Source organism: Micromonospora sp. CA-263727, assembly GCF_050942455.1.
GTDB lineage: Bacteria > Actinomycetota > Actinomycetes > Mycobacteriales > Micromonosporaceae > Micromonospora.
Window position 1 is genome coordinate 4,301,455 of record NZ_CP192031.1, and the last position, 54,683, is coordinate 4,356,137.

Annotated in this window: 54 protein-coding genes (2 of these 54 only partly in view); 17 read left to right on the forward strand and 37 right to left on the reverse strand. The window is 70.8% G+C overall.

Going from position 1 to position 54,683, the window contains the following annotated elements; genetic code table 11:
• The 3 genes in view from ACQPYA_RS18810 to ACQPYA_RS18820 are tightly spaced (at most 30 nt apart) and all read right to left on the reverse strand, a layout consistent with a single transcriptional unit that may run on beyond the window.
• Window positions 1-852: the 5' portion of an acyl-CoA dehydrogenase family protein gene (locus ACQPYA_RS18810; protein WP_433528398.1), read on the reverse strand. The gene continues 183 nt to the left of window position 1, outside the view; 852 of the gene's 1,035 nt are visible here — the first part of the coding sequence; its start codon is at window positions 850-852; the stop codon falls past the left edge of the window.
• A gap of 13 nt (window positions 853-865) precedes the next feature.
• A complete protein-coding gene (locus tag ACQPYA_RS18815; RefSeq protein ID WP_433528399.1) occupies window positions 866-2,017 on the reverse strand; it encodes an acyl-CoA dehydrogenase family protein in 1,152 nt (383 codons plus the stop codon).
• 30 nt (window positions 2,018-2,047) lie between these two features.
• The gene (locus tag ACQPYA_RS18820; RefSeq protein WP_433528400.1) at window positions 2,048-3,595 is read right to left on the reverse strand and encodes an AMP-binding protein; all 1,548 of its coding nucleotides are present in this window, start codon (window positions 3,593-3,595) and stop codon (window positions 2,048-2,050) included.
• Between the two features lie 68 nt (window positions 3,596-3,663).
• Between ACQPYA_RS18820 and ACQPYA_RS18825 the strand changes: the two genes are divergently transcribed.
• Window positions 3,664-4,719 (forward strand): MBL fold metallo-hydrolase, encoded by a 1,056-nt coding sequence (locus ACQPYA_RS18825; protein WP_433528401.1) that lies wholly within the window; start codon window positions 3,664-3,666, stop codon window positions 4,717-4,719.
• Here ACQPYA_RS18825 and ACQPYA_RS18830 read toward each other — a convergent pair.
• The 11 genes from ACQPYA_RS18830 to ACQPYA_RS18880 form a co-directional block, all read right to left on the reverse strand.
• The gene (locus ACQPYA_RS18830; RefSeq protein ID WP_433528402.1) at window positions 4,646-6,193 is read right to left on the reverse strand and encodes a class I adenylate-forming enzyme family protein; all 1,548 of its coding nucleotides are present in this window, start codon (window positions 6,191-6,193) and stop codon (window positions 4,646-4,648) included. The two genes, ACQPYA_RS18825 and ACQPYA_RS18830, sit on opposite strands and share 74 nt — an antisense overlap.
• Complete coding sequence (locus ACQPYA_RS18835) at window positions 6,190-7,713, reverse strand: class I adenylate-forming enzyme family protein (protein WP_433528403.1); 1,524 nt, start codon at window positions 7,711-7,713, stop codon at window positions 6,190-6,192. The genes ACQPYA_RS18830 and ACQPYA_RS18835 overlap by 4 nt, the downstream gene beginning before the upstream one ends.
• A complete protein-coding gene (locus ACQPYA_RS18840; protein WP_433528404.1) occupies window positions 7,713-8,210 on the reverse strand; it encodes a VOC family protein in 498 nt (165 codons plus the stop codon). The genes ACQPYA_RS18835 and ACQPYA_RS18840 overlap by 1 nt, the downstream gene beginning before the upstream one ends.
• Window positions 8,211-8,237: 27 nt before the next feature.
• Window positions 8,238-9,158 carry an SDR family NAD(P)-dependent oxidoreductase gene (locus tag ACQPYA_RS18845; protein ID WP_433528405.1) on the reverse strand — a complete coding sequence of 307 codons (921 nt, stop codon included), beginning with the start codon at window positions 9,156-9,158 and terminating at the stop codon, window positions 8,238-8,240.
• Between the two features lie 76 nt (window positions 9,159-9,234).
• On the reverse strand, window positions 9,235-10,419 hold the full coding sequence (locus ACQPYA_RS18850; RefSeq protein WP_433528406.1) for an acetyl-CoA acetyltransferase: 1,185 nt from the start codon (window positions 10,417-10,419) through the stop codon (window positions 9,235-9,237).
• On the reverse strand, window positions 10,409-11,803 hold the full coding sequence (locus tag ACQPYA_RS18855; RefSeq protein WP_433528407.1) for a zinc ribbon domain-containing protein: 1,395 nt from the start codon (window positions 11,801-11,803) through the stop codon (window positions 10,409-10,411). Before ACQPYA_RS18855 ends, ACQPYA_RS18850 begins: the two co-directional genes overlap by 11 nt.
• A 17-nt stretch (window positions 11,804-11,820) precedes the next feature.
• The gene (locus ACQPYA_RS18860; RefSeq protein WP_433528408.1) at window positions 11,821-12,612 is read right to left on the reverse strand and encodes an ABC transporter ATP-binding protein; all 792 of its coding nucleotides are present in this window, start codon (window positions 12,610-12,612) and stop codon (window positions 11,821-11,823) included.
• On the reverse strand, window positions 12,609-13,484 hold the full coding sequence (locus tag ACQPYA_RS18865) for an ABC transporter permease (RefSeq protein ID WP_433528409.1): 876 nt from the start codon (window positions 13,482-13,484) through the stop codon (window positions 12,609-12,611). Before ACQPYA_RS18865 ends, ACQPYA_RS18860 begins: the two co-directional genes overlap by 4 nt.
• A 5-nt stretch (window positions 13,485-13,489) precedes the next feature.
• A complete protein-coding gene (locus ACQPYA_RS18870; protein ID WP_433528410.1) occupies window positions 13,490-14,413 on the reverse strand; it encodes an ABC transporter permease in 924 nt (307 codons plus the stop codon).
• Complete coding sequence (locus ACQPYA_RS18875; protein WP_433528411.1) at window positions 14,410-15,255, reverse strand: ABC transporter ATP-binding protein; 846 nt, start codon at window positions 15,253-15,255, stop codon at window positions 14,410-14,412. Before ACQPYA_RS18875 ends, ACQPYA_RS18870 begins: the two co-directional genes overlap by 4 nt.
• Window positions 15,256-15,257: 2 nt before the next feature.
• Window positions 15,258-16,775: an ABC transporter substrate-binding protein gene (locus tag ACQPYA_RS18880; RefSeq protein ID WP_433528412.1), complete on the reverse strand. Its 1,518-nt coding sequence runs from the start codon at window positions 16,773-16,775 to the stop codon at window positions 15,258-15,260.
• A gap of 197 nt (window positions 16,776-16,972) precedes the next feature.
• Here ACQPYA_RS18880 and ACQPYA_RS18885 point away from each other — a divergent pair, with 197 nt between their 5' ends.
• The 3 genes from ACQPYA_RS18885 to ACQPYA_RS18895 are packed head-to-tail and all read left to right on the forward strand — an operon-like array spanning window position 16,973 to window position 19,037.
• Complete coding sequence (locus tag ACQPYA_RS18885; RefSeq protein ID WP_433528413.1) at window positions 16,973-17,710, forward strand: enoyl-CoA hydratase/isomerase family protein; 738 nt, start codon at window positions 16,973-16,975, stop codon at window positions 17,708-17,710.
• Window positions 17,707-18,525, forward strand: a complete 819-nt coding sequence (locus tag ACQPYA_RS18890) for a VOC family protein (protein WP_433528414.1) — start codon at window positions 17,707-17,709, stop codon at window positions 18,523-18,525. The genes ACQPYA_RS18885 and ACQPYA_RS18890 overlap by 4 nt, the downstream gene beginning before the upstream one ends.
• The gene (locus tag ACQPYA_RS18895; RefSeq protein WP_433528415.1) at window positions 18,522-19,037 is read left to right on the forward strand and encodes a flavin reductase family protein; all 516 of its coding nucleotides are present in this window, start codon (window positions 18,522-18,524) and stop codon (window positions 19,035-19,037) included. The genes ACQPYA_RS18890 and ACQPYA_RS18895 overlap by 4 nt, the downstream gene beginning before the upstream one ends.
• A 29-nt stretch (window positions 19,038-19,066) precedes the next feature.
• Here ACQPYA_RS18895 and ACQPYA_RS18900 read toward each other — a convergent pair whose 3' ends face one another.
• The gene (locus ACQPYA_RS18900) at window positions 19,067-19,543 is read right to left on the reverse strand and encodes a MaoC family dehydratase (protein ID WP_433528416.1); all 477 of its coding nucleotides are present in this window, start codon (window positions 19,541-19,543) and stop codon (window positions 19,067-19,069) included.
• A gap of 101 nt (window positions 19,544-19,644) precedes the next feature.
• Window positions 19,645-20,283: a TetR family transcriptional regulator gene (locus tag ACQPYA_RS18905; RefSeq protein ID WP_433528417.1), complete on the reverse strand. Its 639-nt coding sequence runs from the start codon at window positions 20,281-20,283 to the stop codon at window positions 19,645-19,647.
• A gap of 215 nt (window positions 20,284-20,498) precedes the next feature.
• Between ACQPYA_RS18905 and ACQPYA_RS18910 the strand changes: the two genes are divergently transcribed.
• The 3 genes from ACQPYA_RS18910 (at window position 20,499) to ACQPYA_RS18920 (ending at window position 23,143) form a co-directional block, all read left to right on the forward strand.
• Window positions 20,499-20,759, forward strand: a complete 261-nt coding sequence (locus ACQPYA_RS18910; protein ID WP_433528418.1) for a hypothetical protein — start codon at window positions 20,499-20,501, stop codon at window positions 20,757-20,759.
• Between the two features lie 91 nt (window positions 20,760-20,850).
• The gene (locus ACQPYA_RS18915) at window positions 20,851-22,431 is read left to right on the forward strand and encodes a sensor histidine kinase (protein ID WP_433528419.1); all 1,581 of its coding nucleotides are present in this window, start codon (window positions 20,851-20,853) and stop codon (window positions 22,429-22,431) included.
• Window positions 22,432-22,459: 28 nt separating this feature from the next.
• On the forward strand, window positions 22,460-23,143 hold the full coding sequence (locus ACQPYA_RS18920; RefSeq protein ID WP_433528420.1) for a response regulator transcription factor: 684 nt from the start codon (window positions 22,460-22,462) through the stop codon (window positions 23,141-23,143).
• A gap of 65 nt (window positions 23,144-23,208) precedes the next feature.
• On the opposite strand, the gene ACQPYA_RS18925 is transcribed toward ACQPYA_RS18920, so the two are convergent.
• The 3 genes from ACQPYA_RS18925 to ACQPYA_RS18935 all read right to left on the reverse strand — a co-directional run bounded on the left by ACQPYA_RS18925 (window position 23,209) and on the right by ACQPYA_RS18935 (window position 26,749).
• Window positions 23,209-24,444: an exonuclease domain-containing protein gene (locus ACQPYA_RS18925; protein ID WP_433528421.1), complete on the reverse strand. Its 1,236-nt coding sequence runs from the start codon at window positions 24,442-24,444 to the stop codon at window positions 23,209-23,211.
• 14 nt (window positions 24,445-24,458) lie between these two features.
• The gene (locus tag ACQPYA_RS18930; RefSeq protein ID WP_433528422.1) at window positions 24,459-25,160 is read right to left on the reverse strand and encodes a DUF6218 family protein; all 702 of its coding nucleotides are present in this window, start codon (window positions 25,158-25,160) and stop codon (window positions 24,459-24,461) included.
• A 440-nt stretch (window positions 25,161-25,600) separates the two neighbouring features.
• The gene (locus ACQPYA_RS18935; protein ID WP_433528423.1) at window positions 25,601-26,749 is read right to left on the reverse strand and encodes a flavin reductase; all 1,149 of its coding nucleotides are present in this window, start codon (window positions 26,747-26,749) and stop codon (window positions 25,601-25,603) included.
• A 266-nt stretch (window positions 26,750-27,015) separates the two neighbouring features.
• On the opposite strand from ACQPYA_RS18935, the gene ACQPYA_RS18940 reads away from it, so the two are divergent.
• Window positions 27,016-28,008, forward strand: a complete 993-nt coding sequence (locus ACQPYA_RS18940; protein ID WP_433528424.1) for a Gfo/Idh/MocA family protein — start codon at window positions 27,016-27,018, stop codon at window positions 28,006-28,008.
• Between the two features lie 93 nt (window positions 28,009-28,101).
• The gene (locus ACQPYA_RS18945; RefSeq protein WP_433528425.1) at window positions 28,102-29,259 is read left to right on the forward strand and encodes a PucR family transcriptional regulator; all 1,158 of its coding nucleotides are present in this window, start codon (window positions 28,102-28,104) and stop codon (window positions 29,257-29,259) included.
• Here the strand turns inward: ACQPYA_RS18945 and ACQPYA_RS18950 are convergent.
• The 3 genes from ACQPYA_RS18950 to ACQPYA_RS18960 all read right to left on the reverse strand — a co-directional run bounded on the left by ACQPYA_RS18950 (window position 29,246) and on the right by ACQPYA_RS18960 (window position 31,762).
• Entirely contained in the window at window positions 29,246-30,043 is a 798-nt protein-coding gene (locus tag ACQPYA_RS18950) for an alpha/beta fold hydrolase (protein WP_433528426.1), read from the reverse strand. The genes ACQPYA_RS18945 and ACQPYA_RS18950 overlap by 14 nt on opposite strands.
• Window positions 30,040-30,603, reverse strand: a complete 564-nt coding sequence (locus tag ACQPYA_RS18955; RefSeq protein ID WP_433528427.1) for a carboxymuconolactone decarboxylase family protein — start codon at window positions 30,601-30,603, stop codon at window positions 30,040-30,042. The genes ACQPYA_RS18950 and ACQPYA_RS18955 overlap by 4 nt, the downstream gene beginning before the upstream one ends.
• A 76-nt stretch (window positions 30,604-30,679) precedes the next feature.
• Window positions 30,680-31,762, reverse strand: a complete 1,083-nt coding sequence (locus ACQPYA_RS18960; protein ID WP_433528428.1) for an LLM class flavin-dependent oxidoreductase — start codon at window positions 31,760-31,762, stop codon at window positions 30,680-30,682.
• A gap of 345 nt (window positions 31,763-32,107) precedes the next feature.
• Between ACQPYA_RS18960 and ACQPYA_RS18965 the strand changes: the two genes are divergently transcribed.
• From ACQPYA_RS18965 to ACQPYA_RS18980, 4 genes are all read left to right on the forward strand, one after another.
• On the forward strand, window positions 32,108-33,166 hold the full coding sequence (locus ACQPYA_RS18965; protein ID WP_433528429.1) for a hypothetical protein: 1,059 nt from the start codon (window positions 32,108-32,110) through the stop codon (window positions 33,164-33,166).
• Between the two features lie 117 nt (window positions 33,167-33,283).
• A complete protein-coding gene (locus tag ACQPYA_RS18970) occupies window positions 33,284-34,126 on the forward strand; it encodes an ABC transporter permease (protein WP_433528430.1) in 843 nt (280 codons plus the stop codon).
• The gene (locus ACQPYA_RS18975) at window positions 34,123-35,106 is read left to right on the forward strand and encodes an ABC transporter permease (RefSeq protein WP_433528431.1); all 984 of its coding nucleotides are present in this window, start codon (window positions 34,123-34,125) and stop codon (window positions 35,104-35,106) included. The genes ACQPYA_RS18970 and ACQPYA_RS18975 overlap by 4 nt, the downstream gene beginning before the upstream one ends.
• Window positions 35,099-35,842, forward strand: a complete 744-nt coding sequence (locus ACQPYA_RS18980) for an ABC transporter ATP-binding protein (RefSeq protein WP_433528432.1) — start codon at window positions 35,099-35,101, stop codon at window positions 35,840-35,842. The genes ACQPYA_RS18975 and ACQPYA_RS18980 overlap by 8 nt, the downstream gene beginning before the upstream one ends.
• A 66-nt stretch (window positions 35,843-35,908) precedes the next feature.
• Here the strand turns inward: ACQPYA_RS18980 and ACQPYA_RS18985 are convergent, their stop codons facing one another.
• Together ACQPYA_RS18985 and ACQPYA_RS18990 are read right to left on the reverse strand one after the other, a co-directional pair.
• Window positions 35,909-36,775 (reverse strand): fumarylacetoacetate hydrolase family protein, encoded by an 867-nt coding sequence (locus ACQPYA_RS18985; protein WP_433528433.1) that lies wholly within the window; start codon window positions 36,773-36,775, stop codon window positions 35,909-35,911.
• Window positions 36,776-36,780: 5 nt separating this feature from the next.
• Window positions 36,781-37,866 carry an Ldh family oxidoreductase gene (locus tag ACQPYA_RS18990; protein ID WP_433528434.1) on the reverse strand — a complete coding sequence of 362 codons (1,086 nt, stop codon included), beginning with the start codon at window positions 37,864-37,866 and terminating at the stop codon, window positions 36,781-36,783.
• 103 nt (window positions 37,867-37,969) lie between these two features.
• On the opposite strand from ACQPYA_RS18990, the gene ACQPYA_RS18995 reads away from it, so the two are divergent.
• Window positions 37,970-39,055, forward strand: a complete 1,086-nt coding sequence (locus ACQPYA_RS18995) for an amidohydrolase family protein (protein WP_433528435.1) — start codon at window positions 37,970-37,972, stop codon at window positions 39,053-39,055.
• A gap of 28 nt (window positions 39,056-39,083) precedes the next feature.
• Here the strand turns inward: ACQPYA_RS18995 and ACQPYA_RS19000 are convergent, their stop codons facing one another.
• The 4 genes from ACQPYA_RS19000 to ACQPYA_RS19015 form a co-directional block, all read right to left on the reverse strand.
• On the reverse strand, window positions 39,084-40,163 hold the full coding sequence (locus ACQPYA_RS19000) for a Gfo/Idh/MocA family protein (RefSeq protein ID WP_433528436.1): 1,080 nt from the start codon (window positions 40,161-40,163) through the stop codon (window positions 39,084-39,086).
• A complete protein-coding gene (locus ACQPYA_RS19005) occupies window positions 40,160-41,308 on the reverse strand; it encodes a Gfo/Idh/MocA family protein (RefSeq protein WP_433528437.1) in 1,149 nt (382 codons plus the stop codon). The genes ACQPYA_RS19000 and ACQPYA_RS19005 overlap by 4 nt, the downstream gene beginning before the upstream one ends.
• Before the next feature lies 1 nt (window position 41,309).
• Window positions 41,310-42,326 carry an amidohydrolase family protein gene (locus ACQPYA_RS19010; protein ID WP_433528438.1) on the reverse strand — a complete coding sequence of 339 codons (1,017 nt, stop codon included), beginning with the start codon at window positions 42,324-42,326 and terminating at the stop codon, window positions 41,310-41,312.
• A 154-nt stretch (window positions 42,327-42,480) separates the two neighbouring features.
• On the reverse strand, window positions 42,481-43,437 hold the full coding sequence (locus tag ACQPYA_RS19015; RefSeq protein ID WP_433528439.1) for an alpha/beta hydrolase family protein: 957 nt from the start codon (window positions 43,435-43,437) through the stop codon (window positions 42,481-42,483).
• Window positions 43,438-43,495: 58 nt separating this feature from the next.
• On the opposite strand from ACQPYA_RS19015, the gene ACQPYA_RS19020 reads away from it, so the two are divergent.
• Window positions 43,496-44,023 (forward strand): helix-turn-helix domain-containing protein, encoded by a 528-nt coding sequence (locus ACQPYA_RS19020; protein ID WP_433528440.1) that lies wholly within the window; start codon window positions 43,496-43,498, stop codon window positions 44,021-44,023.
• 43 nt (window positions 44,024-44,066) lie between these two features.
• Window positions 44,067-44,936 (forward strand): oxygenase MpaB family protein, encoded by an 870-nt coding sequence (locus ACQPYA_RS19025; RefSeq protein WP_433528441.1) that lies wholly within the window; start codon window positions 44,067-44,069, stop codon window positions 44,934-44,936.
• A 49-nt stretch (window positions 44,937-44,985) separates the two neighbouring features.
• Here the strand turns inward: ACQPYA_RS19025 and ACQPYA_RS19030 are convergent, their stop codons facing one another.
• Window positions 44,986-46,560, reverse strand: a complete 1,575-nt coding sequence (locus ACQPYA_RS19030) for a DUF4139 domain-containing protein (protein WP_433528442.1) — start codon at window positions 46,558-46,560, stop codon at window positions 44,986-44,988.
• A gap of 42 nt (window positions 46,561-46,602) precedes the next feature.
• The gene (locus ACQPYA_RS19035; RefSeq protein ID WP_433528443.1) at window positions 46,603-46,986 is read right to left on the reverse strand and encodes a winged helix-turn-helix transcriptional regulator; all 384 of its coding nucleotides are present in this window, start codon (window positions 46,984-46,986) and stop codon (window positions 46,603-46,605) included.
• An 87-nt stretch (window positions 46,987-47,073) separates the two neighbouring features.
• On the opposite strand from ACQPYA_RS19035, the gene ACQPYA_RS19040 reads away from it, so the two are divergent.
• Window positions 47,074-48,069 (forward strand): zinc-dependent alcohol dehydrogenase family protein, encoded by a 996-nt coding sequence (locus tag ACQPYA_RS19040; protein WP_433528444.1) that lies wholly within the window; start codon window positions 47,074-47,076, stop codon window positions 48,067-48,069.
• Between the two features lie 130 nt (window positions 48,070-48,199).
• Here ACQPYA_RS19040 and ACQPYA_RS19045 read toward each other — a convergent pair whose 3' ends face one another.
• The 7 genes from ACQPYA_RS19045 to ACQPYA_RS19075 form a co-directional block, all read right to left on the reverse strand.
• A complete protein-coding gene (locus ACQPYA_RS19045; RefSeq protein ID WP_433528445.1) occupies window positions 48,200-48,460 on the reverse strand; it encodes a superoxide dismutase in 261 nt (86 codons plus the stop codon).
• Window positions 48,461-48,465: 5 nt separating this feature from the next.
• Complete coding sequence (locus ACQPYA_RS19050) at window positions 48,466-49,080, reverse strand: superoxide dismutase (RefSeq protein ID WP_433528446.1); 615 nt, start codon at window positions 49,078-49,080, stop codon at window positions 48,466-48,468.
• 203 nt (window positions 49,081-49,283) lie between these two features.
• Window positions 49,284-50,060, reverse strand: a complete 777-nt coding sequence (locus ACQPYA_RS19055) for an enoyl-CoA hydratase (RefSeq protein ID WP_433528447.1) — start codon at window positions 50,058-50,060, stop codon at window positions 49,284-49,286.
• Window positions 50,057-50,953 carry a 3-hydroxyisobutyrate dehydrogenase gene (gene mmsB, locus ACQPYA_RS19060; RefSeq protein WP_433528448.1) on the reverse strand — a complete coding sequence of 299 codons (897 nt, stop codon included), beginning with the start codon at window positions 50,951-50,953 and terminating at the stop codon, window positions 50,057-50,059. Before mmsB ends, ACQPYA_RS19055 begins: the two co-directional genes overlap by 4 nt.
• On the reverse strand, window positions 50,953-51,999 hold the full coding sequence (locus ACQPYA_RS19065) for an enoyl-CoA hydratase/isomerase family protein (RefSeq protein ID WP_433528449.1): 1,047 nt from the start codon (window positions 51,997-51,999) through the stop codon (window positions 50,953-50,955). Before ACQPYA_RS19065 ends, mmsB begins: the two co-directional genes overlap by 1 nt.
• Before the next feature lie 76 nt (window positions 52,000-52,075).
• A complete protein-coding gene (locus ACQPYA_RS19070) occupies window positions 52,076-53,221 on the reverse strand; it encodes an acyl-CoA dehydrogenase family protein (RefSeq protein ID WP_433528450.1) in 1,146 nt (381 codons plus the stop codon).
• Window positions 53,222-53,228: 7 nt separating this feature from the next.
• Window positions 53,229-54,683 carry the 3' portion of a CoA-acylating methylmalonate-semialdehyde dehydrogenase gene (locus ACQPYA_RS19075; protein WP_433528451.1) on the reverse strand. Its footprint extends 45 nt past the window's final position, so only the last 1,455 of its 1,500 coding nucleotides appear in the window; its start codon lies off the right edge, out of view; it ends in the stop codon at window positions 53,229-53,231.

Here is a 54,683-nt window from a genome sequence, read left to right on the forward strand (position 1 = left end):
CGCGGCCCGGCCGGCCGCCGCCTTCGCCGCGTGCACCTGGATCTCGGCGTCGGGGCGGGCGTTCTCCACCGCCCACGCGGCGTGGAGGGTCAGGTCCCAGGCCGCCTTCCGGGCCGTCGCCGCCTCGGCGAGCGGGAAGGCGACCCCCTGGAACGAGCCGATCACCCGGCCGAACTGCCGCCGGGTCCGGGCCTGCTCGGCGGCCAACGCGACGGCGCCCTGCGCGACGCCGCACAGCTCCGCGGCGACCACCAGCGTGGCACGGTGGACGCCCACGCCGGCCGGGACGACCCGCTCGGGAGCGGACAACGTCACCTCCGACAGCGGCACCGACGGGTCGACGGACTCCCGTGCCGTGACGCCGATCGGCTCGGCGAGCCAGACACCGGCGGGCCCCAGGGCGACCACCGCGTCCGCCTGCGTCGCGTACGGCACCAGGGTCCGCACCAGCGGATCGACCGCCACCCGGTCCGCCCACCCGGCGATGCCGGGCACGTCGACCGCCGACGTCAGCACCCGACGGCCGTCGACCAGTTCCCCGGGCAGCGGCGTCGATCGTCGCGCGTCGCCGCACAGCAGCTGGACCGCGGCGGCGTGGGCCGGGAAGCGGCTCGCGACGACGGGCTCGCCGAGCGCCTCGACGGCCACCAGCAGGTCGATCAGGCCCGACCCGAGGCCACCTGCCGCCTCGGGCACGCCGACCAGGCCGAAGTCCCGCAGCAGGGCGGCGTCGCCGCCGGGCGCCTGCCACGGGCCCGACAGCGCGGCCCGCGCGCTGCCCTTCTCCGCCTCCGCCAGCGACCTGACCGTCTCGGCGATCTCCTGCTGCTCCCGGGTGAATGTTGCGCGCACGCGACCACTCCGCTCAGCGTGACCGGGGCAGGTGCAGCACCCGCTCCGCGAGAATCGATTTCTGGACCTCCTCCGTGCCGCCCTCGATCGTGTGGGCGCGGGCGCGCAGGTACCGACGCATCCGGGCCGCCGCGCCGTCGCCGTCGAGCAGCACCCCACCGTCGCCGTCCAGTTGCACGGCGAGGCGATTGGCGTTCTGCACCACCCCGGCCCAGAGGCTCTTCAGCGCCGAGGTCTCCGGCCCCGGCACACCGCCGGCCCGGCTCTCGCCGACCATCCGCATCGACCCGATCCGCACCGCCTCGGCGTCGCACTGCAACGCCCCCACCGCGTCGAGAAACGCGCTGTCGTCGGCCACGCCGCGCTCGATGGCGAGGTCGACGACCCGGTCCACCGCCTGACGGGCCCACACCCACAGGTTCAACGCCATGCTGCCGCGCTCAAAGGCGAGCGTGGTCAGCGCCACCCGCCAGCCATTGCCGACCCCACCCAGCACGTCGCCGTCGGGCACGAAGACGTCGTCGAGGAACATCTCGTTGAACTCGGTGTCCCCGTTGATCATCTCCAACGGCCGGACGGTGAACCCGTCCATCGGCGCGAGGAAGTAGGTGATGCCCTGGTGCTTCGGCGCCTCGGCATCGGTGCGGGCCAGCAGCAGGCAGCGGGAGGCGTTGTGCGCGTTGGAGGTCCAGATCTTGGCGCCGTTGATCCGCCAGCCGCCCTCCACCCGGGTCGCGGTCGTCCGCAGGCTGGCCAGGTCGGAGCCGGAACCGGGCTCGCTGAAGCCCTGACACCAGTACTCCTCGCCGCGCAGGATCCCCGGCAGGTGCCGGGCCTGCTGCCGGTCGGTGCCGTGCGCGATGATCGTCGGCCCGGCCAGCATCATGCCGACGCCGTTGAGCGGATAGGGCGCTCCGCGTACCGCGGCCTCCTCGTTGAAGACGGCCTGCGCCAGTGCGTCCAGTCCACGGCCACCGTGCTCCACCGGCCAGGACAGGCCGGCCCAACCGCCGGCACAGAGCCGGTCCTGCCACACCCGGGACCAGTGTTCGCGCTCGGCCTGCGAAAGCTCCTCCTGGTCGGGCACGTCACGCAGCGCCTCGTCCAGCCAGCCGCCGACCTCGCGCCGGAACTCCAGGTCGGCCTCGCTGTCAGCGAAGTCCATCCCCGTCTCCCCTCCGTCGGGACCGGCCGGTCACGCGGACACCTGCGTGGACTGGCGCAGCCGCGCCTTGTAGAGCTTGCCGTTGGGATCCCGGGGCAGTTCGTCGCGGACCAGGTAGGTCACCGGGCACTTCGGCTTGGCCAGCCGGCCGGCGAGATAGCGGCGGATTCCGGCCACCGCCGTCTCGGGGTCGGGCGCGTCGTCGCGCAGCACGACGTGCGCCTGCGGCACCTCGCCGAACTCGGAGTCGGGCACGCCGATGACACCGACGTCCGCGACCCACTCGTGGCCCAGCAGCGCCGCCTCGATCTCGGCCGGATAGACGTTGACCCCGCCGACCAGGATCAACTCGGACGCCCGGCCGGTGATGTAGAGGAAGCCGTCGGCGTCGACATGGCCGACGTCCCAGACGGTCAGCAGACCGTCGCGGCGTGCGTCCTCGGTCTTGGTCGGGTCGTTGTGATACTCGACCCGGTCGTTGCCCTGCCGCATGTACACGATGCCGGTCTGCCCCACCGGCACCTCGTTGCCCTGCTCGTCGAGGATGCGCAGGGTGGAGATCGAGGCCGGTCGGCCGACCGTGCCGGGATGGGCGAGCCACTCGTGAGGCCGGGCGATGGTGGTGCCGACCTCGGTGGAGCCGTAGTACTCGTAGACCACCGGGCCGAACCAGTCGAGGATCCGCTGCTTGACGTCCCGGGGACAGGGCGCGGCGCCGTGCAGCACGTAGCGCAGCGACGAGAGGTCGTAGCTGTCGCGTACCTCCCGGGGTAGTTGCAGCAGCCGGTAGAAGTGCGTGGGCACCATGCTCGTGCCGGTGACGCGCTGGTCCTGGACCCGACGCAGGAAGCCCTCCGGCGTCCAGCCGTCCATCAGCACCATCGTGCCGCCGGCGTGCAGCGCGCCCATCGCCGGGGTGATGTTGGCGGAGTGGTACATCGGGGCGGAGACGAGCCAGGACCCGAACGCCGAGCGCGCCATCCCGAACTCCTCGAACAACCAGACGTAGGTCAGCGCGCCGGCGTCGGCGTCGATGCCGCTCAACGGCCGCTTGACTCCCTTGGGTCGACCGGTGGTGCCCGAGGTGTACATCATCAGCGAGCCGGCCGGCGTCTCCCGCGGGCTCTCGTCGGGCATGCCCCCGGTCAGCGCCGACAGCGGCCGGGCAGCGCCGGTGGTGGGTACGCCGTCGACGTAGACCTGGATGCCGGGCACCGCCCCGGCCGCGGCGACCACGGCCGGCTCGACCCGCCCGGAGCCGATCACCGCCTTGGCGCCGCTGTCGGCCAGGATGTAGCCGATCTCGTGTTCCGTGAGGTGGTAGTTGAGGGTCACCAGGTACAGCCCGGACTGCATCGCCGCGAGGTAGAGCGCGACCAGGCCGGCACTGTTGGTCATCACCGCCGCCACCGTGTCGCCGACATCGAGTCCTGCCCGGGTGCGCAGGCCGTGCGAGAGCCGGTTCACCTCGGCGGACAGCTCGGCGTAGGAGATCCGCCCGTCGTCGGGGGTCACAATCGCGCACAGGTCCGGCTCCGCGGCGGCCCACAGCCGAAACCCGGTCCGTTCCTCGCTCATCGGACTCCTTGAGCTAGATTCCGACCATCCGGTATGTTGATTTTCCACCGTAAGGGAGCCGACCGACGATGTCCATACCCGTAAGCGAGCTCCACGCCGCCAGCTACCGCGCCCGGCAGGTACCGGCCCCCACCGAGGTCGTCGACGGCGTCTGGGCCATCCCGGTGCCGCTGCACGGCAGCGCCCTGCGGTACGTCACCGTCTTCCTCATCGACACCGCCGACGGCCTCGTCCTCATCGACGCCGGCTACGACCACCCGAGCTGCTGGCAGTCGTTCCAGCGATGCGTCGGCTCCATCGGTCGCCGGGTCGACGCGATCACCGCCGTCCTCCTGACCCACAACCACCCCGACCACGTCGGCTTCGCCGACCACCTGCGTACGGTCTCCGGCGCCCAGGTCGTCATGGGTCGGGCCGACGACTTCGCCACCATGCGCCAGCGCCGGGGCGGCTTCCTCCAGCAGCTGCGCGCCGCGCTCGAACTCACCGGCGCACCACCAGAGGTCGTCGACGCGATGTACGCCGACGCCGTCGAGGTCGCGGTGCACGACGAGAGCCTGCGCCTGGACCACGCGCCGGCCGGCGAGACCACATTCCGCTTCGGCGACGTGACCCTGCTCGCCGTGCCCACCCCCGGACACACGTACGGCCACACGGTCTACTTCGATACCCGTGGCCTGGTCTTCACCGGCGACACGATGATGGCCGAGGGCCCCACCCAGCTCGCCATCGTCAGCCGGCCCGACGACGACCCCGCCGCCGACCTGTTCCGGAGCCTGGCGCGCATCCGGGCGCTGGACGCCGGCATCGCCTGCCCCGCCCACCAGTTTCCCTACCGCGACGTCGCCGCCCGCGTCGACGAGCTGACCGCGTTGCACCGCGGCGAGGTCGAGGCCGTCCGGGACCTGGTCCGGGACGGCGACGGGGCCTGGACGTTGGCCCAACGGATGACCTGGAAGAAGCCCTGGGCCGAGCTGGGCCGGGGCACCCAGCGGTTCCATCTCATGCACGCCCTCGCCCTGCTGCGCACCGTCGACACCGGGCCGCTGCTCAGCCCCGCTGCTGGCCGTCGTACGTCCAGTCCGGCCGCAACGTGGGCCGCACCTCCCGCAGGCGGCGCTTGAGCACCTTCCCCGACGGGTTGGTCGGCAGCTCCGGCACCAGGTAGACCTCCTTCGGCACCTTGAACCGGCCGAGCCGCTGCCGGGCATGCGCGACGAGCGACTCGGCGTCCAGGCCGGGCCGGCCGACCACGAACGCCACCGGCACTTCCAGCCACACCGGATGGGGCGCCGCCACCACCGAGGCGGCCAACACCAGCGGGTGGTCGGCGAGCACGTTCTCGATCTCGGCGCTGGACATGTTCTCCCCGCCGCTACGGATCATGTCCTTGAGCCGGTCCCGGATGTAGAGGTAGCCGTCCGCGTCGAAACAACCCACGTCACCGGTGTGGAACCAACCGTCGCGGAACGCCGCCCGGGTCGCTTCCGGATCATCGAGGTAGCCGGGACTGACCTTGGGTCCACGCGCGATCACCTCGCCGTTCTCCCCCACCGGCACGTCCTCGCCGTCGGCGTCGACCACCCGCACCCGGACCCAGGGCACCGGCAGCCCGACCGAGCCCTGCTTGGACTGCGCGTGGGCGGCGTCGAGATAGGTGAGCGCGCTGCACGTCTCGGTCAGACCGTAGCCCTCGATCAGCCGGGCGTTCGGGAACAGCCCCCGCGCCACGGCGAACAACGCCGAGGTCACCTGCGAGTAGATCACCCAGCGCACCGAGGACAGGTCGGCCGGCGCGGCCGTCTCCCGGCGGACCATGTCCAGCATCGTCGCCGCCATCACCATCCCGGTCACGCGTTCGGTCTCGATCGCCCGCAGCACGGCCGGCGGCTCGAAGCGCCGCTGCAACACCATGCATCCGCCGACATGCCAGATGGCGTAGCCGGGCAGGTCGGTCCCGCCGACGTGGTAGAGCGGCGCGAAGTTCAGGATCCGGTCGGTCGGGCGCAAGCCGAGTTCGACGATCTGGGCGTGCATGTTCATGTTCACGTTGCCGTGGGTGAGCAGCACCCCCTTGGGCAGGCTGGTGGTGCCCGAGGTGTAGACGATGCGTTGCAGGGCCGTGTCGTCGAGTTCGACGTCGGGCACCCGCGTGCCCCGCCGGGCCGCGGTCAGCTCACGCAGGTCGACCCAGCCGTCGCCGATCGGTTCCAGGGCGAACCGGCGGACCTGCGGCAGACCGCCGGTCGCCAGGTCGGTGAGCCCGGCGAACTCCGGCACGGTCGCCACCGCCCGGACCCGGGCATGGCGGAGCAGCCGGCGCAGTTCCGGCGGGGCGAGCCGGTAGTTCAACGGCACGAAAACCGCGCCGATCCTGGCCAGCGCCAACGACAGCAGTAGGAACTCCGGCACGTTGTTCGCCACGATCGCCACCCGGTCGTCGCGACGTAGACCCTCGTCGAGCAGGCCGGCGGCCAGGGCGTTGACGTCCTGGTCAAGCTGCCGGTGGGACCAGCGCCGGCCCTCGAACACCAACGCGTCCGCGTCGCCGAAACGCAACGCGTTACCGGCCAGCATCGCCGCGATGTTCGCGGTCATTCGGTCGCCGCCAGCTCACGCAGGTGCTTCTTCAGCACCTTGCCGGAGTCGTTGCGCGGCAGTTCCGTGACCAGCTGCACGTACTTCGGCACCTTGTACCGGGCCAGCTCGGTCCGGCAGTGTTCGCGCAGATCCTCGTCGGTGGCCGCCGCGCCGGGACGCAGGATGACGTACGCCTTCGGAACCTCGTCCCAGGTCGGATCCGGCACGCCGACGACGGCGACCTCGGCGACGTCGGGATGCCGCGCGAGCACCCGTTCGATCTCGGCGCTGGCGATATTCTCGCCACCGGACTTGATCAGATCGGTGCGTCGGTCGACGAACCACAGGTAGCCGTCGGCGTCGAGGCGCCCGACGTCGCCGGTGAGGAACCAACCGTCGCGGCGGGTACGCGCGTTGGCCTCGTCGTCGTTCCAGTAGCCGGGCGAGACCTTCTCGCCCCGCACGATGATCTCGCCCGGCACACCGGGCGGCACCGGTTGGAACTCCTCGTCGACGATCCGGATGTGCACGCCGGGAAACGGCGCGCCGAGCGCGCCCAGCTTGCTCTGCTCGTGGTCGGCGTCGAGGTAGCAGACGCCGTTGCACAGTTCGGTCATGCCGAACGTGTCGACGAGACGGACGTGCGGCAGACGTCGCTTCACCTCCTGCCGCACGCTGGGTGCGACCCCGGCGAAGAGGAGGTACCGCAGCGACCGCAGGTCCGGTGGGTCCTCCAGGTCGAGCAGGCCGAAGAGGATCTGCGCCGCGAGCACCATGCCGGTGACGCGTTCCTCGGTGGCCACCCGGGCGATGTCGGCCGCCTTGAACGTCGGCGTCAGCACCATCGTCGCGCCCGCCACGAAGATGGCCAGCCCCGGAGCCTCCAGGCCGCTGACGTGGAACAGCGGTGCGGAGACCAGGATCCGGTCGGATGGGGTGAGCTCCAGTTCGAGCACCTGGGCGAGGTGGTTGGCGGTGAGGTTCCCGCAGGTGTGGATCACGCCCTTGGGGCGTGCCGTGGTGCCCGAGGTGTAGAGCAGCCGGTGGAGGTCGTCGGGTGCCTTCGGCGCGTCCGGTATCCGCACGCCCGGCGGTTGCCCGTCGAGCAGGTCGGTCAGCCGCGCGGCGACGCCGACGACCCGAACGCCGTTGGCCACCAGGGTCCGTAGGCCGGTGGCGTCGGCCAGCCGGGCCGCGTCGTCGGCGAAGTCGTCGTCGTACAGCAGAGCGGTGATCCCGGCCTGCTCGATGACGTACGCCTGTTCGGTGGGGTGCAGTCGCCAGTTGAGCGGCACCGAGACCGCGCCGACACGACTGAGTGCCAGCAGTTCCAGCACGTAGGTGGCGCTGTTGCGCCCCAGCACGCCGACCAGGTGCCCGTCGCCGATGCCCACGGCGAGCAGCGCCGCGGCATACCGGTCCACGTCGGCGTCGAGTTCGGCGTACGTCCAGCGGGCCGTACCGTCGACAAGCGCCTCCCGGCCGGCGCGGCGCGACGCCTGCCGGCGTAGCGTCTCGGTGAAGTTACTGGCGGCCATCAGTGGGCACTTCCCCTCCGCCGGGCCAGGATCTCCTCCCGCGACGGCAACGAGACGAACTCCAGCAGGTTGCCGTCGAGATCCCGGGCCGCGAACGCGGTGATGTATCCGTAGTTGTCCAGCAGCACCCGGTTCGGTGGCGTCAGGCACTGCGCGCCCAACGTGACCAGCCGGTCGTGCAACTCGTCCATCTCCTCCAGCGGCACCGCGAAGCTGAGCAGGAAGGTGCCCAGTTCCCGATGCCCGCCGGTGGCGGTGCGCACCGGGTCGCCGTTCCACTCGATGAGTTCGAGCTGGCCGACCTGGCTGGGGCCCTGGAGGTACTGGACCCGGCCGGCGGTGCCGGCGGGCAGGCCCAACGACACCTCGATCCCCGGCCCACCCACGTCGGTACGCAGCGTCCGGCGGTAGCCCAGCGCCTGCTCGTAGAAGTCGGCGGCCCGGTCCAGGTCCGAGACCGTCATCGCCACGTGGTGCACCTCGCTGACCGGCATCATGACTCGCTTTCTGTGCGGTCCGCGCCCTCAGGCGGACGGACTGGTCGATCCGGAGAGCACCCGTTGGATCAGGGTGACCTCGTCCGCGCCGCTGTCGGGGACGATGAAGTCGTCGAGCCGGCAGATCTCGTCGATCGATTCGCAGATGTCGTCGGGGCTGGCCGGTTCGACTCCGCCGTACCAGCCGGGCGTGACGCCCAGGAAGATCCGCCCGACCCGGCCGCCGCCGACGGTGAGGATGTGTCTGTTGATCCGGCACTGCTCCGAGGCGAGGAACGTCGCCACCGCCGCGACGTGCCGCGGGTCGAACCGCCCGGTCAGCTCGCCGAGCAGATTCTCGGTCATCCGGGTCGCGGCGGTGGGCGCTATCGCGTTGACCAGGATGCCGTGGCGCGCCCCCTCCAGGGCGAGAACGTTCATCAGGCCGATCAGGCCGGTCTTGGCCGCGCCGTAGTTGGCCTGGCCGAAGTTGCCGAACAGCCCGGACGACGAGCTGGTCAGCACGATCCGGCCGGATCCCCGCTCGACCAGGTGCGGCCAGGCCGGGCGCAGCGCGTGGAAGGCACCGGCGAGGTGCACGTCGAGCACGGCCGTGACGTCCTCGTCGCCCATCTTGGCCAGGGTGCGGTCGCGCAGGATGCCGGCGTTGTGGATGACCGCGTCCAGCCGGCCGTACTCGTCGATGGCGTGCCGGACCAGACCCGCGCCGCCCTCGGCGGTGGCCACCGAATCGATCGATGCGGTGGCCGTGCCGCCGGCCGCACGGATCTCGTCGACCACCCGCTGCGCCGCGCCCGAGGAACCGGTGCCGTCGACCGTGCCGCCGACATCGTTGACCACCACCCGCGCACCACGGTCGGCCAGCATGCGGGCATGCGCCCGGCCGATGCCGTTGCCGGCGCCGGTGACGATGACCACCCGGCCGTCCAGGCTGACCCGCTCGCTCATGCCGGCACTCCGCTTCGTTCCGTGCCGCCATCAGGCACCACCGCGCTAAACCCGATGATTCGCTCGCAACGCTCGCTCATCGCTCATCCCCCAGAACCGCCACGAACGCGACACACGAACCCGGCTGGCCGCCGAGGTTCTGCGCGACCGCCAGCTTGGCGTCGGGCACCTGCCGGTCACCGGCGTCGCCGCGCAGTTGGGTGAAGCACTCGAACATCATCCGCAGCCCGGTCGCGCCGATCGGATGGCCGAACGACTTGAGCCCGCCGTCGGTGTTGACCGGCAAGGCCCCGCCCAGGTCGTACCGGCCGTCGAGGATGTCGCGCCAGGCCCTGCCCCGCGCGGAGAACCCCAGGTCTTCCATCAGCACCACCTCGGTCGGTGTGAAACAGTCGTGTACCTCGGCCAGGGATATCTCGGTCGCCGGGTCGGTGACGCCGGCCTGTGCGTATGCCTGCCGGGCCGCCTCGACGACCTCCGGAAACGTGGTGAAGTCGTAGCCGTCGGTGGCCAGCCCGGCTCCGGATCCGGCGACGAAACCCATGCCGCGCAGGAACACCGGCCGGTCGGTGTACCGGTGGGCGTCCTCGGCGCGGACCAGGACAGCCGCCGCCGCGCCGTCGGAGACGCCCGAGCAGTCCAGCACGCCGAGCGCCCCGGCGACGCGCGGCGAGTTCTCGACGGCCTCGGCGGTGACCGCCTTTCGGAACTGAGCCCGCTCGTTCAACGCGCCGTTCGCGTGGTTCTTCGTCGCGACCTTCGTCAACGCGCGACGCATGCCCCGGTCGTCCACCCCGTAGGCCCGCTGGTAGGCGGGGGCGAGCAGGGAGAAGCCGGCCGGTGCGGTCCAGTCGACGTCGGTGCCGTCGGCCGGCGGGAAGACCGCGGACAACCCGGCGAACGAGGAGTCCTTCAGCTTCTCGACACCGGTGGCCATGACCATGTCGTACGCGCCGGAGGCGACCGCGAACGCGGCGTTGCGGAACGCCTCCGAGCCGGTGGCGCAGTAGTTCTCCACCCGGGTGACGGGCTTGCCGACCAGCCGCAGCGGCCGGGCCAGGGTCTGCCCGGACATGCCCGAAGCCTGGGTGCCCACCCAGAACGCGTCGACGTCGTCCAGGGTCACGGTCGGCAGGGAGCCCACGCACTCCCGCACGGCGGCCACCAGCAGGTCGTCGGCGGAGGAATGCCAGTGGTCCCGGAACGGTGTGCAGCCCATCGCGACGATCGCGACGTCGTGGGCCAGGCGCCTACTGCCCATCGGTGATGTCCTTCCCAGGGCGGAGCTTCCAGAAGTAGTTGTGGATCGAGTCGGTGGTCCACAGCCGCCGGAAGGTCGCGGTCATCGGCATCCCGACGACCACGTCGGCGGGCGCGACATCGGTGGCGTACGCGCTGAGCCGGCCACCGCCGTCGACGTCGGCGACGACGATCGCCACCTCCGGCTCGGGCATGGTGGTCAGCCGATCCCGGGTCATCGACACGACCCGGGCGGTGCGGTCGCGCAACGAGACCTTCGCGTCGCCGTCGCCGACGAGGCCGCAGGCGGCGCAGACCCGGGCGGGCGGCGTGGTGACCGCCCCGCACCCGCCGCACCGGCTGCCCTCCAGCCGGTACTTCCAGCCGGCGCGGCGGTACATCGGCGGGGAAGCCGGCGCCGGTGCGCTCGGCCGGGCCGGGCCCTGCACGTCCAGCAGCCCACGCCAGCGCAGATAGCGGAGGTAGCCGACGGGCTGCCGGGCGGCGAGTTGGGCGCGCACCGAGGGGCCGCCCCGCGCCGAGCGCACCCCGTCGCCGACTCGCAGCACGAACGCGTCAGCCCCCTCGGTGGCCGACAGCAGCAGGATCGTCTGACCGGGCCGCGCCTCGTCGAGCGCGGCGGCCAAGAGCAGCCCCGGATGGGCGGCACCGGTGAAACCGGTGACCCGTTCGATCCGCGCGTCCTGCCCCGCGCCGCCCAGCGCCCGGCGCAGCACCACGGCGGCCCGCGTGTTCGACGACGACACGACCACCTGGTCGACCGCGTCCAGACCCGCCTCGGACAGGGCCCGGCGGGCCATCTCCATACCGGCCTCGACCAGGACCTCGGCGGTGAACCGCTCGTCCCAGACCCGGTCGTGCCGTTCCCCCGGTAGCCGCCACCGTTCCAGCACCTCGATGGTGCGGCCAGCGCGGGCGAGCAACACGGCCGCGCGGGTGCCGCCCCCGACGAACGCCGCGGCGGCATCGCCCTGCGCCAGCTCGTCGGGGGCGCCGGGCCGGGTGGTGCGCAGGTCGGCCAGGGCCACCACCGCGCCGGTACGCGCGGCGGTGTCGAGGGCGGTCGCGCCGCAGCGGTAGCCACGCAGGTCGGCCGCGCCGATCCCGGAGTCCAGCCCGACGGCCTCGTGCACCACGCCGGCCGAGGTCTTCGCCTCGTACGGCGCGCTGGTGGTGGCCAGGAAGAGATGCCGGCCCGCCGGGGCGTCGGCAGCGATGTGCCGTAACGCCTCGACGGCCATGGTGATGCTGTCCTCGTCGTACGCGGCGACACTGCGGACCGGGCCGCCCGGTGGGATCGGCCCGGTCGCGTCCAGTCGGTTGTCGTCCAGGACGTACGCCGGTAGGTAGGCTGCATAGGCGTCGAGGCCGGGCTGATCAGGCATATGTCGCGGGTTCTCCTTCAGCTCCACGAGGGGATGGCGGCGAGCAGTCGCCGCGTGTACTCCTGCTGCGGCTGCTCCAGCACCCGCCCCACGGTGTCCTCCTCGACGATCTGCCCACCGCTCATCACCGCGATCCGGTCGCACAGGTCGCTGGCGAGCATCAGGTCGTGGGTGACGAACAGCAGGCCGATGCCGAGTTCGTCGACCAGGGTGCGGAACAGCTCGACGACCTTCGTCTGCGTGGTGACGTCGAGCGCGGTGGTGCACTCGTCGGCGATCACCAGCGCGGGGCGGGTGACCACGGCCAGCCCGATGGCGGCCCGCTGCCGCAGGCCGCCGGAGAGCTGGTGGGGGTAGCTGTCCAGAACCCGGGCGGGATCGGTGATCCGCATCTGCGCCAGCACCTCCACCGAACGCCGTTCGACCTCGGCGCGGGTGATGTCCCGGACGTGGCGGCGCAGCACCTCGGCGAGCTGGCTGCGTACCTTCATCAGCGGGTTGAGGGACCGCGACGCGTCCTGGAACACCATGCCCGCCGCGCTGCCGCGGATCCGATCGGTACGGTCCAGGCCGGGTGCCACGATCACCTGCCCGGCCAGCGTGACGGAGCCCCGGTCGACTCGGACGTTGCGTTCCAGCAGCCCCATGACGGCGCGGGCCAGGGTGGTCTTGCCGCTGCCCGACTCGCCGACCACCGCGATGATCTGACCCGCGCGCAGTTCGAGGTCGACGTCGTCGAGCAGGCGCAGGTCGTCTGCGGCGAGCCGAGCCGTGACGGACAGGCCGGAGATGGTCAGCAGCTCGCTCATCGACGCCTCTTCCGCGGATCGTGGTGGGTCAGCAGCGCGTCGCCGAGCAGGTTCACCAGGAGCACCAGCAGGGTGATGGCCAGGCCGGGAAAGAACGCGATCCACCAGGCCTGGCTCAGCTCGTCCTGCCCCGAGGCCAGCATCGAGCCCCAGCTGGCCCTCGGCGGCGCCACGCCCAGGCCGAGAAAGCTCAGCGCGCTCTCCACCAGGATCGCGGTACCGACCTGTAGGGTGCCGAGCGCGACGATGGTGCCGGCGAGGTTGGGCAGGATGTGCCGCAGCACGATGCGGGTCTCGGAAGCGCCTGCGGCACGCAGCCCGAGCACGAACTGGCGTTCCCGCACGGCCAGGGTCGCCGCGCGGGTGACCCGGGCGCAGACGGCCCAGCCGGTGAGCGCGAGCACCAGGAACAGCACCGGCAGCGAGCTGCCCCGGTTCGCGATGATGGCGAGCGCGACCAGGATGAACGGCAGGGCCAGCTGGGCGTTGATGAGAATCGAGACGACCCGGTCGACCCAGCCCCGGAAGTAGCCGGCCAGCACGCCGAGCAGGGTGCCGGGCACGATCGCGACGAGCGCGCCGGCCAGGCCGATCACGATGGTCAGCCGGCCGGTGGAGACGAACTGGGTGAGCACGTCCTGGCCGAGCTTGTCGGTGCCGAGCGGATGTGCCCAGCTGCCGCCGTCGAGAAAGCCCGGCGGTTGGCGGGTGGCGTCCAGGTTCTGCCCGGTGTCGGGCAGCAGCCCGGTCAGCGGCAGCAGGAACACCAGCCCGGCGGCGACCGCCAGCGGCAGGGACAGCCAGAACACCGAGGTACGCGGGCGCCGGCCGGCTCGCCGCGACCGCGCCGGATCGAGGTGGAGTTGACTCACGGCCCTCACCGCACCCTCGGGTCGACGATCGAGTGGATGATGTCGACGAGCAGGTTCAGCAACACGAAGACCAGCGCGCCGAAGACGACGATCGCCTGCACCAGCGGGAAGTCGCGGAACTGGATGGCCTGCAACGCGAGCTGCCCGAGACCGGGCCAGGAGTACACGTACTCGACGGCGACCGCGCCGGAGAGCAGGATGCCGGTCTGCAACACGACGATGGTCAGGATCGGCATCATCGCGTTCTTGAACGCGTGCCGCCAGATGATCCGCCACCCGGCGAGGCCCCGGGCCCGAGCGGCGTCGATGTAGGGCTCGGTCAGCGCCTCGCTCATCGAGGCCCGGGTGAGCCGGGCGATGTGCGCCATCGGATAGACCGACATGGTCAGCGCGGGCAGCACGAGGTGTCTGGGTGTGCCGGACTGCCCGGCGGGTAGCCAGCCGAGATTCACCGCGAACAGCACCACGAGCATCATGCCGAACCAGAAGACGGGTACGGACTGCCCGAGCAGGGCGAGGGTGGAGGCGCAGCGGTCCCACCAGGTGCCCTCCCGGGTGGCCGCGAGCACACCGAGCGGGATGCCGACGAGCAGGGCGAGGCTCATGCCGGCGGCGACCAGTTGCAGCGTGTAGGGCAGCCGGTCGGCGATCATCGAGGTGTTCGACTGGTAGAACTGCAGTGACTGGCCGAGGTCGCCGGTGAGGACTCCCTTGAGGTAGTCGAGGTACTGCACGGCCAGGGGCAGGTCGAGCCCGAGTTCGTGGCGCAGCGCCTCGCGCTGTTCGGGCGGTGCCATCGGCCCGAGGATGGTCGTGGTCGGGTCGCCGGAGAGCCGGCCCAGCACGAACGCCAGGCTCAGCGCGATGAGCAACGACGCGAACAGCGACGCGAGTCGGCCGCCGGCACGGCGTAGGGCACTGGCCTTCATCGGCGGGACCTCCATCGCGCACCGGGCACGGCGGCGAGCAGCTCGCGGGTGTACTCGTGGACGGGGGCCACGAAAACCTGCTCGCAGGGGCCCGCCTCGACCACCTGACCGCGGTACATGACGTGCACCTCGTCGCAGAGCGAGCGCACCACGGCCAGGTCGTGACTGATCATCAGCAGCGCGGCGCCGCTGCCCGTCCGGATCTGCCTGAGCAGGGTCAGCACGTCGGCCTGGACGGACACGTCGAGGCCGGAGGTGGGCTCGTCGGCCACGATGAGACGGGGGCGCATGAGGAGCGCACGGGCGATACAGACCCGCTGTGCCTGGCCACCAGAGAGCTGGTGCGGGTAACGGTCGAGGATCTCCGGGCCGAGCCGGACCCGGTCGAGCAACTCGGCATCCCCGATCCAGGCGGTCCGCCGGGGTTGCAGCGTACGCAGCTCCCGCAGCCCGGAGCGAACCGACTGGCGCGGGTCGAGGGAGCCGTGCGGGTCCTGGAAGACCACCTGCACCTCGGGCCGCAGCCGGCGCAGCTCTCGACGACCGATCGTGGACAGCGAGTGCCCGAGCAGCCGGATGTTGCCGTGACCCCATGTGCCCAGGCCGGTCGCGGCCATCGCGAGCGTCGTCTTGCCGGAGCCGGACTCGCCGACCACGGCGACACTCGCGCCGGCCTCGATGCTCAGGGACACGTGGTCCACGGCCCGGAACACCTCGCCGGTGCTCCGGTTGCGGTGCTCGACGACGAGATCGTCGAGCACCAGCACGGGGGTCGCCGGCTCCGGGGTGGGGGGATGCTGGGCGCCGGCGCCCAGCATCCCCGTCTGCACCGCGTCGGACATCGTCAGCGGGTCGTCTTCGTGAAGTCCACGGTGTTCAAGGGACCGAACACCACACCGGTGACGCCGGGCGCGGTGGCGTAGTTGAAGACCTGCCGGTACAGCGGCACATAGCAGTGCTTGTCGACCACGCCGATGGTGTTGAGCTGGTCGTAGATCGGTGCGGCCTGTTCGGCGTCGTCCTGCTGGAGCGCCTCCTGCGCCAGTTCGTCGACCCGCGGATCGGGGCAGTTGCCGGTGATGGACTGCGTCTTCATGAAGCCGCTGACGAAGTAGTCCGGCACGGCGACGTTGGGCACGCCAGCGAAGATCGAGATGCCGGGCACCTGGCGTCCGATGATCCGCTTGACCAGCGTGCCGTAGTCCAGCGACTCGTACTTCACCTTGAACCCGGCCTGTTCAAGAGCGCCTCCCACGGCCTGCGCCACCTCTTCGATGTTGGTGTACTGAGCGGCCGGATAGGTGATCTGGACGGCCGGTGCGCCGGTCCCGACGAGTTCCTTGGCCCGGGCCGGGTCCGCGGTCACCCGCTGGGCCGGTTGCTGTCCGGGCCGGACGTTGAGCAGGCCGGCGTCGGAGACGGCGTGGCCGTCGAAGATGCCCTTGACGATCGCGTCCCGGTCGATGGCGAGGGCTGCCGCCTCACGTAGCTTCGGATCGTCGAAGGGCGCCTTGGTCGAGTCGAGGAAGGCAATGATCTTCATGGCGGTCTCGGTGCTCACCACCTCGACCCCGGCGGCCTTGGCGGCAGTGGCCTGGGCCGGCGGAAGGTCGAAGGAGATGTCGACACTCTTGCTCTGGATCAGTGCCAGCCGCTGCGCGGCCTCGTTGGCCCAGGTGAAGGTGATGCCCTCGTTCGCCGGGGGCGGGCCCCAGTAGTCGGGGTTGCGCTTGACCGAGATGTCCCGGCCAGGGTTGGCGCCCGCCCACACGTACGGGCCGGTGCCGACCGGTGCGGCGGCGAAGCCCTCGGACCCCTTCTCCTGGTAGTACTTCGGTGGCACCAGGTAGACGGTGGTGAGCAGGTCGGGGATGTTGTACTGCGGGGTCTTGGTCTGCACCACGACGGTGCCGGCGTCGGTCGCCTCGATCGAGGTGACGTTGCCGAAGTAGGACTTCAGCTGGGATGCCTCGCTGTCGCGGGTGAGGGTGATGGTGTTCGCGACCGCTGCCGCGTCGGCCTTCTCACCGTTGCTGAAGCTGACGTCGGGCCGGACCGTGAAAGTCCAGGTCGTCGCGGCGGTGCGGGTCCAGCCGGTGATCAGGCCGGTGCCGGCGGGCGCGAGGTCGGCGTCGGTGCTGATCAGGGGTTCGAGCATCGTCGCCCAGACGATCTGGGCGGAACGGGCGCCGACGATCGGGTCAAGGGTCGCGGGTTGGGCCGCGAGCAGCGCGCGGATCGGCGCCGAGTTGGTCGGGCCGGAGTCCGCCGGGTCGGAGCCGCCACAGGCGGTGAGGCCGACGCCGGTGATCGTAATGGCGGTGGCGAGTGCCAGGGTGCGCCGAGAGTGCAAGGATTTCATGATCATCATGGGTGTCCTTCACAGCGAATGGACCCGTCATGCCCCGCACAAGGCGGCGGTGACGTTCGCCACAAAGTACCGACCAGCCGGTATCAAGTCAACGGGTCGTGCGGGTATCTCGCCCGTGACATTCGCATGACAAATCCCGCCCAGCCAGCGAGATTGCCTTCATACCGACCGGTTTGTATGATGCCGGGATGGCCATCACCCTCACCCATGATCGCGACAGGCGCGTGGCCCGGGTGCGTTACGACAACGCGGCGCGCGGCAACTGCTTCGACCACCCGGCGCTGCGCGACCTCGTCGAGACGCTGGAATCCGCGGCGGCGGACGAGACCTGCGCGATCATCCACCTGGACATGGCCGGTCGACACTTCTGCGGCGGCTGGGACACCTCGTCCTTCGGCCGGCTGGCCCGCGCCACCGTGGACGAGGTCGCCGCCGGCCTCCGGGACAGCGACGCCGCGCTGCGCCGGATCCGCCAGCTGCCGGTCCCCGTGGTGGCCGGCGTCCGGGGAGAGGTCATCGGCTTCGGCGCCGGCCTGCTGCACGCGGTGCACCTTCCGGTCGCCGCAGCCAGCGCCCGGCTCTCCCTGCCGGAGGCCCGCTACGGCTTCGCGCCCGCCGGCGTCGGCCACACCATCACGCAGTCGCTCCCCCGCCCGCACGCGTACCACCTGCTGACCGGCGCCGCGGCGGCGACCGCGACACAACTGCTCGCCTGGGGCCTGGTGGCCCGGGTGGTCGCCAACGACGACCTCGACCACGAGGTGGACGCGCTCATCGACGCGCTGCTCGCCGTGCCCGGCCGGACCATACGCGCGGTGGTCCAGGTCGTCGAGTCGAGCCTGGCGACCGGGCTCCCCGATCGCGCCTACGAGATCTCCGCCGGCACCATCCTGGCGGGCCTGACCGCGCAGGGAGCGTCCGGATGAGTCAACGATTCCGGCCCGGCGAGGCCGTGTGGGTGGAACTCTGCACCCCGCACCCGGAAAGGGCCGAGGACTTCTATCGCGGTCTGTTCGGCTGGACGGTCCGCACCGAGCGCTTGGGCACCACGACGTACCGGATGTGCAGCCTCCGGGGACGCGATGTCGCCGGCATCTCCGACGCCGCCGCCCTGCACGGCGGGCGGCCCCGAGGCTGGATCGCCTACTTCTCGGTCGAGGACATCCACCGATCGGCGGCCGAGGCGGTCGCACTCGGTGGCGAACTGGTGACCCCACCGCGCTACCTGCCCGCCGCCGGCAGCGGCGCCGCCGTCATCGACCCGTTCGGCGCCGCCTTCGGCCTCTACCAGGGCGAGTCACGGGCCGGGGTGCAGATGCTCAACTCGGTCGGCGCGCTGTGCTGGAACGAACTCGACACCGGCGAACCCGCCCAGTCGGTGGCCTACTACCGGGCGCTGTTCGGCTACACCACCCGTGAGCGCCTCGACGGTCCGGCCGCACGCCCGTACACCCTCCTGATGCTCGGGGACGTGCCGGTCGCCGGTGTCCTCGAACTGGACAACGACTGGCCCAACCTCATCCCGGCCAAGTGGATCACGTACTTCGCGGTGGCCGACCTCGACGACGCCCTGACCCGGGTCTGCGCCCTCGGCGGCACGCCGACCATCGGCCCGGTCGACAGCCCGTACGGACGGCTGCACCTGGTGAAGGATCCCGGCGGACACACCCTCTGCCTCATCCGGTTGGAAGGCGGGCTCCGCCCAGAACACCACTCCTGCGAGCCGGCGGTGACCCGATGATGGCCCAGCCCCTGTTCGACTCCACCCAGTTCCGCCAGGTGTGCGGGCACTTTCCGACCGGTGTCACGGCGGTCACCGCCGTCACCGCCCGCGGAGTCGTGGCCGCGCTGACGGTCAACTCGTTCACCTCGGTGTCGCTGCGACCGGCGAAGGTGCTGTTCTGCGTGATCAGCTCCTCGTCGAGCTTTCCGATCCTGATGGAGTCCGAGCGCATCGCGATCCACATCCTCGGCCAGGACCAGGAGGACGTGGCGCGGCGGTTCGCCACCTCCGGCCTGACCGGTGCGCAGAAGCTCGACGGGATCTCCTGGGTGCCCGGCCCCGACGGGGTCCCGCTGTTGCCCCGCACCCCGGCGATCCTGGCCGGACGCCGGGACGAGGTGATCACCAGCGGTGACCATGTGATCGTCGTGCTCGACATCGACCATGTGCATCTGAAGCCGTCGAACGTGCCGGCGCTGTCGTTCTACCGGGGCCGGTTCGTCGCGCCCGGCACGCCGGCGGCCGAGTGACCGCCGGCCCGCCCCACCGTGCACCTCGTTCAGGCGTGGTACCGGAACAGGATCTCGGCGACACAGCAGGTCGTCGAGTCCTGCGCGAACTCCACCACCACGGCCGCCTTGGCCTGCACGCCGTCGTCGGTCCCGGCGATCGGCGCGGCGGAGACCAGCGTCGCGGTACCCTGGATCGGCACGCCGGGTGGCAGCGGCCTGACGAACCGGACCCGGTCCAGCCCGTAGTTGACCCCCATGGCGAACGTCTCCACCTCAAGGATGTCGGCGAGCAGGCGCGGAACGAGCGCCAGGGTCAGGAAGCCGTGCACGATCGTGCTGCCGAACGGCCCGGAGCGGGCCCGCTGCACGTCGACGTGGATCCACTGGTGGTCCCGGGTCACCTCGGCGAACCGATCGACCTGCTCCTGGGTCACCACCTGCGGCTCGCTCACCCCCAACGGCCGGCCGACCAGGCTCAGCAGTTCACGCGGGGTGGGCACGATTGTCCGTGACGGGGTTCGCATCTTCGGATCACTCCGTTTCCGGTCAGGGTGTGGTGACGGCGGAGCCGGGACCTTAACATACCGACCGGATGGTATGGTCCGCTGGCCGACACGGCCGGCGGTCAGTTGGCGAGGCCCTCCAACACCATCGCGCTGAACTGTCGCGCCACCTCGTCCACGCTGAGCGGACCACCGACGTTGAGCCACTGGTACGCCCAGGCGCACATCCCGACCAGACCGAAGGTGACGATCCGCGGATCCACGTCCGCCCGGAATGCCCCCTTGGCGAGACCGTCCTGGATCATGCCGGCGAAGGCCGCCTCGACCAGGTCACGCTTGCGGGTCACCTCGGCGAACAGGTCGCCGGTGAGATAGCGCCGCTCCTGATAGAAGATCGTCACATGCGCCCGGTACTCGGCCACGCTGGTGAGGCTGAAACGGATCAGCTCCGCGACCCGGACCTTCGGGTCATCACTGCCGACCTCGATCTGCTGGATCGCGGCCAACTGCGCCTCCAGGTACTCGTCCTGGATATGCCGCAGCAGGTCGTCCTTGCTCTCGAAGTGGTGGTAGAAGGCGCCCTTGGTGAGCCGGGCGTGGTCGGCGATCTCCTGCACCGACGTGCGGTCGAAGCCACGCCGTTCGAAGAGTTCCAGAGCACTCGTGATCAAGGACTTCCGGGTGTTCTCCGGGTCGTAGCCGTCGGGCCAGCGCTGCCGACGCCGGGTCGTCCCTGGCCGGCTGGATGTCGCACGAGCCATCTGTGGCCTCCGCCTCCCGTTTCCGCTGATGATAATCCCGACATCCTACCGCCCGGTCGGAAGGTACGAGGCCCCGATCCCGGGCGGACAGCGGCAACCCCCGGCGTTCGCACACGGCACGGGGTACGGGTCAACGAAAGTGTGACGGCGGCCCCGGTGCGGTTCCGTCGTCCGCCGGACGCGCACCGGGCCGGGCCGCGGCCACACTGTCGGGCATGACAACGACGGCTGCCCTGGTGCTCGGCATGGTCGGAAGCGTGATGCTCGTCGTCGCGCAGTATCTGCGTCGCCGGGCGTCGAAAATGACCGACCGCGGCGTGGCGGCCTCCGCGGCGCTGCACACGGAGGTGCGGGAGACCCTCGACCGGAAGGGCTGGACGGCATCGGTCAAGATCTACCGGACGCGGACCGGCGCCGGGCTGCGGGAGGCGCACGACGCGGTCGGCCGGATCGCCCGCGACGGCACCGAAGAGTGAGGACTACTCCGATGATCACGGCCGGTATCAGGCAGCTTTCCCGCCTCGCCGTCGGTGCGGCCGGGCCGGGCGGCGATCGGCGGGTCCACTGGTGACGGCCAGCTGGGCGGGCCGGTGGCGCGAGCAGGCCCGCCGGACGGGGACGTGGCGTCTGGTCTACGAGATCTCCCTGGTGGTGCTGGTGACCGTCGCGGCGACGGTCGGGGCGGCCATCGCCGGCTGGTATCCGTGGGCACCGTGGCTGGTCGGGCTCTCCACGCCGATCCTGATGGTGCTGCGGCTGACGTACCCGCTGGCGGCGTACCTCGCCGCAGCGCTGGTCGGCCTGGGCACCGGTGGACAGAGCAGCCTCCTGCTGGTGGTGCTGAGCGCGTCGGTCAGTTACCGCGTCGCCCGGTGGTGGCAGGTCACCGCCGCGCTGGCCGTGGCCTGGGCCTGCTACGTGGTCGCCATCGTCTGGGAAGGCCCGCTCAGCGTCGAGCTGGCCGTCGTGCTCTCGGCGATGTTCGTGATGCTGGCGGTTCTACCGGCCGGTGTGGCGCGGATGGTCCGGCGGCGGCGGACGCTGCTGGCGGCGATGCACCAACGCAACGTGCAACTGCACAGTCAGCAGGGTGAGGTCGCCCGGCAGGCACAGACGCGCGAGCGGGCCCGCATCGCCCGGGACCTGCATGATTCGCTGGGGCACAAGCTGACCCTGATCTCGCTGTACGCCGGGATGGTGCGTAGCGCCGACGAGGAGCACCGCGCCGAGGCCGTCGACCTGGTACGGCAGACGTCCTCGGCGGCGATGACCGATCTGCGGCAGGTCCTCGGCATTCTCGGCGAGGGGGACAGCCAGTCCTCCGTACGGCCGCTGTCCGGGCTGGACGAACTGGCCGAGCAGGCGCGGGCCTCCGGCGCCCAGGTGCAGGTCGTCCGGGAGGGGCCGCCTCGGCCACTGGCGACGCTGACCGAACACGCGGCGTACCGGGTGATTCAGGAGGGCCTGACCAACGCGCTGCGGCACGCCCACGGCGGCGCGATCGTGCTGCTGCTGCGGTTCGAACCGGACGCGCTGGTCGCCGGGGTGACCAACACCGCCGGGCAGCGGCTCATCCGCTCCACGTCCGGGCAGGGGCTGCTGGGGTTGACCGAACGCGTCCGGATCGCCAACGGCGTGCTCTACCACGGCCCGACACCCGACGGTGGTTTCCGGCTGGCGGCCACCCTGCCCTATGCGGGCGACGGACACCCCACGCCCGCCGCCGAGCACCGCCCACCGCCGGCCACCGGGGCCCAGGCCGACTTCGCGGCCCTGATGGACCGTGACCGCCGTCGCTCCCGGCTCGTCCTCGCGGCCACCGCGCTCTCCATCGCCGGCTTCCTGGCGCTGTGCCTGGCCGGGGTCTGGCTGCTGATGGCCTTCGTCGTGGTGGATCGGGAGACCTACGACGCCATCCACATCGGCCAGCCAGAAGACGAGGTACGCGCCCTGCTGCCCGACGCCGACGCCGCGATCACCGATGTCACCGGCGGCCGGACCGTGCCCGACGCCACCTGCGTCGACTACCCGGCGTCGATCCTGGACCAGGTGGGACCCGACTCCGGCGCTGGCCGCAACATCTACCGGTTCTGCTTCCGCGACGGCATCCTGATCGACAAACAGGAAATTCAAGACCAGCGGCCATGACCTCCCGAGGCCGACGAAGGACGATGCCATGACCGACCCGCTGCGGGTCCTGCTGGCCGACGACGACTCCCTGATCCGCACCGCGATCAACGCGATCCTGCACCCGGCGGCCGACATCGACCTGATCGCGCAGGCCGCCGACGGCCGGGCCGCAGTCGACCTCGCCGTGCGGCACCGGCCGGACGTCGCGTTGCTGGACATCCAGATGCCGGCCCTCGACGGCCTGGCGGCACTCCGGGAGATCCGTCGCCTTGCCCCCGGGATCCAGACGGTGATGCTGACCACCTTCGGCGAGGACGACTACGTCGCGCAGGCCCTCGCCGCCGGGGCGGCCGGTTTCCTGCTCAAGGAATCGGCGGCCGACGAACTCGCGTACGCGATCCGCGCCGCCGCGGCGGGCAACGCCTACCTCTCGCCGAAGATCACCCGCCAGGTCCTCAACCGGCTGCCCGCCGCGACCGCTCGACCCGACGAGGACCTCGCCAAGGTCGGCATGCTCAGCAGCCGGGAACGCGACGTCCTGATCCTGCTGGCCCAGGGACTGTCCAACGCCGAGATCGGCCAGCAGCTGTTCGTCTCCGAAGGAACCGTCAAGACCCACGTGTACCGGGTGTTCGCCAAGCTCGACTGCGAGAACCGGGTCCAGGCCGCCATGCTCGCCCAGCGTGCCGGCCTACTGGAACCGCCGAACGCCCCGACACCCGGCCGATGACCTCGGCAGGGCCGAATCCGCGAACCGAGGGCTGCTGGGACGTCCCGGCGCGCTTCTGTCGTCCATCAGCGCGCTGGGGTCGGCTTCGCAAGGCTGGCGAGCATCTGCCGGTAGGCGGTGGGGTGCACGATCGGAATGCCGTACCGACGGGCCTTTTCGGCTTTTCCGGACATGCTGTCGGGGTCGGCGGCAACGAGAAGTCGTGTCTTCTTCGTGACGCTGTCGCCGACGAGAAGGCCGGCTGCTTCTGCCTCTCCCTCCCATTCCCACCGTGGTGGCCGCATCGCGCCGGTGAAGACAACCATGTCGCCTGGCGCGAAGCTCCACTGGTTGGAGCGAAGCCCTTGCTCGGGACTGCTGCCGTTCATCGCGCTCTGTAAGGCGTGGTCTGCGTCGGATCGCGGGAGACCCAGCAGGGCGGCGACCTGGTTCAGGTCGTGCCGCTCGGAGGCTGTCACGACGCCGTCCTCGGCCGCGGCCCCGGCGAGGTCGGCCAGGTAGCTGCGGTGAAGGTGCTCGACATCGACGCGGGCGAGCCCGAACGCCTCCGCCGTGGCGACCAGGGCGTCCGCCTCGGTGGACGAGATGTGCCGGTCGAGGAGCGCCTGGTCAAGCAGGTTCAGGTAGGCGTCGCCCTTTGGTTCGTGCAGCCGGGGCAGTCGATCGACGAGTCGGGCCAGGAAGTGTTGTTCGCGGTGGCCGGCTGTCCGGCGGTGGACGGGGACCACCGGTGCGACCTCCATGGGTGGCCACGGAAGCCCGGCCGCCGCCGTGATCGCGGCTTCCCACGGAGGTGGGGCACCGGCTGATGTGAGGTACCGGGCGAGCAGTTGGGCGGCTGCCCGGGCATCATGCAGCGCGGAGTGCGCCCGGTACGGCGGCAGACCTGCCGCCCGGCAGCAGTCGTGCAGGCTACGTCCGGCCGACGGCAGGAAGTGCGATGCCAGACGCATGGTGCATAGTCCGTCGGCGGGGTCGATCGGCGCCTGGACTCCCACCCGTTCGTACTCGGCAAGCAGAAACGATGCATCAAAACGAAGGTTGTGCGCGGCAAGAACACGGCCGCGCAGCAGCCCGGCGACATGTCCGGCGAGTTGCTCGAACCTGGGCGCCCGGCGGGCCTCGGCAGCGGTTATGCCGTGGATGAGCTGCGGACCGAGATCCCGGCCGGGGTTGACGAGACTGCACCATTCGCCGGTGACCTGACCGTCCTCGTCGAGGTGCACCACGGCGACCTCGACGATCCGGTCGTGCCAACTGGTCCGCAGACCCGTGGTCTCCAGGTCGATGACTGCGTACATATGTCTCCGCTCCCCTACACCGGCGTCGCTGTGTTATTGGCCACCGCTTCACGAAGTCGCGACAGCCAGCGTGGCGGCAGCGGCAGTGGCTCACCCAATGAGCGCAGGTAGGTGCGCCGGTAACGGGTCTGCTCGGTGTCCTCCCACAACTGAGCTGTCACCATGACAGCCGACGTCAGCGCCAGGGCGGCCGCCGCGACCGGTGAAGCAGCTGCCGGCTGTACAGACGCGCGTTGCGCGAGTTCTTTCCGGTCCGGCATCTCGGTCGGCCAGGCAAGCGAGACGACCTTCGACTTCGTCATCGCGCGATGCCGCTCAACGGCTTCGTCGTACTGGGCCCGCTGCTCGCCGATCTCGTCAAGCAGGTCGGGGATCGTAAGGACGTTGCCCTTCAGACCAGAAACCATCGGGGCCGGCAACAGGTGGCTGATCCTGTCCAGGATGCTCGCTGCGGATTCGGCCTCCCAATCGATCAGGCACCTGTCCTGCAGCAACCGAAAGACCGCGACCAGTTGGTCGGCGTCACGCTCAGCCTCGTCAATGCGCAGCACCCAGGCACCGCCGGCACGCCCGGTGGCACTCAACCGCCAGACAGCCAACGCCTCGCCACCGTCACTGTCGGCACCGATCGCGAGGACGGCATGGCCACGCACGCCGGGCACATAGTCAACTGGGCCAGCACGTTCGTCGTCGAATCGATCGACATCGGATGCCACGGCTCTCCTCCTCGGTCGAAAAGGGAGGCTCGATGTAACCACTCGCGACGGCATCCCAAATCAGGTGAAGGGCCATCGCTCCTTGGTCCAAAGTGCAGCCTCGACATCCATCCGGGTAATCCGCACCAGCGACGAGCACCCGTAGACACCGTTGGCACCGGTGATATTGCCTTCCTTCATCCTTTGCTCTGCCTCAACCGACGCAACGGCCACCTTCCATAGCCGCCCTTCAGTACAGGACGGGACGTGGCCCCCGTGGTCCGGTTGGCTCGCGCTGGCCGGTTGGTGCCGGTCGGCTGCTTCCGCGTGGGTTGAAGCAGAGCAAAGTCTCCCGCGCCCCTACCGGAGCCGACCTGGGCGTGTGGATAGCTATCAGCCATTCCGTCGTCTGGTAGCGGTGACGCAGGGCCCCTCCGCCCACCGACTTCCCGGACGCTCGGTCAGAGACGGCCGCCGGTGCAGGAGAGGATCTCGCGTACCCGTTCCTTGGCCAGCTCGCAGTAGTCGACGGCCGCCTGCTTCGCGGCGCTCGCGTCACGCTGCTCGAAGGCTTTCACCAGGCGCTCCTGCACCTCCACGAACTTCTGCGAGGTCGCGGGCGTCGAGCCGAACGAGCGGGTCATCACGCTCTTGATGCCGAGGCGTCCGAACGTCGCGGTGAGCAGCGGGTTGCCGGCGAGGGCCACGAGGTGCTCGTGGAAGTCGTAGTTGGCGTCGAGGTAGCCGTGGAAGTCGACGAACCGGTCCCCGACGAGCAGCACCGCCATCGCGTCGAAGCGGCGGCGCAGCTCGGCCACCTCGTCGTCGGTCACCCGATGCATCGCGAGCGCGATGGCCCCGAGTTCGATGGCCAGCCGGGCGTCGAACGTCTCGTCCGACGTGCGCACGTCGAACGGCGCGATGACGTAGCCGCGCTCCGAGTCGCGGTAGACCAGCCCGTCGAGCGACAGCCGGGTGAGCGCGTAGAACGCGGCGGCCTCGTCGACGTCGAGCTGGATCGCCAGCTCCTCCAGCGGCAGCGTGTAGTCGGCCGGGTACACCCGGCTCAGGATGAGTTCCCGGGCGCGGCCGTAGACCTCGTCGTCGCGGGCGAAAGCGAACCGGCCGAATCCGCCCCGGAAGTAGGTCAGCGGCTGCCCCTTGCCCGCGGTCGCGGACACCACCCGGCCGAGAAAGATCGTGTGGGTGCCGCCGACGACCGTCTCGGCCACCTCGCATTCGAGGTGCGCGAGCGCGTCGGTGAGCAGCGGCAGGCCCAGCGCCCCGGTGTGCAGGGCGACGCGACGAAACTTGTCGCTGCTGGCGGTCGCGAACTGCCGGGCGAGGTCGCCCTGGCCCTCGCTGAGCACGTTGACCGCGTACCGTCCGGCGGCGGAGACCGCCGCGGCGGTGGGCACCGCGTTGTTGATGCAGGCGAGCATCATCGGCGGGTCGAGCGACAGTGATGTCACCGAGCTGGCGGTCATGCCGTGCCGCTTCGCCCCGGCCTCGGTCGTGATGACCGTGACCCCGCTGGCCAGGTGGCCGACGACGTGCCGGAAGTGGGCCGCGTCGACCGAGGGTGGCGTGTTGGTGCTGGCCGGGTTCATTCCCTACCTCCGTCGTCGCCTTCCGAGGCCGGCTGCCGGTGCCGCCCGGCCCAGTACCACCCATCGAACATCGCGGTCCAACCGCGCGCACTGACGCGAGCCGTGAAACTGCGGGAGTTCTGGTGCCGTTCGCCGTACGACGGGACGCGGCCCCGCCCATACACCGCGACGCGCCCTGGTGGGCTGACGGGTTCCGGCAACGCCGGACCGGAAATTCACGGCCCTGGACAGTCCGTTGGCGAGGTCGGGCGGGCTTCACTTCGGGGGTGACAAACGCAGCCGTCATCGGCCTCGGATGGTGGGGCCAGAAGATCGTCGCCGACCTGGCCGACAGCGAGCATGTCCGGGTCGTCATGGGCGTGGATGTCCTGGAGTCGGCCCGGGCGCGGGTGACGCAGCGGGGCATCCGGCTGGCGACCTCGTTCGAGGATGCCCTCGCGGACGAGGCGGTCGAGGCGGTTGTCCTCTGCACACCGCACCGCCGGCACGCCGAGCAGATCGTGGCGGCGGCAGCGGCCGGGAAGCACGTCTTCTGCGAGAAACCGCTGACCACCAACGGCGCCGAGGCCCGGGCCGCGATCGCCGCGGTGCAGGCGGCCGGCGTGCAGCTCGGCATCGGCCACGAGCGCAGGTTCGAGCCGGCGGTCGTGCGGCTGCGGGAGATGTGCGGCGACGGGCAGCTCGGCACGCCGCTGGTGTTCGAGGGCAACTTCAGCCAGGACAAGTTTCTCGACCTGCCGGGCGACAACTGGCGGCTCTCCGCGACGGAGGCCCCGGTGGGGCCGCTCTCCGCGACCGGGATCCACCTCGTCGACCTCGCGATAGCGATCTTCGGCCGTCCGGTCGAGGTGTGGGCGCGGCTCGGCACCCATGCGACGGCGTTCGCCAACGGTGACACCCTCACCGTCACGATGGGCTTCGCGCACGGCCGCACCGCCTTGATCACGGCCGTGCTCACCACGCCGTTCGCCGGCCGGGTGACCCTGCTCGGATCGAAGGCGTGGGTGGAGATCCGGGACCGCAACCACCCCGAGCATCCCAGAGGTTGGGACGTGGTCACCGTCCGCCGCGGATCGGAGCCGGAGACCGCGTTCTTCCCGCCCCACCCGAGCGTACGCGAGAACATCGAGGCCTTCGCCCGCGCCGCCGCCGGTGGCGCCCCCTATCCGGTGTCCCACGACGAGATGCTCGCCAACGTCGACGCGTTCGAGGCCATTTCCCGCTCGGCCCGCACTGGCCTGGTGGAACGTGTTGGATAATGGCCCATGAGCAGCAGCGGCCCCGAATGGTTCGACAGCAGACCGCTTCCGGAGCCGGTTCGCGAGTGCGCCGAGAGCCTCCCGATCGAGAAAATGATCGAAACCGTCCTGGACCGGTGCATCTCCACGGCGTTTCCGCAGCATGCCCAGGACGAGGAGTTCGTCGGTCGCCTGCGTGCGAGCGTCTCGCAGAACGCGTACGCGCTGCGCGACGTCCTCGTCGGTCGCACCGCCCTCGACGATGTCGCGCTGGACCAGGTGCTGAGCTTCGCGACCGTCCAGGCGCAGCTCCGAATCCCCCAGAAGGTGATGCAACGGTCCTACCGGATCAGCTTCTACACCCAGTGGGAGCTGTGGGCGATGCACCTGCGCCGGGCACTGGTCGCGGCCGACGTGCCCCGCGACGAGGCGTTGGAGATCCAGGCGCAGCTCACCCGTAGCCTCCTCACCTATCAGGACCACGTCGCATCCCGGGTCGCCGACACCTACACCCGCGACTACGAGGCCCTCAACCGCTCACGGGCCCACGTGCGCAAGAGCCTCGTGCGCGACATCCTGCGCGGCGAGGGCCGGCTGCTCTCGGCGAGCGACCTCGCGATCCTCGCCTACCCGCTCGACGCCCACCACGTGGCCGTCCTGCTGCCGCAGATGCCGGAGGGCGCCGCCTCCCACCTCGCCGACGGCCTGCGGGCGGCGACCAGGAGCCACCAGTCGCTGCCCTACGCGCTGACCCTCGGCAGCACGGCGGTGTGGCTCTGCCGGCTGGAGCCCTGGCCGGCCGTCGCGATGGAGTCGATCTCCGATCTGCTGGCGAAGGTGGGCGCGATCGGCACGATCAGCAACCCGGGTCAGGGTGTTGACGGCTTCGTCGCGGGGCTGCGCCAGGCGCAGGACGCCGAGCGGGTCCGGGCCGCCTGGGGCAGCGCCGACGCGCGCACCGTCTTCCGCTACGCCGACGTGCAGTTGGAGATCCTGCTGCTCCAGGACCAGGAGCTGGCCCGCACGTTCGTCGAGGCGGAACTCGGGCCGCTCGCCCAGCACACGAACGACGCCGCCCGGTTGCGGGAGACGTTGGAGGCGTCGTTCCGCTTCGGCAGCCATGTCGCCGCCGCCGACTACATGCAGCTGCACGAACACACCGTACGGAACCGGCTGCACAAGGCGGAGGCGCTGCTCGGGCATCCGCTGCACGAGCGGCGCACCGAGTTGCAGGTCGCCCTGCGGCTGTTTCGGCTCTTCAGGGAGAGCTGAGGAAACCGCAGACGGCGTCGACGAACGGCTGCGGATGCTCGTACGCGGTGGCGTGTCGTCCCGGTAGCCAGCTCACCGTCGCCGCCGGGAGCCTCTCCCCCAGCCACCGTGCCGCCAGCCGGAACGGCAACGCGTCGTCGACCCCGCACGCCACGAGCACCGGCGCCTCGACCGATGCCACCAGTCCGGTCGTGTCCGCCGTGGCCAGCGCCAGGCAGGTGCGGGCATAGCCCTCCGGGTCACCGGCGAGCAGGATCCGGCGTACGCGGGTGGCGGTCGCCGCCTCGTCGCGGCGGAACGCCTCGGTGAGCCACAGGCTCTCCATCGGCTCGACGACCGCCGCGAGGCCCTCCCGCCGCACGACCTCCGCGCGCTGACGCCACATGGCCTGCATGGCCTCCGGGTAGACGGCCACGGTGTCGGCCAGCACGAGCCGCCGCACGAGGTGGGGCCGCCGGGCGGCGAGGGTGAGCGCGACCAGCCCGCCGAGGGAGACACCGACGAGGTCGACCCGTTCTTCTCCGGCGAGCTGCCGCTCGACCGCGTCCGCGAAGTCCTCCACCGTCGCCTCCGGCGGCGGCAGCGCGGCCGACCCGTGGCCGAGCAGGTCGGGCACGATCGGCGTGCCCACGGTGTCGGGGAGCGCCTCGACCACGCGGTCCCAGAAGCGGTGGTCGACGCCGAGCGGATGCAGCAGGACCAGCGGGACGCTGACGCCGCCACCTCGCGCCGCGCCAGCAGCGCGAGACGCCACGCCGCGGTAGCTGGTGGCCCGCTCGCTCATCCGCGCTCCCGTGCCGGCAGTCGCGGGGCCCCGTCCGGCGGTGGCGTCCGTGCGGCGTTCATGATCATCGCCAGGGTCGCGTAGTAGCCGGCCGCGCCGACCACCTCGACGATCCGCTCCGCGCCGAGCATGCGCAGCGCCTCCTCGTACACGCTGTCGGAGATCTGCCGGGTCGAGTGCAACTCGTCGACGAGGTCGTGGACGACGCCGATCTCGGGCCGGCCGCCGGTTGGCCGCCGGCCCTGGGCGACGGCCTCGACGACGTCGGCCGGCAGGCCGGCGCGAAGCGCGAGCGGATGGTGGTAGCCGAACTCGAACTCCTGGTCCCAGGCCCGCGCGACGTAGAGGACCACCAGCTCGAAGAGGTCACGGTCGAGCACGCTGCCGAATCGCAGGTGCTCGCCGACGAGTTGCAGTCGGGTCATCAGCTCGGGGCTGCGCAGCAGCGGCACGAACGGCCCGATGATCGCCCCGCGGGGGCCGGCGGCGATCCGGGCGGCGGCCTCGCGCTGCGCCTCGGTCAACTCGGCGTCGGGCGGCATGGGCAGGCGGTCGCTCATGCCGCCACCTCGCTCCGCTCGGCGTCGACCTGAGCGTCCTCCGCGCCGCGTCGATGATTCGCTCGCTGACGCTCGCTCACGCCGCGCTGCCCAGGGTCGCGTTGACGTTGGGCATGACCTGCTGCGCCATCAGTTCCATCGAGCGGCGGGCAAGGGCCTCGTCCACCCAGTCGAGCCCGGCGTAGACGAGTTCGCCGAAGGCGCCGATCTCGTCGTGCAGCGCGAGGAGCTGCTTGGTGACCGACTCGGGGGTGCCGGTGATGACCAGCTTGTCGAGGACGTGGTCGAGCGTCACCTCGTCGTCCGGCTGGTCCTGGTGGGTCTTGAAGAGCCCGAGGCGGCCGAGCTTGCGCATCTTCTTCAACATCTGGGAGTAGTAGAAGCGGTACGGGCTGTCCGCGTCCCCGCGCCCGTAGCTCTCCGCCACGGCCGGGTCGTCGGCGACGAAGACCGTGCGCGCCACCCGCCAGTCGGCGGGGTCGGCCACCTCGCCGACCGCCTCCTTGCCCTGCACGTAGTTGAGCCAGTGCGTGGCGACCCACTGTGGCAGCAGGAAGTTGGCCGACAGCGGGTGGAAGTCGCGCTGGCCCATCGCGATCACGCCCTTGGAGTAGGGCGCCACCACGGTGCCGACGATCTCGGGGCGGGGCTGTTGGAGCGGTTTGGGCAGGATTCCGACGCCGAAGTCGTAGTCGAGGGTGGTCTCGGTGGTGACCTTGAAACGGTTGCCCGGCAGGTCGATGGAGTAGGGCGGGTCCAGCTCCCAGATCCTGGTGATCACATCGATCGCCTCGGCGAACATCTGGTTGCGGTCCTCGTGCAGGATGCCGAGCGCCTCCGCGTCGGAGGTCAGGGCACCCGGGCTGATGCCGAGGATGAACCGGCCGTTGCTCAGGTGGTCGAACATCGCCGAGTTCGCGGCGACGAGCACGGGGTGCTGCTGCGACAGGTTGGTGGTGCCGGTCGCGAGCCGGATCTGCCGCGTGTCGGAGATCAGCGTCGCGAGGAAGAGCAGACTGTTGGTGATGTTCTCATGCTGGTCGGTGAGGTGCTCGCCGATGAAGGCGTCGTGGAAGCCCAGCGCGTCGGCCAGGATGACGGCGGCCCGGTCCTCCTGGAGGGTCTGGGCCCAGGTCCGGCCGAGCGGATGTAGCGGCATGGAGAAGTAACCCAGTCTCACGGCTTGCTCTCGCTTTCTGTGCCTGCCGGGACGGTGTGCCCCCGCACATCCGGGAGTCTCGTTGCGGGCCGGGGTCGGGTGCAGTGGCGCGAGCTGTGAATCTGGCGGCGGTCGATGACGCGAGCCGTCAATACCCTCAGCGACCGCCCAGAGCGCTCCAGGGCCGGCCGTGTTAAGGCCCGGTGGCCTCTCTGTTACAGGCTCCGCCAACCCCCTCGCCGAAAAATAACGGCCTGGGACATCGCGGGGACCTGGACACCTGCATGTAATGAGTGACCAGAGTCACCCCCTGGCGAAGGGCTCGTGGACGAAGGGCAGGACAACGTGCAGCTCACACGACGACTACGACTGGCGGCGCTCGGCATGGCCGCGGCGCTGCTGGCTCTGGCCGGCTGCGGCGGCGGTGCCGCCGGCGACGGCGATACGAAGGTCATCCGCTTCGCGTTCGCCCCGGACCCGGTCTGGGACCTGATGAAGGACGCAGGCGTCATCCGGCAGTGGGAACAGACGAACGGCGTACGGATCGAAACAAGCACCACGTGGGATGAATTCACCTATTTCGCCGGTGGTCACGGCGACATCGTCTCGATGTCCACCCAGGAGACCCCGGTCCTGGAGGCCGAGACCGGCATCAAGACGGTCACCTTCGGCAAGTACAACTACCAGCGGGTGCCGTTGCTGCGCCGCAGCGGCGACCCGTACCGGACCCTCGCCGACGTGCCGAAGGGCTCGAAGATCTGCGTCTCCGGCCCGACCTCCAACACCGCGTTCTGGACGGTGCTGGCCAAGGAGATGCACGGCCTCGACTACCGGGTCGGCGGCGGCGACTTCCGACTGATCGTCAACGATCACTTCGTCAACCCCACCAACCTGTTGCGCCGCGACTGCGAGGTGGCGGCCGTGATCCCCGAGGCCGCCGTCCCCCAGCTACGCAAGGGCGAACTCGAAATCATGTACGACGGGAAGCTCCCCTTCCAGCTCTACAAGGAGTTCGCGCCGGTGAGCGACGGCAAGCTGCACGTTCTCGGCAACAACTTCACCGCCACCGAGGAGTGGTTCGACAACAACCGGGATCTCGCCATCAAGTTCCTCGAACTCTGGCAGACCGGCATCGACATGTGGAAGGAGAAGAAGGCCGAGACGGTCGCGAGGTACCCGCAGCACTTCTCGGTCGAGTCCAAGGAAGACATCGACTTCATGACCCAGTTCGTCAGCGGTGACAACGACTGGTTCGTCGACAGTCCCTTCCTGGAGGACCAGGCGTGGATCGACTCCGAGACCGCGATCTGGACGATCATGAAGAACCTCAACCCCGACAACGCGAACTTCCTGGCGGCCAACGCCCCGACCCCGCGCTTCGAGACCCTCAGTCCCAGCAGCTGACCGGCGCGGCGTCGCGGGACGGGAACTTCCTGACCCCGTCCCCGGCGCCGCGGCGGACAAGGCCGCCAACTCCAAGCCATCTGAATACATCCAAGCCATTCGAGCAGAGGAGATTCCGTGGCAACCGCAGTTGCCTCACCCCCGGCCGCCGGCCCACCCCGCGTCAGTGAAGAGGAACGTGTCCGGGCAGCCACGCGCAGGGCGCGGATCAACGTCATCGTCTGGCGCCTCGCCGGCTACGCGTTCTTTCTCGGCCTCTGGGAGTTCGCCTCGGGCCGTCTCATGGACGAGAGGCTTCTGCCGGGCCCGGTCGACGTGCTCCGCACCTTCGGCAGGCTCTGGGCGACCGGCAAGGTGCCGGGCGCCTTCGCCGACACCCTGACCCGCATCGCGATCGGGTTCGCGATCGCGTTCGTCGTCGGCGCCGCGGTCGGAATCCTGATGCAGAACCGCCTGCTCAACGGGTTCTTCCGCGACGCGGTCACGATCGGGGTCACGACCCCGGGCCTGATCTGGGCACTGATCACCGCCATCATCTTCGGCAACCGGACCTGGGGGCCGCTGCTCGCGATCGTGCTCACCACGTTCGCGCTGATCAGCGTCAACGTCGCCGAGGGCATCAAGGCGCTGCCGAAGGACCTCATCGACATGGCGAAGTCGTTCGGGGTCGGCGTCGTGCGACGCAACCGTCAGATCGTCATCCCGCACCTGGCGCCGTACATCTTCACCGGGGTCCGGTTCGGCTTCTCCATCGCATGGAAGGTCACCGTGCTGACCGAGGTCTTCTCCTCGTCGAGCGGGATCGGCTTCGAGATGCGTACGGCGAGCCAGCTGTTCCGGCTGCCGGAGTTCCTTACCTGGATCCTCGCGTTCTACGTGTTCGCGCTGTTGCTGGAGAAGGTCGTCCTCGAGGTGATCGAGCGTCGGTTCTTTGCCTGGAGGGACACGATCAAGCCATGAGCGGCATCGAGACCAAACCCGCCGAGAAGGACGTCGCCTCCTCCGCTCCGGCCGAGGCGACGCCGAGCCGCCGGCGTCGGCATCCGGTGGTCCGCGCGCTGACCAGCTCGGTCGCGGGACGCATCGCCTTCCCGATCGTGTGCCTGATCGTCTGGCTGCTGTCGATCAGGATCGTCGGCGCGATCTGGCCGTTCGCCGTCGACGTGCTGCCCAACCCCAGCCAGGTCGCCGGCTTCATGTGGAACGAGCTCACCGGCGACACGCTGGCCCCCCGCAACGTCTACGAGACGTTCGGCATCTCGCTGCGGCGACTCGGCATCGGCATGGCCATCGCGATGGCGATCGGCACCCTCATCGGCCTCGGCATGGGGCTGTCGAGGCGGGTCAACGCCTTCTTCAACGACTGGGTGGTGGCCGTCCTCGCGATGCCCAACCTGGCCTGGGCGTTGTTCTGTAGCCTGGCGTTCGGCTTCGGCGACACGGGCCCGATCATCACCGTGGTGCTCACCGGCATACCGTTCGTGATCATCAACGTCCGGGAGGGCGTCCGCAACGCGCCACGCGACCTCCACGACATGGCCCGGGCATTCGGCGTCAGCCGGGTGGACACCATCCGGCACGTGCTGCTTCCGTCGCTGATGCCGTTCATGTTCGCCGCCGCCCGCTACGCGTTCGCGCTCGGGTGGAAGGGACTGGTGGTCGCCGAGGTCTTCGGCGGCATGGACGGCGCCGGCTGGACCATCAAGTTCTGGTACGACGCCCACCGGGCGTACGGCGTCATCGGGTACGCGCTGCTGTTCGTCGTCTTCGCCCTGCTGTTCGAGAAGTTCCTCTTCGACCGCCTCTCCGCCTACTTCTTCCGCTGGCGGCCGGCGGTCAACGCCGCCGACATCGTGGAGCAGCGGTTCGAGGCGAACGTACCCAAAGCTGCCGCCCGCACCGAGGGCGGCGACGAGACGAGGAGAAGCCGCGATGGCTGAGATCAAGGTCCGCGACCTGCGCAAGGAGTTCGGTGTCGGCGACGACAAGGTCGTTGCCCTGGAAGGCGTCAACCTCGACATCAGCGGCCACGTGTTCGTCTCGATCGTCGGCGCCTCGGGCTGTGGCAAGTCGACCCTGCTCAACATTCTCAGCGGCATCGAGACGCCGACCCACGGCGACGTGCAGATCAGCCAGGACGGCAAGCCGGCCGCCAAGGGCTACGTCTTCCAGTCCGCCCGGCTGCTGCCGTGGCGCACGGTGATGGACAATCTGCTGTTCGTGCAGAAGGACCGCTCGGAGGAGACCCGGGCCCGTTGCCAGCACTACCTCGACATGGTCCAGCTCGGCGACAAGGGCAAGAAGTATCCGGGTGAGCTTTCCGGCGGGATGCAGCAACGGGTGGGCATCGCGCGGGCCTTCTCCACCGAGCCCGACGTGCTCTTCATGGACGAGCCGTTCAGCCACCTCGACGCGATCACCGCACGCACGCTGCGGGCCGAGTTGCAGAACATGTGGCAGGAGACCAGGAAGACCATCATCTTCGTCACCCACGACGTGGGCGAGGCGGTCGAGCTCTCCAACCGCATCCTCGTGTTCGCCAAGGGCGGGCGGATGGCCGACGACCTCGCGGTGCCGCTGCCCTTCCCCCGTGAGGTGGCGGACCCGGAGGTCGCCGTCGCGAAGGCGAACGTCTTCCGGACCTTCGAGAGCATCGGGGCGTTGGCCGTGAGCTGATCCGCGGGCGACCGCGACGAGGGCGTGCGACGCGGGGGCGGCCGAGGCCGCCCCCGCGTCGCGTGCTCAGACCGCCGGGTTGGTCAGCGTGCCGAGGCCGTCGACGCTGACCTCGATCACGTCACCGGCGCGCAGGTAACGCGGCGGGGTGGAACCGATCCCCACCCCGGCCGGCGTGCCGGTGGCGATCACGTCGCCGGGTTCGAGCAGCACCGACGCGGAGATCGTGGCGATCAGCGTCGGGATGTCGAAGATGAGGTCCTTGACCGGGGCGGCCTGCCGCACCTCGCCGTTGACCGTCGTGCGGACCCACAGCTGCGTCACGTCGGTGATCTCGTCACGGGTGACCAGCGCCGGGCCCATCGGGCAGTACGTCGCCGCGCTCTTGCCGAGGAAGAACTGCACATGCCGGCGCTGTAGCTCCCGTACGGTCATGTCGTTGACGATGGTGTAGCCGTAGACGTGGTCGAAGGCGTCGCTCGCGGCGATCCCCCGGCCACCCCGCCCGATCACGACCGCCAGCTCACCCTCGTAGTCGCTGGTGCCGGTCTCGTCCGCGGAGACGTCGATCGGGTCGCCGGGCCCCACCAGCGACGACAGCGCCTTGGAGAACACGATCGGGTGGTCGGGCAGCGCCTGCCTCTGCGAGGCGTCGAACCCGCTGCCGGCGAACTCCGCGGCGTGCTCGACGTAGTTCTTGCCGATGCACATGATGTTGTTGCGGGGCCGGATCGGCGCCAGCAGGCGCACCTCGGCCAGCGGGATGCCGGGCCCCGAGGCGAGCAGCGTCGCGGCGCGCGCCAGCGCGGCGTCACCGGCGGCGACGAAATCGACCATCGAGGTCGGCAGCCCGTCGTCGAACGCGACGACCTCGTCGCCGCTTGCTCCCCGCAGTGCGCCGATCCGCGTACGGCCGTCGCGCGCGAAGGTCACCAACCTCATTGCACCCCTCCCAGTCCCCGCCGCGGTGACGGATCCTCGTATCCGTGCGGGGGCGCGACGCCGAGCTGACGCCCCCGTTGCACAAGCCCGGCCAGCACCGTCGGCTCCGGGTCGAAGCCGTGCTCCCGATGGTGGGCCCACGCGCGCGCCGCCGCGTCGCCCGGCAGCCGGACGGCCTCGCCGTCGGCGGGGTCGGCCGAGCGCAGCTCGTCGAGGTGGCGGGTGAGGTCGCCGAGCACCTCCTCGACGGGCCGGAAGAGGTCGGCCCGGAACGCCACCAGCAGCTGGCCGGTGTTGGTCGGGGTGACCGGGTCGACCCGGTGGTCGACCACCGAGCGGCCGAACGCCGCGCCGTTGAGCACCCCGGCAAGCAGGCCGATCGCCATCGTCAACCCGGAACCCTTGTAGCCGCCGATCGGCACGAGGAACCCCTCGTCGGCGCGGTGCGGGTCGGTGATCGGCTCGCCGTCGGCGTCGACCACCCAGCCGACCGGAAGCCGTTCACCGGCGAGACGGGCGACCTTGATGCCGCCGTGGGAGGCGGTCGTGGTCGCGATGTCGAGAAGGAAGGGGTGACCACCGGCCGCCGGGATCGCCACCGCGAGCGGGTTGGTGCCGAGGATCGGTTCGCGGCCACCCCACGGCGGCATGCCGTTGGCGTTCGCGACCGCGAAGTAGAGCCCGACCAGCCCGCGTTCGGCCAGCATCAGCGGGTAGAGCCCGGCCGCGCCGGCATGGTTGGACCGCACGGTGCCGACCACCGCCACCCCCGATTCGAGTGCCTTCTCCGCGGCGATCCGCGCCGCCAGGGTCACCGCCACCGGTCCCAGCCCGTTGTCGCCGTCGACCTGCGCCGAGACCGGCGTCTCCGCCAGCACCCGCACGTCGGGCCGCACCGTGATGCCACCGGCGGCGATCCGGTCCAGGTAGGGCAGGACCCGGATCAGTCCGTGACCGCCGCGGCCACGGAAGTCCGCCTCCACGAGCCGGCGGGCGGTCGTCTCGGCGTGCTCGGCCGGCACGTCGTAGGCGCTGAACAGTGCCGCGGTGAAGCCCACGAGGTCGTCGAAGGTGAACGGCATGCGGCGTCAACTCCTGTCAATCATGGAAACCATCAGGTTTGCCGCCGACCCTGCCGCCGGCGCGCATGTCCCGGCCCGGACGCCCGTGGCTAGGGTCGGCGCCATGACGAACGAAGCGACCGGCCGGCCCGGCGAGTGGTGGCAGGACCTCGCTCCGGCGGTGCACCCGAGCACGGCCACGAAACCGGCATACCGAACGGTGGACGTGCACACGCACCTCTCCGTGCCGGCCGGGAACACGCTCGCGGCGCCGCACTTCAAGCCCGAGTTCGAGCCGCGCAGTCTCTTCTCGTCGCCGGAGACGCTGGCCTACAACAGGGAATACCGGGCCAGCGCCCGGCAGAGCGGCCAGTTCGAGGACGCCGAGGCGCGGCTGGCCGACATGGACCGGCAGGGCATCGACATGCAGGTGCTCTCGGTGCCGCCGACGGAGTATTTCTACTGGCTCGACCCCGACGCCGCCCTGGCCGCCTGCCGGCTCCAGCACGAACGCTTCGCCGAGATCGTCGCCGCCCACCCGACCCGGTTCACCGCGGTGGCCAACCTGCCGATGGGTCACCCGTCCCTCGCGGTCGAGGTGATGCGCGAGGCCGCCCGGGAGTACGGGTTCCACGGCTTCGAGATGAGCGCCGACGTCGTCGGGCTCGACCTCGACGACCCGCGCTACGACGTGGTCTGGGAAGCCGCGGTCGAGCTGGGCATGACCGCCATCATGCATCCGCAGGGCTTCACCCACGGGCAGCGCTTCAGCGACTACTACCTGGTCAACGTCATGTGCATGCCGCTGGCCTCGACGCTCGCGGTCACCCGGATGATCCTCGGCGGTGTCTGGCGGCGGCACCCCGACCTCACCATGGTCGTGGTGCACGGCGGCGGCTATCTGCCCTTCTACTCCGCGCGCACGGACCACGCCTACGCGGTACGGCCGGAGTTGCGCAAGCACATCGACCGGCCGCCGAGCGATTATCTCGCGTCGCTCTACTTCGACACCAACGTCTTCGATCCGGCGATGGTCCGCCACCTCGTCGACCGGTTCGGCGCCGACCATGTGTTGCTCGGCACCGACTACCCGTTCGACATGGGCACCGTCGACCCGCTCGGCTTCCTGGCGCAGGTCGACCTGACCGAGGGCGAACGGCGGCTGGTGCTCGGCGGCAACGCGGAGCGGCTGCTGCGGATCCCCGGCTGAAGCGGCCTCGGGCACGGGCATGTGGGCATCAGCCCCGGTTGGCGTACGGTTCCGCCAACGCCAGCCCCGCCTGGTCGCGGGTCAGCGGCAGCGAGACGACCTCGTTGGTCTCCGCGGACAGGTCGGCGGCCAGGTAGACCTCCATCGTCACGCGGGCCAGCTGCGGATCGACCATGACCGGGCGATCGTGGGCGACGGCCTCCAGGAAGTGGGTCGTCTCCCGCTCCATCGGGCCCGCGTAGACGTGGTCGACGAACTCTCCCGGCATCGTCGAGAGCGGGAACTGCACGCCCCGGGCGACGGTGTTGACGACGATGTCGCGGTGGCTGGCGTCGGCGATGACCGCGCCCTCGGTGCCCAGCACCTCGATCCAGGTCGTCGACTGGTTGGGGTAGCCGGGCGGCAGCGACATGCCGGCGCCGATCGTGACGACGACGCCGTCGTCCATCGTGACCAGGACGTACTGCGTGTCGGGAACGCCGAGCGTCGCCTCGCGCACGCCCCAGGCGTTCTGCGAGTAGACCCGCACCGGGCGGCGCGGCTCCAGGCACCAGAACGCGAAGTCGAGATCGTGGGTCGCCTCCATCGCCGCCGGTGACAGCTTGGTGCGCTGGCTGATCTTCGCGCCCAGCGAGCGGGTGATGTGCCGGCTCACCAGGATGCTCGTCACCCTTCCGAGGACGCCCTCGTTGATCGACCGCTTCACCATCGCCTGCTTGGCGTTGAAGCGCTGCGAGTAGCCGATCGTGAACTTCAGGCCGCCGTCGTCGGCCAGCCGGATGAGCTCGTCCGCCTCGTCGAGGGTCAGTGCGATCGGCTTCTCCAGCAGCACGTGCTTGCCGGCCCGGAGCGCCGCCCTGGCCATCGGGTGGTGCAGGTGCTCCGGCGTCGTCGACACCATCACCGCGTCGATCGCCGGGTTGGCGATGATCTCGTGCCAGTCGGCGGTGGCGGTCGTCGGCGACGTCGCCTCGACCAGCTCGGCGAGCCGGTCGGGGTCGGTCTCGGCCAGGTGCAGCTGGTCGACCAGGGCACTGCGGGCGCAGGCCAGGGCGCGGATGCCGCCACACCAGCCGGTGCCGATGACGCCGACGTTGAGCTGCTTCATGACGCTTCCTCTCGCAGGCCCTCGCGGAGCTCTTCCGGGGTGATCGGCAGGGCGACGGGGCGGCCCCGGCGCGCGGACAGGTCCATCGCCATCGTGAGCAGGAGGTTGGAGTGGCCCTCCGCCGCCGTCGCGTGCGGCGTGCGGACGCCCATGGTCAGCCGGCTGAACCAGGTCGTCGTCTCCTCCCGCATCGGCCCCCACAACAGGCCGTCGGAGAGGTCACCCGGCGGGTAACTGCCGACAAAGTCGATGTTCCGTACGGCCGGCGCCGTGAAGCCGCGGCTGTTGTAACCGGCCGGCTGGCCATGCTCGGAGGCGATGATCACGTCCCGGTGCGTGTCCTCGATGTCGATGACACCCTCGGTGCCGACGATGCCGATCTCCAGCCCGTACACCGCGCCGGGCCAGATCGTCGGCAGCGCCCAGCTGATGTTCATGCTGAAGATCGTGCCGTCGTCCATCGTGAAGACGCCGAACGTGGCGTCCTTGGTGCCCATCGGCCCCAGCACCACGTCGGTGGAGCGGGCGTACACCTCCACCGGCATGCGCCCCTCCAGCAGCCACATGCTCATGTCGAGGCTGTGCGTGCCCGACACGACCATCGGGGTCAGGTTGGTGGTGTCGGTGACCTTGCGCAGCGTCGCCTCCGGCACCATCCGGTTCATGAAAGCCCGGGTGACGACCGACGTGACCCGGCCGATCTGCTCGTCACGGAGCCGCTGCTTGACCGCGAGGAACCGGCGGCGGAACCGTTGCGTGTAGCCGACCACGGCGTCCACCCCGGCCGCCTCGATCGCCCGCAGCACCCGCGCGGACTCGACCGGGTCGGTGGCCAACGGCTTCTCGATGAACAGGTCGTGGCCGTGCTCGACCGAGAGCAGGATCGGGTCGACGTGCTCGCGCTCGTCGGTCGCCACGATCACCGCCGTCACCTCCGGTCGCGCGACCAACTCGGCGACATCGGTGGTGGCGAAGTCGGCCCCGGTGTCGGCGGCGAGTTGCCGAAGCGTCTCCTCGTGCACGTCACACAGGCCGAGCCAGGCGACACCGGGATACTCCCGCGCGAGCACCGCCCTGATCCGGCCGATCGCCCCGCAGCCGATCACGGCGAGGCCGATGCCCGCTCCGCTGCCCGGGCCCGCCATCTCAGGCCAGCCCGAGCAGTCGGGCAGCGTTGCCGCCGCTGATCAGGTCGATCTGCTCCTGCGTCAGCCCCGGCGTCGCCCCGATCAGCGCCAGCGGGTCGTCGTCGCCCATGTCGTAGGGATAGTCGGTGCCCAGCAGCACGTGGTCGGCGCCGTAACGGTCGACGAGAAACCTGAGCTGGTCGGTCTCGAAGACCATCGTGTCGAAGTAGAAGTTGCGCAGGTACCCGCCCGGCTGTTGCGGCACCCCCTCGCTGATGTCCTCCCGCGCCCGCCACCCGTGGTCGATGCGGCCCGCGTACGCGGGCAGGTATCCGCCGCCGTGCACGACGAGGATCTTCAGGCCGGGATGCCGGTCGATCACGCCGTTGAAGATGAGGTGCGCCTGCGCCAGGGTCGCCTCGAACGGATGCCCGATGATGTTGACGAAGTTGTGCCCCTGCAACCGCGCGGCGTGCGTGGTGCCCTGCGTGTGGATCACCACGACCACGCCGAGCCGGTCCACCTCCGCCCAGAACGGATCGAGCCGCGCGGAGGAGATCTCCTCCCCCTCGACATGGGTACCGATCTCGATGCCGCGCATGCCAAGCTCGGTCGCGAGGTAACGCAGCTCCCGCACCGCCGCCTCGGTGTCCTGCAGCGGCACCGTGCCCAACGGCGCGAAACGATCAGCGTGCTTGGCGGTCGCCTCGACGATCTCCTCGTTCATCAACCGGGAGACCTTGCTGCCCAGCTCGGCGTCCGCCCAGTAGTAGTACTGGTAGACCGCGATCGCGACCGCCTGCACGTCGACGCCCATGGCGTCCATGTCGGCGAGCCGCACGTCGAGCAGATCCATCTTCGGCTTGATCGCCGCGAGCTGCCGCTCGTTGACCCTGCGGGTGGTGGCGTTGCCATGACCCAGGGCGACCTTCCCGGCGTCGGCTGCCGCTGCCTTCATCAACTCGGCAGCCGGCGCGCACTCCCGATGGCAGTGGATGTCGATCACCGGTCCTTCGGTGCGTTGCGCCCTGGTCATCGCGTGCGGCCCCTTCCCGGCTCCGGACTGGTCTGCCCGACGCTAGGTCCGTAGGTGGCGGGCCACAATGTGGGTTCCCGGCAATCTCGACCTCACGAGATGCCGTGCCGGGAGAGGCTGGCCGGACACGTCCCGGCACCGAATGACGGGGGCATCAACGCATGGCATCGCGTAGCCAGGTCGCGATGCCGGCGAGCAGGCCGGCGTCGACCGGCTGGCGGAACTGCCGTGGATAGGAGAACACCGAGGCGCGGCCCGGATCGCGGCGGAGCAGGTGGGTCAGGTCGGGGATGCGAAGGGTGTCGGCGTCCGGGACCAGTCGCTGGATGACGTCGAGGTCGTCCGGATCGACCTGGACGTCCTTGTCGCCGGTGACGGCCAGCAGCGGCACCCGTACCTTCGCCAGGTCGGCGCGCGGGTCGTGGTTCAGTTGCTCACGCCACCAGCGGGCGTTGATCCTGCTGCCGCCGATCCGGGCGGCATCGGTGGTGGTGGCCTCGACCTTGGCCAGTTGGCGGGCGGCGAGCCGGCGCAGGATCGGCAGCAGGGCACGGATCGGGCGGGGCAGGGTGGCGGCCAGCTTGGCGGCCTGCCAGTACAGGGCCTGCCGTCCGGGTCGGGCGTACCCGGCGATCATCACCACCGCCGCCGGCTGCACGTGGGCGCCCAGCCAGGCGGCGTGTACGGCGCCTTCGCTGTGCCCGATCACACCGGTCGCCCTGGCCAGCACCTCCGGGCGCTCGCGGAGCGCGCGCAGCGCCGCGGCCGCGTCGGCGCGGTTGTCGACGAATCCGACGGTGTGCCAGTCGCCGCGGGTCGCTCCGACGCCACGCCGGTCGTAGCGCAGCGAGGCGATGCCCTGTGCGGCGAGGGCCTGGGCCAGTGGCCGGCCGAGGTTCATCCGTAGCCGGCCTGCGTTGGATTCGCGGTCGAGTCGCCCGGAGCCGGGCAGGAACAGCGCCGCCGGGTGCGGGCCGGGGCCGGCCGGCAGGGTGAGCGTGCCCGCCAGGCCGAGGCCGTCGTCGGCGTACGCGGTCATCTCGATCTCCCGGATGTTGCCGGCGGGCACGGCGGACGTCGTCGGGTTCGGGGTCGTCTCTGGCCGGTTCATCCGCACCTCCATTGATCTCATGTTTGAGAACAATACCAGACTCGGTAATAATCGCGCCATGGCTACCTTGGATCTGCTGCTGCACCCCGTCCGGCTACGTATCGTGCAGGCGCTGCTGGACGGCCAGCCCAGCACGACCACGCAACTGCGCGACCGGCTCCCCGACATCGCACCGGCCACGATGTACCGGCACGTCGCGACGCTCGCCAGCGCCGGCGTGCTGGAGATCCTCGACGAACGGCGGGTGCGCGGGGCGGTCGAGCGCACCTACCGGCTGCGCCGCGAACACGCCGAGCTGGACCCGGCGGCCCGGGCGGCGATGACCCCCGACGACCACCGGCAGGTCTTCACCGCCTTCGTCGGCGGACTGCTCGCGGACTTCGACCGCTACCTCGCCGACGACGGCGTCCAGCCGGCCGCCGACGGGGTGACCTACCAGCAGGCGGCGCTCTGGCTCACCGACGACGAGCGGGCCGAGCTGCTGGTCGAGCTGCGAACAGCCGTCACCTCCCGGATGGGCCACGAGCCGGACAGCATCCGCAAGCGGTGGATGGTCACCCTGGTCGCGATGCCCTCCGATGACTGACCGGTCAGCTGCCTCCGCATCCGACGGCAGGAGACGCCCGCCGATGAGAGACCGTTACAAGAACCTGACGCGTACCCGCGCTCTGGATCCCGAGCAGGACTACCTGCCGATCTACCAGACGATGCTGCGCCACGAGTTCCCGTGGGACATGAAGCTCGGGCTCAACCTCGCCTTCAACCGGTCCTTCTCCATCCCGGCCATCGCCGCCGTGCACGTTGCCACCGGCGAGCTGACCCAACGCACCCAGAAGCGCATCGACGACACCGGCCTGCTGATGTACGAAATGGTGCTCAACGGCTTCGACCAGCCCCGCGGCCGAGACGCACTGAAACGCGTCAACCAGATCCACCGGCCGTACGACATCAGCAACGACGACTACCTCTACGTCCTCGGCTGCCTGGTCGTCATTCCCACCCGGTGGTTGCAGCAGTACGGCTGGCGCCGCCCCTGCTGCCACGAGCGACAGGCCACCCACCTCTACTACCGGGAGCTGGGCCGGCGGATGGGCATCACCGGCATCCCCGACTCTTACCAAGCGTTCGAGACCTGGTTCGACGCCCACGACGCGCTCCACCTACAGCCCAACGACGACGCCGCCGCCATCGAGCGGGCCACCCGCATGCTGATGCTCGCCCGCATCCCCAAACCCCTCGCCCCGCTCGGCAACGCCCTGGTCAGCGCCATGTACGACGAACCACTCCGGCGCGCGATGCGGGTCGACGCACCGGCCTGGCCGATCCGGGCCGGCCTGCACCTGGGGCTGAGGACGCGCTCCCGGCTCCAACGCTGGTTCGGAACGCCCCGAACCACGCCGTTGTTCGCCGACGGCATCAACACCAAGACCTACCCCGACGGATACGAGATCAGCCAGCTCGGCCCGCAACAAGACCACGCTCCGGGCCGGCGCGGATGAGAAGGCGACCGGCTTCGACGACCGACCACGGCGCGGCGGCCGGACCGCGCTACTCCCGCCAGCCGGTCAGCTCGACCCCCTTGGCCAGCTCCACCCGGAAACCCAGCGCGACCTCGCCGCTCTCGCCCGGCGCGAGCGACAGCCGCCAGGTCAGCTCGCCCAGCTCCGTACGCTCGACCGGCGGCGGCACCACGGTCGTCTCCCGCACCACCACCGCCTCATCGCGCGACACCGGGAGCTGATCACGCACCTCGACGGTCGCCGGGCGGAGCGTGTGGTTGCTGACGGTGATCCGGTACTCCACCTCCCGCCGGCGGGTCGACCCGAGCGTGGCCTTGGTCTCTGCGCGCCGCTGTAGGGTCCGCTCCACCCGCAGCCGGTCGTCCACCCCGAGCGCCAACTCGGTCTCCTCACCCGGCGCCCACATCGGCAGCCTGGTGGACGCGACGAAGTCGGCGCCGTGGAACACCGCCGCCGGGCCGGAGAGCAACGTGTGCTCCGACGTGTTGCGTACCGTGGCCCGCAGGTGCGCCTCGGCGACGCGGATCGGCGCGGTGACGTGGTCCAACCGGGCCGGCAGCGCCAGCACGGCGATGGTGGCCCGGTGCGCGCTGCCGTCGGCGGGCACCGCCACCGGCCGGGCCGGCCGGTAGGTGGCCGCGCTGACCCCCTGCTCGACCTCGGCGACGCGCTCCCGCAGCTTCGGACGGGCCGCCGCGGAACGGGCCGGGCCGCTGGCCGGCGCAGCGGCCGGCGCCGGCATCCCGGCCACCATCTCCGCCGACATCATCCGCGGGGGTGCCGGCTGGTGCCGGTCGAGATACCAGGGCGACAGTTCGGGTACGCCGGTCGTCGCCGCCGGCCGGGCGGTGGAAAGGTGCAGTTCGCACTCCGGCCAGTCCTCCCCGGTGCTCTGGCTGACCGTCCCGAACCAGGTGACCGTCACCGTGTCATCGACCAGCCGCAGATCGTAGGAGGGCTGCCACCGGGCCCCCTCCACCAGGTAGGTCAGCTCCAGCTCGACATCGGCGTCGTCGGCCTCCACTGCCACGATCACCTCGGCAGCCAGCCGGTCCGGCTCCCGCTTGCCGTGCGCGGCGTCGAGGTCGCGCCCGACCGCCTCCAGCTCCTCCGCCAGTTCGGTACGCCGACGGGCCAGAGCGCGCCGCCGGGCACGCGAGTCGGCGAGCTGAGCGGCCACCGAATCGGTGAAAGCGGCCACGTCGCTCGGCGCGGCGTCGCCGGCGGCCAGCGCGCGGGCGTACGTGCCGCCGGCCCGCTCGGCCAGCCGGGTGAGGAAATCCCCGCGCTGCTCCTCGATCCCGTCCGCGTCGTCGACCTCGGCCAGCTCGTCGGCCAACTCGCGACGGCGCTGCTCCAGACCGACGACCTGCGTGTCGGTGCTGCGGGCCTGCCGCCACGTGGTCACGTCCACGCCGAGCACGGTGGCCGCGCCCCGACCGCCGACCCGGACCGAGTCCCGCCGCAGGCCGAGCGGGAGCGGCGCGACGCGTACCCGGTGCTGACCGGCCGCCAGCCGGGTGCCGCCGCGCCGGGTGACCCGGGCCCGGTCCGGATAGACGGTGACGCCGACGACGGGTGCATCGATTTCCGCAGTGTCCACGGCGGCGAGGGTAGCCGAATCGAGACTCACGTCACCGCCGGCTCAACCCGCTGGGCGGGCCCGCGCAGAAGTGGCGGCCTCCGCCGCCTCCTGGAAGTCGGCGATGGCCCCGCCGTGCTCTCTCGCCCAACTCGTCAGGATCTCGATGGGCCCGACGAGGGTCGAGCCGAGGCCGGTGAGGCGGTACTCGATTCGCCGTGGCGCTTCGGCATGGCGTTCGACCAGGCCGTACTGCTGGAGCCGGCGCAGCGTCTGGGTGAGGACCTTGCGCGAGATGCCGCCGATCAGCTCGACGAGTTCACCGTGGCGGCGCGGCTGCTGACTGAGCCCGAAGATCACGAGAACGGCCCACTTGTCGGAGATGATCTCGACCGCCAGGCGTGTGGGGCAGTCGGCGAGGAAGGATGGCCCAGCCGCGTTCTGCATGAAAAACGAAGGTACCAGGAGGTAACTCACGGCTCCGTAACGTCCTCCGCGAGCAACGAAACCAGCATCGGATGCGGAGGAGTCACCATGCCACGAGTTGTCGTGTTCGACGAGTTCGGTGGGCCGGATGTCCTGCACCTCGTCGAGAAGCCGGTCGTCGAGCCCGCAGCCGGCGAGGTACGGGTCAGGATCGAAGCGTTCGCCGTCAACCCGCTCGACCAGATGATGCGTTCCGGCGCCCTGCCGGTGACCATCCCCGCGCCACACGCCCGCCTCGGCGTCGAGGGAACCGGCGTCGTCGACGCGCTCGGCCCCGAGGTCGCCGGACTGGAGATCGGCGATCCGGTCATCCTCACGGCCATCCCGGACGCCACCGTCCGGGGTAGCTACGCCGAATACACCACGCTCCCCGCGAACCGGGTCATCCCCCGCCCGACCGGGCTCGGCAGCACGGAGGCGGCGGCGATCTGGGTCGCCTACTCCACCGCCTACGGCGCGCTCGTCGAAAAGGCGAGGATGCAGCCCGGTGACCACGTCCTCGTCACTGCCGCGTCCGGCAGCGTCGGCCGGGCAGCGATGCAGATCGCCAATCAGATCGGCGCGGCGCCGATCGCCATCACCCGGCACACCGCGAAGCAGGACGACCTGCTCGCCGCCGGCGCCACCGCGGTCGTCGCCACCGACCAGGCGGACGTCGTCGAGGCCGTCCGCCACCACACCGACGGGGCCGGCGCCGACATCGTCCTCGACCTTGTCATGGGCCCCGGCCAGCCGGATCTCCTGAGGGCGGCCCGTCCCGGCGGGACGCTGGTCGCCGCGGGTTTCCTGGACCCTCGCCCCACGCCGTTCCCGGCGGGCACGCCGCTCACGATCTTCAGCTACCGGAGCTTCGAGCACACCGTCGACCCCGTCGTGGTGCGGCGCATGGCGGCCTTCCTGGACGCCGGTGTACGCCTCGGTGCGCTGCGGCCCGCCATCGACACGGTGTTCCCCCTCGACAACATCGCCGAGGCACACCACCACCTCGAAAAGGGGCTCCACGCCGGAAGGAAGATCGTCGTCACGCCCTGGTTCGATCGTTAACCTGCCCGGCTTGGGCGGGGATCATCGCGAGCTACGCGTGGTGGGCGTCGGTCGGGTCGGTTCGCGTTTCGGTCGGGCCCACCGGCACGTCGGATGTGCCGGTGGGCCCGACGGGGTGACGACCGCCAGGTCAGGCCCCGGGCGGTGTGGCGGTGGCGGCGACGAGCAGGGACAGCTCTCGGACGAGATCGTCCATGGACTGGCCGCTCTGCGCCCGCAGCAGCCCGAGGCTCAGGTCGGCCAGGAGGTAGAAGCCGAGGGTCTTGGCGTGCTCGGAGCCGAACGCCGACATGAGTTCCTCGGCTCCGGCGAGGTCACCGCGATGCTTGGCAGCGATGACCCCGGCAGCACGTTGGACCAGTTCCGCGGCGGCCGGGATAGGGCCGGTCACGCCGGTCAGATCTTCGGGCCGGTGGCGCGGGCGGCGTCGAAGCGAGCGATCACGTCGGACCAGTTGACCAGATTCCACAGCCGGTCCACATAGTCCGGGCGAACGTTCCTGTATTGCAGGTAGTAGGCGTGCTCCCAGGCGTCGAAGACCAGCAGCGGGGTGGAGCCCTGCCCGACGTTGCCGTGGTGGTCGTACACCTGCTCCACGATCAGCCGCTGCGCCAGCGGCTCCCAGGCCAGCACGCCCCAGCCGGAGCCCTGCACCCCCTTGGTGGCGGCGGAGAGCTGCCCGGCGAACGCGTCGAAGGAGCCGAAGTGCTCCTCGATGGCCGCGGCCAGTTCACCGTCGGGACGGTCGCCGCCGTCCGGAGAGAGGTTGCCCCAGAAGATCGTGTGCAGCACGTGACCGGAGAGGTTGAACGCGTACGTCTTCTCCAGGCCGACCAGCGTCGAGAAGTCGCCCTTGGCCCGGGCCTCGGCGAGCTGCTCCAGGCCGTCGTTCGCGCCCTTGACGTACGCGGCGTGGTGCTTGTCGTGGTGCAGCTCCAGGATCTGCCCCGACATGGCCGGCTCCAGCGCGCCGTAGTCGTAGGGCAGATCGGGCAGGGTGTAGACCGCCATCAGAACTCCTCCAGGGTTACTGCCAAGATGATGCTCTTGCCACTATCTTGCAACAGAGCGGCGCGTGCACGCTGAGGAGTGGGCAGGCGTGGCCGGCAACAGCAGGTGCGCGCCCTCGCCGAACACCGCCGCGCCGGTGCCGGAGTACGGCTACGCGTACCGTTGAGCCGCAACCGGAGCCTGCGGCGGGCGGCTGCTCGGTCCTACCGGTCCGTGAAGTGTGGCGGACGTTTGGCGATGAAGGCGGCCATGCCCTCGCTCTGGTCGTCGGTGGCGAAGGTGGCATGGAACAGTCGACGCTCGTGCAGCAGCCCCTCGGCCAGGGAAACCTCGAAGGATCGGTTGACCGCCTCCTTGACCATCCGGGCGGCTGGCGCGGACATGCTGGCGATCCGGCTGGCGACCTGGATCGCCTGCTCGCGCAGTTGCGCGGCGGGGACGACCCGGGAGACCAGGCCGGCGCGTTCGGCCTCCTCAGCGGTGATCGTCCGCCCGGTCAGGCACAGGTCCATGGCCTTGGCCTTGCCGATGGCCCGGGTCAGGCGCTGCGAACCGCCCATCCCGGGAATGACTCCGAGGGTGATCTCCGGTTGACCGAAGCGTGCGGTGTCGGCGGCGATGAGGATGTCGCACATCATCGCCAGTTCGCAGCCGCCGCCCAGCGCGTAGCCGGCGACGGCGGCGACCAGCGGGGTGCGTACGGCGCTCAGCGCCGACCAGCCGCCGAACCAGTCGGCGGCGTACATCTCGCTGTAGCTGCGTCCGGCCATCTCCTTGATGTCGGCGCCGGCCGCGAACGCCTTGGCCGAGCCGGTGATGATGATGGCCTTGACGGCGGCGGCGGCGTCCAGCGCCGCGGTGGCTGCGGTGAGGTCCCGCATGACCTGAAGTGACAGCGCGTTGAGGGCCTGCGGCCGGTTGAGCGTGACGATCGCGATGCCGTCGTGCTCGGTGTCGACCAGGATCGTCCCGTCGCTCATGCGGTGGCCTCCGGTGCGCTCGTTCGGGTGGCGAGGGCGGTGATGATCGCCGAGAAGTCCAGGTCGCCGTTGCCGGTGGCGACGAACTCGTCGTAGAGGGCGGCCGCGGCCGCCCCGAGTGGGCTGTCGACGTCCGCCCGCTGCGCGCTGGTCCGGGCCAGGTGGAGGTCCTTGCGCATCAGCACGGCGGAGAACCCGCCCCGGTAGTCGCGGTTGGCCGGGCTGGTCGGCACCGGTCCGGGGACCGGGCAGTAGCTGGTCAGCGCCCAGCACTGGGCGGACGAGGTCGACGCGACATCGAACAGCGCCTGGTCGCTGAGGCCGAGGGAGCGGCCGAGCAGGAATGCCTCGGACACGGCGATCATCGAGATGCCGAGCACCATGTTGTTGCAGATCTTCGCGGCCTGGCCGGCGCCGGCCGGACCGCAGTGAATGATCCGGGACCCCATCGCGTCGAGCAGCGGACGGGCCCGCTCCAGCGCGGCGGCGTCGCCACCGACCATGAAGGTGAGGGTGCCGGCGGTGGCACCGGCCACGCCGCCGGACACCGGGGCGTCCAGTGGCGCGAAGCCTGCGTCGGCGGCCCGGGCGGCGACCGCCTGCGCGTCGCTGACGGCGACGGTGGAGCAGTCCAGCAGTAGCGCGTTGGGCTCGGCGGCGGCGAGCACCGCGGCGTAGCAGTCGGCCAGGTGCTGTCCCGTCGGAAGCATGGTGATCACTGCGTCGGCGCCGCGCACCGCCGCCGCGACGCTCTCGGCCAGGACGACGTCGCTGGCGGTCGCCCGCTCGGCGGCAGCCGGCGCCGGGTCGTAGCCGACGACCCGATGGCCGGCGGCGACGAGATTGGCTGCCATCGGGCCACCCATGTTGCCCAGCCCCAGGAACGCGATCATCAGTATCCCTCCACGGTCAGGTCCGGCGGGTTCTCGATCGGAGCGAAACAGGCGTCCACGAGCCCTGGTGGCACGTCGGCGATCGCCGGCGGCTGCCAGCGGGGCCGGCGGTCCTTGTCGATGATCTGGGCGCGGACGCCCTCGGCGAGGTCGGGTAGGCGCAGCAGCGCGGCGGAGAGCCGGTACTCCTGCGCCAGCGCCGCCGGCAGGTCGGGCAGGTTCGCGGCGCTGCGCAGCGATCGGAGCGTGACGGCCAGCGCGATGGGCGACCGGCTGGCAATCACCTTGGCGGCGGCGCGCGCGTCGGGCGAGCGGTGGCGGGCGAGCCGCGCGGCGATCTCCTCGACCGACTCCCCCGCGTAGCACGCATCGATCCAGTCCCGAGCGGCGGCGAGTTCGCCCGGGGGCGGGGTTGCGGCGAACGAGGCGACGGCACCGGCGGCGTCCCTGCGGGCCAACGCCAGGGTCAGCATCGGCAGCCGCCCGGTAGGGACGTAGTGGTCGGCGAGGCCGGCGGCGATGGCGTCGGCGGCGCCGATCGGGGTGCCGGTCAGGGCGAGGTGGGTGCCGAGGTGGCCGGGCGCGTGGGAGAGCAGCCACGATCCGCCGACGTCGGGATGGAAGCCGATGCCCACTTCCGGCATCGCCAGCCGGGAACGTTCGGTCACCACCCGCACCGAGGCATGGCCGGAGATGCCGATCCCACCGCCCATGACCAGCCCGTCCATCCAGGCCACGATGGGTTTGGGATAGGCGGCGATGGTGGCGTTGAGCCGGTACTCGTCGGCCCAGAAGTCCAGCGAGCCGGTCCCGCCGGAGACGGCGTCGGCGTGGATGGCGCGGATGTCACCGCCAGCGCAGAGGCCGCGGCCACCGGCGCCGGTGATCAGGACGGTACGGACGCGGTCCGAGGCCGCCCAGAGGGCCAGGGTACGGCGGATGATGGTGACCATCTCCGCGGTGAGGGCGTTGATCGCGGCCGGCCGGTTCAGGGTCAGGTGCCCGAGGTGTCCGGTCAGCCGGGCGATGACCGGTGGCGCGCTCATGCCGGCGCTCCGCTTCGCTGCGTGCCGGCATGAGGCACCTTCGCACCGAGCCTGATGGTTCGCTCGCTCCGCGCGCTCATGCCGCGGCCCGTTCGTCGAGCAGGGTGCGGGCGATGATCAGCCGCATGATCTCGTTGGTCCCTTCGAGGATCTGGTGCACACGCAGGTCGCGGACAATCTTCTCGATGCCGGTCTCGCTGAGGTAGCCGTACCCGCCGTGCAGTTGCAGGGCGGTGTTGGCGACGTCGAATCCGGTGTCGGTGGCCAGCCGTTTCGCCATGGCACAGCTGGCGGTGGCGTGCGGGTCGCCACGGTCGAGCGCGTCGGCGGCCTGGTGCAGCAGCAGCCGGGCCGCGGTGAGCAGGGTGTGGGCGTCCGCGACGCGGAACCGCAGGGCCTGTGCCTGGGCGAGTGGGGCGCCGAAGGCGGGCCGGTCGCGCAGGTAGGTCGTGGCGCGTTCCAGGGCGTACTGGGCGCCGCCGAGGGAACACGCGCCGATGTTGAGCCGCCCGCCGTCGAGGGCGGCCATCGCGATGGCGAAGCCGCCGTTCTCGGCGCCGAGCAGCGCAGTCTCGGGCAGCCGGACGCCGTCGAGGATCACCTGCCGGGTGGGCTGCGCATTCCAACCCATCTTGGCCTCGTTCGGGCCGAAGGCCAGCCCGGGGGTGCCGGCGTCGACGAGGAACGCCGAGATGCCCTTCGGACCCGGCGCGCCGGTGCGGGCGAAGACCACGTACAGGCCCGCCGCGCCCGCGCCGGAGATGAACTGCTTCACCCCGTCGAGCACCCACACGTCGCCGTCGCGGCGGGCCGTGCTGCCGACCGAGGCGGCGTCGCTGCCGGCCTGAGGTTCGGTCAGGCAGTACGCGCCCAGCGTCTGCATCGTGCACAGGCGGGGCAGGTGGGCGGCCTGCTGGGCAGGGGTGCCGTGCCGGTCCACCATCGCCGCGACCATGTTGTGGATCGAGGTGTAGGCGGCCAGCGATGGGCATCCGGTGGCGAGCGCCTCGAAGACGACGACGCCATCCAGGCGCCCGAGGCCGCTGCCGCCGTGGCGCTCGCCGACGTACACCCCGCCCAGTCCCAGCTCGGCGGCCTTGCGTAACACGTCGACCGGAAAGTGCTTGTCCCGGTCCCAGCCCACGGCGTGCGGTGCCAGGTGGGTGGCGGCGAAGTCGGCGACGGTCGCGCGCAACGCGACCTGTTCGTCGGTCAGCTGCACGTCGGCCTCAGCTCATCGTGGGGATCACGAAGCTGGCGCCGTCACGCACGCCGTGGGACAGCCACCGCGAGGTGACGGTCTTGGTACGGGTGTGGAAGCGGATCGAGTCGGGGCCGTGCTGGTTGAGGTCGCCGAAGCCGGATGCCTTCCAGCCGCCGAAGGTGTGGTAGGCGATCGGCACCGGGATCGGCACGTTGACGCCGACCATGCCGACCTGCACCCGCTGGGCGAAGTCACGGGCGGTGTCACCGTCCCGGGTGAAGACCGACACCCCGTTGCCGTACGGATGCTCGTCGCACAACCGGACCGCCGACTCGTAGTCCGCCACCCGGGCGACGCAGAGCACCGGCCCGAAGATCTCCTCGCGGTAGATCGACATCTGCGGGGTCACCCGGTCGAAGAGCGACGGCCCGAGGTAGAAACCCTCCGGATGGCTGCCCACGGTCCGGCCACGGCCGTCGAGGACGAGTTGCGCTCCCTCGGCCACACCGGCCGCGATGTAGTCGGTGACCCGCTGCCGGGCCGCGTCGGTGACCAGGGGGCCGAAGTCGGCTTCCGGGTCGTGCGCGGCACCGACCCGCAGCCCGCCGAGCCGGTCGGTGAGGCGGGCGATCAGCGCGTCGGCGGTGGCCTGCCCCACCGGCACCGCCACCGAGACCGCCATGCAGCGTTGCCCGGCGGAGCCGTACGCGGCGCCGACCAGGGCGTCGACGACCTGGTCGAGGTCGGCGTCGGGCATCACCACGGCGTGGTTCTTCGCACCACCGAAACACTGCGCGCGCTTGCCGTGGGCGGTGGCCGTCGCATAGACGTGTCGCGCGGCAGCCGAGGAGCCGACGAATCCCACCGCCTGCACCCGTGGGTCGGTCAGCAGCGGTGCGGCGGCTTCGCTGTCGCCGTTGACCACGTTGAACACGCCGGGTGGGCCACCGGCGGCGACGAACAGTTCGGCCAGCCGCAGCGGCACCGACGGGGTCCGCTCGCTGGGCTTGAGGATGAAGGCGTTACCGCAGGCCAGCGCGGGCGCGGACTGCCACAGTGGGATCATCGCCGGGAAGTTGAACGGGGTGATGCCCGCGACGACGCCCAGCGGTTGCCGCATCGAGTAGACGTCGATGCCGGTGCCGGCCGAATCGGTGTACTCGCCCTTGAGCAGGTGTGGCACGCCGATCGCGAACTCGACCACCTCCAGGCCGCGCTGGATGTCGCCGTGCGCGTCGGGGATGGTCTTGCCGTGCTCGGCGGAGAGCAGTGCCGCGAGGTCGCCGGCTTCCTGTCGGATGAGTGCCAGCCAGCGGATCAGGACGCGGGCCCGGCGCTGCGGGTTGGTGGCGGCCCAGCCCGGCTGGGCGGCGACCGCGTCGGCCAGGGCGGCGTCGACCTCGCCGGCCGAGGCCATCGGCACCTGCCGGGCGACCTGTCCGGTGCTGGGGTCGTACACGTCGCCGAACCGGCCGGTGGT

What these genes read in the sequence shown, in the direction of transcription:
- ACQPYA_RS18815 (WP_433528399.1), bottom strand. Translation starts at nt 2,017, where the DNA reads ATGGACTTCGCTGACAGCGAGGCCGACCTGGAGTTCCGGCGCGAGGTC.
- ACQPYA_RS18820 (WP_433528400.1), bottom strand. Translation starts at nt 3,595, where the DNA reads ATGAGCGAGGAACGGACCGGGTTTCGGCTGTGGGCCGCCGCGGAGCCG.
- ACQPYA_RS18825 (WP_433528401.1), top strand. Translation starts at nt 3,664, where the DNA reads ATGTCCATACCCGTAAGCGAGCTCCACGCCGCCAGCTACCGCGCCCGG.
- ACQPYA_RS18830 (WP_433528402.1), bottom strand. Translation starts at nt 6,193, where the DNA reads ATGACCGCGAACATCGCGGCGATGCTGGCCGGTAACGCGTTGCGTTTC.
- ACQPYA_RS18835 (WP_433528403.1), bottom strand. Translation starts at nt 7,713, where the DNA reads ATGGCCGCCAGTAACTTCACCGAGACGCTACGCCGGCAGGCGTCGCGC.
- ACQPYA_RS18840 (WP_433528404.1), bottom strand. Translation starts at nt 8,210, where the DNA reads ATGATGCCGGTCAGCGAGGTGCACCACGTGGCGATGACGGTCTCGGAC.
- ACQPYA_RS18845 (WP_433528405.1), bottom strand. Translation starts at nt 9,158, where the DNA reads ATGAGCGAGCGGGTCAGCCTGGACGGCCGGGTGGTCATCGTCACCGGC.
- ACQPYA_RS18850 (WP_433528406.1), bottom strand. Translation starts at nt 10,419, where the DNA reads ATGGGCAGTAGGCGCCTGGCCCACGACGTCGCGATCGTCGCGATGGGC.
- ACQPYA_RS18855 (WP_433528407.1), bottom strand. Translation starts at nt 11,803, where the DNA reads ATGCCTGATCAGCCCGGCCTCGACGCCTATGCAGCCTACCTACCGGCG.
- ACQPYA_RS18860 (WP_433528408.1), bottom strand. Translation starts at nt 12,612, where the DNA reads ATGAGCGAGCTGCTGACCATCTCCGGCCTGTCCGTCACGGCTCGGCTC.
- ACQPYA_RS18870 (WP_433528410.1), bottom strand. Translation starts at nt 14,413, where the DNA reads ATGAAGGCCAGTGCCCTACGCCGTGCCGGCGGCCGACTCGCGTCGCTG.
- ACQPYA_RS18875 (WP_433528411.1), bottom strand. Translation starts at nt 15,255, where the DNA reads ATGTCCGACGCGGTGCAGACGGGGATGCTGGGCGCCGGCGCCCAGCAT.
- ACQPYA_RS18880 (WP_433528412.1), bottom strand. Translation starts at nt 16,775, where the DNA reads ATGAAATCCTTGCACTCTCGGCGCACCCTGGCACTCGCCACCGCCATT.
- ACQPYA_RS18885 (WP_433528413.1), top strand. Translation starts at nt 16,973, where the DNA reads ATGGCCATCACCCTCACCCATGATCGCGACAGGCGCGTGGCCCGGGTG.
- ACQPYA_RS18890 (WP_433528414.1), top strand. Translation starts at nt 17,707, where the DNA reads ATGAGTCAACGATTCCGGCCCGGCGAGGCCGTGTGGGTGGAACTCTGC.
- ACQPYA_RS18895 (WP_433528415.1), top strand. Translation starts at nt 18,522, where the DNA reads ATGATGGCCCAGCCCCTGTTCGACTCCACCCAGTTCCGCCAGGTGTGC.
- ACQPYA_RS18900 (WP_433528416.1), bottom strand. Translation starts at nt 19,543, where the DNA reads ATGCGAACCCCGTCACGGACAATCGTGCCCACCCCGCGTGAACTGCTG.
- ACQPYA_RS18905 (WP_433528417.1), bottom strand. Translation starts at nt 20,283, where the DNA reads ATGGCTCGTGCGACATCCAGCCGGCCAGGGACGACCCGGCGTCGGCAG.
- ACQPYA_RS18910 (WP_433528418.1), top strand. Translation starts at nt 20,499, where the DNA reads ATGACAACGACGGCTGCCCTGGTGCTCGGCATGGTCGGAAGCGTGATG.
- ACQPYA_RS18920 (WP_433528420.1), top strand. Translation starts at nt 22,460, where the DNA reads ATGACCGACCCGCTGCGGGTCCTGCTGGCCGACGACGACTCCCTGATC.
- ACQPYA_RS18925 (WP_433528421.1), bottom strand. Translation starts at nt 24,444, where the DNA reads ATGTACGCAGTCATCGACCTGGAGACCACGGGTCTGCGGACCAGTTGG.
- ACQPYA_RS18935 (WP_433528423.1), bottom strand. Translation starts at nt 26,749, where the DNA reads ATGAACCCGGCCAGCACCAACACGCCACCCTCGGTCGACGCGGCCCAC.
- ACQPYA_RS18945 (WP_433528425.1), top strand. Translation starts at nt 28,102, where the DNA reads ATGATCGAAACCGTCCTGGACCGGTGCATCTCCACGGCGTTTCCGCAG.
- ACQPYA_RS18950 (WP_433528426.1), bottom strand. Translation starts at nt 30,043, where the DNA reads ATGAGCGAGCGGGCCACCAGCTACCGCGGCGTGGCGTCTCGCGCTGCT.
- ACQPYA_RS18955 (WP_433528427.1), bottom strand. Translation starts at nt 30,603, where the DNA reads ATGAGCGACCGCCTGCCCATGCCGCCCGACGCCGAGTTGACCGAGGCG.
- ACQPYA_RS18960 (WP_433528428.1), bottom strand. Translation starts at nt 31,762, where the DNA reads ATGCCGCTACATCCGCTCGGCCGGACCTGGGCCCAGACCCTCCAGGAG.
- ACQPYA_RS18975 (WP_433528431.1), top strand. Translation starts at nt 34,123, where the DNA reads ATGAGCGGCATCGAGACCAAACCCGCCGAGAAGGACGTCGCCTCCTCC.
- ACQPYA_RS18980 (WP_433528432.1), top strand. Translation starts at nt 35,099, where the DNA reads ATGGCTGAGATCAAGGTCCGCGACCTGCGCAAGGAGTTCGGTGTCGGC.
- ACQPYA_RS18990 (WP_433528434.1), bottom strand. Translation starts at nt 37,866, where the DNA reads ATGCCGTTCACCTTCGACGACCTCGTGGGCTTCACCGCGGCACTGTTC.
- ACQPYA_RS18995 (WP_433528435.1), top strand. Translation starts at nt 37,970, where the DNA reads ATGACGAACGAAGCGACCGGCCGGCCCGGCGAGTGGTGGCAGGACCTC.
- ACQPYA_RS19000 (WP_433528436.1), bottom strand. Translation starts at nt 40,163, where the DNA reads ATGAAGCAGCTCAACGTCGGCGTCATCGGCACCGGCTGGTGTGGCGGC.
- ACQPYA_RS19005 (WP_433528437.1), bottom strand. Translation starts at nt 41,308, where the DNA reads ATGGCGGGCCCGGGCAGCGGAGCGGGCATCGGCCTCGCCGTGATCGGC.
- ACQPYA_RS19010 (WP_433528438.1), bottom strand. Translation starts at nt 42,326, where the DNA reads ATGACCAGGGCGCAACGCACCGAAGGACCGGTGATCGACATCCACTGC.
- ACQPYA_RS19015 (WP_433528439.1), bottom strand. Translation starts at nt 43,437, where the DNA reads ATGAACCGGCCAGAGACGACCCCGAACCCGACGACGTCCGCCGTGCCC.
- ACQPYA_RS19020 (WP_433528440.1), top strand. Translation starts at nt 43,496, where the DNA reads ATGGCTACCTTGGATCTGCTGCTGCACCCCGTCCGGCTACGTATCGTG.
- ACQPYA_RS19025 (WP_433528441.1), top strand. Translation starts at nt 44,067, where the DNA reads ATGAGAGACCGTTACAAGAACCTGACGCGTACCCGCGCTCTGGATCCC.
- ACQPYA_RS19035 (WP_433528443.1), bottom strand. Translation starts at nt 46,986, where the DNA reads ATGCAGAACGCGGCTGGGCCATCCTTCCTCGCCGACTGCCCCACACGC.
- ACQPYA_RS19040 (WP_433528444.1), top strand. Translation starts at nt 47,074, where the DNA reads ATGCCACGAGTTGTCGTGTTCGACGAGTTCGGTGGGCCGGATGTCCTG.
- ACQPYA_RS19050 (WP_433528446.1), bottom strand. Translation starts at nt 49,080, where the DNA reads ATGGCGGTCTACACCCTGCCCGATCTGCCCTACGACTACGGCGCGCTG.
- ACQPYA_RS19055 (WP_433528447.1), bottom strand. Translation starts at nt 50,060, where the DNA reads ATGAGCGACGGGACGATCCTGGTCGACACCGAGCACGACGGCATCGCG.
- mmsB (WP_433528448.1), bottom strand. Translation starts at nt 50,953, where the DNA reads ATGATCGCGTTCCTGGGGCTGGGCAACATGGGTGGCCCGATGGCAGCC.
- ACQPYA_RS19065 (WP_433528449.1), bottom strand. Translation starts at nt 51,999, where the DNA reads ATGAGCGCGCCACCGGTCATCGCCCGGCTGACCGGACACCTCGGGCAC.